Raw genomic sequence first — 56174 nt, 5'->3', positions numbered from 1 at the left:
TGGAAGATCGCCTGCACCCACCACCCGTACCTGAACAACGGGCCGCATGGCAGCGCGGGCTGCTACGAGGGCCTACCGATCGAGCCGATCAACGGCGTGCACGTGAAGCGCTTCATCGAGGACCACGTGACCGGCAAGTGTCAGTTCATCCTCTCCGGGCACGACCACTCCCTGCAGGTGCTCGAACTGACCGAGGCATCGAAGGGCACCCGGCAGATCGTGTCCGGCGCCGCCGCGAAGACGGTCGGCGCCCAGGCGCGCATCGCCGCGAACACGGGCCACGGCGCGCTGTACGAGAACTTCCACGAGCTCGGTTTCATGGTCCTCGACCTCACCCCGGACGCCGTCGATCTGCGCGTCCACACCGTGGACCCGGCGTCCGGCGCTTCCGCCGAGGCGTTCCAGCGCCGCCTGGCCTGAGTTCCAACTGTCTTGCGCGGCGCGGGAATTGCGGCGCGTCGCCGTCGCGGCGGCTAACGTGCTGGCTATGGCACCGGGTGAGGGTTCCAGCGATGAGGGCGGCGAGCTTTCCTCTGGCTCGTCGGGCGGCGAGTCCCCGGACGCGTCGCCGAACGTCCGTAACAGGATCGATCCGTCGGTGGACGGCGTATGGCTGCGACATCGGCTGCCGCCGGACCGCTCCGGCATGCCGCGGATGTCGACGGTGGTGCTGGTCGTCGCGTTCTTCGCCGTACTCGCGCTCTACCTGGTGCTGGGCCACGGCCGCTAGCGCGTCCCCGACCTGCGGGAATAAACCGGTTGCCGGGTCACTTAGAGTTGACCGTTATGAAGGAGAAGGGGCGCAAGGTCATCGCGACCAACCGCCGGGCGCGGCACAACTACACGATCCTGGACATCTACGAGGCCGGGATCGCGCTGGTCGGTACCGAGGTGAAGAGCCTGCGTGAGAGCAAGGCCTCCCTCGTGGACGCCTTCGCGACGGTGGACAACGGCGAGGTGTGGCTGCGCGGGCTGCACATCCCCGAGTTCAGCCACGGCACCTGGACCAACCACTCGCCACGGCGGGTGCGCAAGCTGCTGCTGCACAAGCGCGAGATCGAGCGGCTGGTCGGCAAGTCGCGCGAGGGCAACCAGACGCTGGTTCCGCTATCGATGTACTTCTCCGACGGCAAGGTGAAAGTCGAGCTTGCCCTCGCCAAGGGCAAGCAGGACTACGACAAGCGCCAGGACCTGGCCCGGCGGACCGCCGAGCGAGAGGTCACCCGTGAACTGGGACGCCGGGTGAAAGGCATGCGCTGACCGCCTCCTGGTGCTAGCCGGTGGGCAAGGTCTGCTCGTGTGGCGCGGCCTGGTACCGCGCCGCCACGCTGCCTCGTCGAGCCGCGATCGGCGGCGGCGACCCCGCGCGTCGCCGGACTCGAGGTCTTCGCCGATCCTGCGGGCGTTCGGGGAACTATCCGCGGCATTAGTCGACCTGACCGGTGCGGCGGGGAGTCTCCGGACTGCCCGCCACCCGCATCTTTCTGCGGCCGGAGTCGGCCGCTACCGCCCGGCGGTCCCGCGGATCACCTTGTGCAGGGTTCGCGCATCGTGATCCGCTTGAGGGTGGGGCTGCGGTAATCGGCGACCACCGTCCGCGAACCCAGCGACGTGGTCGGATCGGGCACGTTGACCACCGCGCGCTGTGCCGCGATGTCGGGCTCCTCCCGCCCGTAGACCTGCGGCGCCGCCATCCCTTCCGAATCCACGGTGAGCCCGGCGATCGCCTTGCGTATGGCCGGGCGGTCCAGGCGGCCCGTCTCCGCGGCCTTGGTCAGCAGCGCTTTCATCGGATACGAGATGGCGAAGCCCAGGTTGTAGCCGAAATTGGTGGGTTCGCTCGTGGCGGCGTTCCTGGCGCGCTGGGCTCCGGCGCTGATGCCGTCCCAGCCGTCGAACGGCGAGGTGTAGTTGTACAGCGAGATGAGCGCAGGCGCGGCCGGTGTCTTGAGCAGCGCGCTGTTCCAGGTCGGGGTGGACCCGAGGAACCGGCCGGTATAGCCGGACCTGGCGAGTTTGCCGATGATTTCGGCGCTTTCGGCCGGGCCGGTGGCCAAGAGGACCAGATCGGGCGGGTTCGCCATGATCTCGGCGACCGGGTAATCCTGGTTGCCGACCTCGGCATTGGGTCCGGTGTCGATGCGCGAGGTGATCGTCGCCCCGTTGTCCAAGGCCCATTTGAGCACGCCGCTGGCGTAATCACCGCCGTAGTTGCCGCGATAGGCGACGACGCCGAGCGTGTGCGGCTGATAATGGTTCTGCGCGAACCAGTCCAGGCCCAGCACGGCTTCGGTGCAGTAGGAATAGCCGTCGTCCAGCACCAGGTCCCGGTCGGTGGAGCGATACTGCCAGCCCGACCAGAGCGTTCCCGCGCCGGTCACCAGGTCTGCCTCGTCCATCTCGTGCAGGACCGCGAGCGTCTGCGCGGTACCGAAACTCATCGCGAGGGCCAGGACGTGCGGCGCCACGTTCTCGAACTCCGTGACGTGTCTGCGCGGGTCGTAGGCGGTGTCGCGGGTGTAGGTCGCGATGTCGATCTCGTAGCCCCCGATCCCGCCCTGCTTGTTCACCTCGTTCCAGAAGGCGAGTTGTCCATCTTGCAGGGACTTGCCGAGTGGGGCGAAGGGGCCGTTGTTCAGGTCCGACAGGACGCCGAGGTAGATGCAGCCCTTGTCCCGGTGTATCGCCCGCGGACAGGGCTCACGCGTGACGCCGGGCGAGGCGGCGGGCGAGGAGGCCGAGCACGCACCGGTCAGCACGAGTGCGAACGCGAGCGGCGCGGCCACCAGGCGAAAAAGGCGACGGAAATTGCTGTTGAAACGCATGTCTTGCTCGCTTACGGCTGGACGCAGGGCTCGGTGAGGGTGATTCGCTCCTGGGTCGGGCCGTGGTATCCGGACGCCAGAGTCTTCGCGCCCAGCGGCGCTGTTTGATCGGGCGCCTCGATGACCGCCCGCTGCCGGGAAAGGTCGGGTTTGGGTGCGCCATAAGTGTATTCGGGGATCGCGCCCTCGTAGTCGACGCGCAGGCCCTGCACCGATTGGCGGACGCCCCTTCTGGTCAGCTTGCCTTCGACCACCGCACGGGTCAGCAGTGCCTTCATCGGGTAGGAGAACATCCAGCCCGCGCTGTAGCCCCAGGTGGAGGGCTCCCGGGTGGCCGAGGCCCGCGCCTTCTTGGCGCCCGCGCTGGTGCCGTCCCAGCCGTCCAGCGGCGACGACATGTTGTATCGCGCCGTGATCGCCGTCGCCGCAGGGCTTTTCAGCAGGCCGCCGTTCCAAGTCGGACCCGAGCCGAGGAACCGGCCCTGGTATCCGGCCAGCGCCGCTTTGCCCATGATCTCGCCCGCCTCCGCCGGACCCGTGGCCAGCAGCACGAGGTCCGCTTTTGCGGCGAGGATCTTGGCGACCGCGGCGTCCTGATTGCCGATCTGCGTGTTCGGTTCGGTGTCGATCTGCGCCACCACGTCGACGCGGTTGGTGGAAGCCCACTTCTTTGCGCCGGTGGAGTAGTCGCCGCCGTAGTCGCCCTGGTAACTGACCGTGGCGAGAGAGCCGGGCTTCGCCAGATGCTCCGCGATCCAGTCCAGGGCGATGATCGCCTCGGAGCAGTACGAATAGCCGGATTCCAGGAGCAGGCCCTTGTCGCTGTTCTCGAATTGCCAGCCCGACCAGAGAGTTCCGGCGATGGCGACCAGGTTCGCCGCGTCCATCTCGGCGAGTACCCTTTGCGTCTGCACGGTGCCGAAACTCATCGACAGGGCCAGCACATGCGGCTCGATTCGCTCGTACGCCTCGGCATGCTTCTGCAGATCGTAGGCGGTGTCCTCGGTGTAGGTGGTGATATCCACCTCGTATTTGCCGCCGATCCCGCCCGCCTTGTTCACCGCCTTCCAGAACGCGAGCTGACCGTTGTGAATGTCCTTGCCCAGCGCGGCGAACGGCCCACTCGTCAGATCGGACAGCACGCCGAGATAGATGCACCCCTTGCGGGAGTCGACCGCGTTCGGGCACGGGTCCGAGGTGACACCGGGCTCGACGGCCTGGGTCGATCTGTCTCGCAGGGCCGAGCAACCGGACAGAACGAGCCCGGCTATGACGGCGAGGGCGGACAGGCGCAGCAACCTGTCCCGAATCGTGCTAACTGCCAAAGTGTTTCCTTAGTCTGAAATCGAGATCCGCTGCTCAGAGCCGATCGTACGGCTCGTGCAGTGTAAGTCGGGTTCGGCTTCATGCCAGTGGAATTGGCTACCAGCATCCGGGAAGCCTCGGGTGTTTCGGCCCGGCGGTACTCAGCTGGGCGGCGAGAATCCGCCCGTCGGTGTCGCACGCCGGCAACCGGGGTGTGGGAGATTCGGGCGCGCGCCGAGGCGGCGGGCATGCGCCGAGCAGGTCGCGGCCCCGGAGACAGCGCCGCCCGCCGCGGGAGCCGGGTGGGTACTGCCCAGCCTCGAGTGTGGCCTCGGACACCGCCGATTATCGGGATGATCCGCCGGCTACACGATGTTAATATGAACAGCCCGGCAAGGCGCCGGGGCGTACGGGGCTGAACGGTTTCGACTGCGTACGTAGATTTAGGGGAAGCGTGTCGGTGCAGGCAAGAGACCACCGTAAGCGTCGTTGCAACCAATTAAGCGCCGATTCTCATCAGCGCGAGTACGCTCTCGCTGCCTGATCAGCAGAGCGTCTCTGTCGGCCCGGGGCATGCCCTCGGCTCCGGTGCCGGCATCAGCTAGAGGGCTCACCGTCCTGCTCGGTCGCGGAGTAGGACGGGACATCGCACAGCGACTGGGATCGTCATCCGGGCTTGTTCGCGGGACCCGGAGATCCGAGTAGAGACACAGCGGACTGCACACGGAGAAGCCCTGAAGACGCGGCGGAGGACCCGGGTTCGATTCCCGGCAGCTCCACGAGTGCGAGGCCCATGCCCATGGAGGGCATGGGCCTCGCTCGTTCCGCTGTGTGTTTTGTGGGGTGCAACCCCGACCCTCCGCCCGGTGGGCTTCGCCCCTGGACCCCCGATCCTGTGGTTGCGTGGGGCGGTCATGGTTCGCCCGGGTTCCCGCCACGTCCACCAGCTGGCGGACTGCCGCCGGAAGTGGTTTCAACCGTTGGGGGGAGCGTATGTGAACGTGAATGCGGTCAGTGTGCCGGCGGCAACGGAGACGAGCTCGCCATCCCACCAGAACGACACCACGGATCCATCCGCGAATTCTGATATCCATGAGAGCCAGCCCTCATGGCGTGCGAGTGCACGCCCCACCCGCCTGCGTTGCGTCACGATCTCCCCCTCGGTGCGAGGCTGCTGCCCGCCGGCATCGGGATCGGAGGGCTGGGCGGCCCCACGGCAGGTCGGCTGCTGCTGCGATGCCACTGGCTTTCCGCGACGCCTCGCACCCTCGGTATTCCGGTTGCCACCGTACCATCCTTCGGCGCACCACAGATGATTTGAGAAATGTTGTGCGGGAAGGGATGTCGGCATCCCTTCCGCAAGCGTATCGGACGCGCAGGACGTCGTCCGCCTCGTGGTCCGGCGAGGATTTCGTGTCCGGCGGCAGTTGCGCCCCATTCGTGCGACCATGCGGTGCTCCACCCTCCGCTGCGTCATCGAGGTGCCCGCTTCGCACTCGGCGATCTCCGTCACTTTGTCCGGCGTGGCTGCTTCCTCGGGGCGGGAACCTGTTCCCCCCGGATTCTGTGGTTCCTCGTCAGCCCATGGTGCGGGCGGTGTTCGCCGCGCTGATGGCTGGGCATGTGTGCCGTGTGGACGGACTACCGAAAGATCGCGAATGGGAGGAATCGGGCGAATCTGAGGGATTCTGTTTGATTGCTATGGGCGGTGGAATAGCGGTAGTAATGCCAACTGAGCAGGGAAAATGGGGTGTTAGCCCCTTGGTATCTGGACGGCTGCTATGACGCTCGAAGCCGAGACGCGGTGCTATCGCTCCCAGGGCGGGAGCGGGGGTCGGCGGGGGCTTGGAGGATTGTCATGACTGCAGGGATCACGGAGAACGGGATGCGGTCGGTCTTGCGGGCCGCCTGCGTGAGTGTCGGGATCGACTCCGCGGGCGCCGAGCCGGTCGGATCGCAGGTGGTATTCAAACTGCCCGGCGGCATTGTCGCGCGGATCGGCGGGCGGGGTCAGAAGCTGGCGGTCGGGCGGGAGGTCGCCGTGGCCCGATGGCTGGAGACGTGTGGGGTGTCCGCGGCGCGCTTGGTGCCCGACATCCCGCAGCCGGTGGTGGTGGATCGCCGTGCGGTGACCTTCTGGCAGGACCTGCCGCCTCATCATCCCGGGACGCCCGCCGAGATCGCCAAGGCGCTGGGGCAGCTGCACCACCTCCCACTGCCCGGGTTCGAGTTGCGTCGAATGATGCCTCTGGCTCGCCTGGAGGAGGAGATCGCCGCCGCGCAGACCGTCACGGAGGAAGACCGGCGTTGGCTGCGCGGGCACTTGGAGGAACTACGGGGTCGTTGGAAGACGCGGCCCGACGGCATGCCGTGGTCGGTGATCCAGGGCACCGAATGGGGCGAGAACGTCGTGGTCGGTGACGACGGCGACGTGATCCTGGTCGATTTCGGCCGGGCGGTGGTCGGCCCGCCGGAGTGGGACTTGGTGCACACGGCGATCGACTGCTGGACGGCGGCCACGATCACCGCCGCGCAGTACGCCGACTTCTGCGCCGGGTACGGCCGAGACGTGACCCGCTGGGACGGCTTCTACCTGCTGCGCGATATCCAGGAATTCCGGCTGGCTCTGCAATCGCTGCGTGCGGCCACGGCGAACCCCGCTTACCAGGGGCAAGCGCTGCGCCGCCTCGAATACATTCGCGGTGACAAGGGCATGCGCCCGTGGCCCGGGTGGGCGGATCTCGACTAGGCGGTGGTCGCAGCCCCCAGCCGCGAGCTGTCGGCTCCCGAGGCCAGAACCGCCGGGGCAGGTACGGGTCGAGCGCCGAAGCGCGGAGCGCGCGAACCGGTCCCGACCTGATCGACACATGCTGGGGAACTTTGCGAGGACGCTCGACGGGCCACTGGTACCGGGGAGCCGCTCCATCAGTGCAGGTGCTTCACGTAGCGGTGGGCGGTACGCTGTTCCGCCGCGGTGAGCAAGAGCGCGGCCACGCCGGTGCCCCGGTGCCCGGCGGCTACGTAGACCTGGTCCACCTCCTCCCCATCGACCATGACGAATCCCGCGACCGTGCCGTCCACGGTGGCGACGGTGGTGTCGGCGACCCGGTCGGCCGCGCGAACGTCGAACGAGTCGCGCGGCCGGACGGCCAGTAAGGCGTCAGGGACGTTGCCCAGGTGGCCGTCGCGCCAGCCGTGGAACCAGATCTCGGCGATCGCCGAGGCGTCCTCGGGCCGGGCTGGGCGCAGAACCGGGGGCGATGTCCGTCATCCGCCGGACTGTAGCAGCGGGCGCACCGGTGCTCAGCCCTGCTGAGTGGGGACCACGATCAGCTCGGCCACGTTGACGCGCTTGGGCGCGGCAACGGCGTAGGCGATGGCGTCGGCGATGTCGCCGGGTTCCAGGATCTCGATCTCGGTGCGCCACTGCTCCAGTCCGGCGCGCTGGTGCTCGTCCCGCATCCCCGCGCCGAGTTCGGTACCGACGAAACCGGGTTCGATGTTCTTCACCCGGACACCGCGCGGCCCGAACTCCGCGCGCAGGTTGCGGGTCAGGTGCGCGACCGCGGCTTTGGTTGCGGTGTACACGGCGTAGTTCGGGAAGACCATGTGCCCGCCGACCGATCCGACCAGCACCAGATCCGCTTGCTTGCCCGCACTCGCCGCCGCGAGCAGGTCGTCGATGAACGCGCGTCCGGTGTAGAGCAGGCCGTTGATGTTGGTGCCGACCATCTGGTCCCACTCGTCGGTGAGCGCGGACTCGAACGGCGCGGCGAGCATGACGCCCGCGTTCGCGACGACCAGGTCGGCGGGGCCGAACGCCGCACGCACGGTGGCGGCGGCGTCGCGTACCGACTGCTGGTCGCCGACGTCGGCGACCACGGCGAGCGCGTCCCCGCCGATCTCGGCGGCGAGTTCTTCGATGCGATCCTTGCGCCTGCCGAGCAGGGCGACCTTGGCGCCGCCCCGCGCGAGCTGCCGCGCGGTGGCGGCGCCGATGCCACTCGATGCTCCGGTGATGACCGCGACGCGGCCGGTGAGGTTGTTTGTCATGGCCACTACGTTCGGCCTCGCCGCGCGCGCCTGCCAGGTCGCGGACTTCCTGGTAGTCGCGGGGCCACCCAGCCGGGGTGCCGCTCGCCTACGCTCGGATCATGGACTCCGACAATCGACTGGGCGCGTTCTTGCGGGCGCGTCGCGAGCTGGCACGACCGGAGGACTTCGGGTTGTCCGGCGGCGGTCAGCGCCGAGTCGCCGGCCTGCGTCGCGAGGAGATCGCGCTGCTCGCGGGGGTGAGCGCGGATTACTACGTGCGGCTGGAGCAGGGACGGGACAGGCATCCGTCCGAACAGGTCGTCGCGGCGCTGGCCCGGGTGTTCGCGCTCGACGACGAGGGCACGGCGCACCTGCGGGAGCTGGCGCGACCGGTGGTGAAGCGGCCGAGAGGGCCGCGCCGCCCCGAACGTGTCGCGCCCGGGTTGCTGCGGCTGATGAACGCGTGGCCGCGCACACCCGCACTGGTGCTCGGCAAGTACCTGGACGTGCTGGCGGCGAACCCGCTGGCCGCGGCCGTCAATTCGTGCTCGGTTCCCGGGGTCAACCAGGTGCGCATGGTCTTCCTCGATCCCGAGGCGCGCGACGTCTACTGCGATTGGCCGACTATCGCGGCCGACACCGTCGCGAGCCTGCGGGCGACCGCGGGCGCCGATCTCGACGATCCGCGCCTGACCGAACTGGTCGGGGAGTTGTCGCTGAAGAGCGAGGATTTCCGGCAGTTGTGGGCGCGCCACGACGTCCGGGTGAAGACCGCGGGAGTGAAACGGTTCCGCAACCCTATGGTCGGCGAGCTGACCCTCTCGTACGAAACGTTCAGTGTGAACGGCGCGCCGGGGCAGATGCTCATCGCCTACCACGCCGAACCCGGTTCCCCCTCCGAACGCTCCCTTGCCTTGCTCGGCAGCCTGATCGCGGACAACGCGTCCGGCGAGGACCGGGACGACGAGCAGCAGTCCGCCCGGCAACCCAGCGCCTACCGGCAAAAGGATTGAGCCGAACGCACCGCGGTGACCAGTTGATGCGGCTGGGGCGGCACATCGTGCTCGTCGCTGTCAGAGTCGACGGCAGAAACGTTGCGGCATAAGCGATGCATGACCGGCAGTGCGCACGGTGCGAACTCGTACCGGGTGTCTGGTGGAGTGCAAGAGGACGAATCCCGCACTGCTGTTGAGGCTTTCGATGCGGGGATAGCGAGCGCAGGCCGTCGATCTCTTTCGAGGGGCGGCATTTTGCATGCGGCTTCGGTACGTGACTCTCGCCGACCTTCGATGACGACATGGGCGTAGCGGTCACGCTGAACCTCTCGTTCTATGCGGCGATCGATCGGGGATGGCGTGTGTGGTCGCGGCGTCCGCGGGCGCGACGCGGACCGAAGCGAAGGATTGACTCAGCGGTTGCGCGGCTGTTCCGCTGCCGTGCGGCAGCATGCCGTAGACCCGCAGCGGACGGAGCGGAGGTGATGTTCTGCTCGGTATTCGGCGGTTCGCACCTTGTCGAGTCCGGCCGGGAGTGAGGATCTAGGTATCTCGCCGGCGCACGTGCCCGGCGCCTCGACGACGAGCGAAGGATAGGACCACCGAGATGCGGATGCGAGTTGGCGCGGTAGCGGCAGTATGCGGCGCCGCGGCCGTCACGATGGCTGCCATGCCCACGGCGGGAGCCACGGTGACGCAGGTCGGGATGTATCCCGGCATCAACTTCGGGTTGGCGACGAACTACGGAACGGGTTGCACGTACACCGCGCGGGCCATCGTGGCCGACGTCGTCGCACCGGTCGTCTTCTACGACAACGGTGTTCCCTTCGGCGTGGTCCGCCCCTCCGGCGGCGTCGCTTTGCTCACCTGGGTGCCCGCCACTCCCGGCCCGCACACCGTCAGCGCGGTACAGGAGCCGGACGCGTCGTTCGTGGCGAGCATCGATGTCACGGTGGGCAACGGGGTCCATCTGGGCTATGCCTGCGCCGTATTCGGCGGATGACCGAGCACTAAGGTTCACCGGTCCATGCCCTATGCCCCGGTAATGTCTTTTGCGCGGTGCTGAGCTCGACCTTTCGTCCTGGAAGGAAGTGATCATGCGAACCAAGGGACCGATCGTGGTCGGCGTGGACGGGTCCGCGGGCTCGGCGGCGGCGATCGCGTGGGCGGCGCAGGCCGCCGCGCAGCATCGAGCGCCGCTGCGTCTGGTCCACGTCATCGATCCGGTCGCCGACTACGGGCCCGGCATCACCGAACCGCTGACGAGCACCGACTACGCGCGGATGGAGGGCCATGGGCGCTGGGTGCTGGACACCGCCACCGAGGAGGCGCGGATCGCGGTCCGCGGCCTGCGCGACATCGAGGTGACCACCGAATTGGTGCACGAGCCGGTCGGTCCGGCACTGCTGGACCGCACCGAGGAGGCCCGGACGATGGTGGTCGGCACCCGCGAACGCGGCACCATGCGGCGCGCCTTACTCGGCTCGGTCAGCGCGGCGCTGGCACGGCGGGCGTACTGCCCGCTGGTCGTGGTCCGGGAAGGCGCGCCGCTCACGCCGGAAGCCAGGAAGCAGCCGATCATCGTCGGCGTCGACGGCACCGAAATCAGCGAACCCGCCATCGAGGCGGCGCTGCAGGAGGCGTCGGCGCGAGGTGTGCCGCTGCTCGCACTGCATGTGTGGACCGGTGTCGAACTGCCCGCGGCGGGCGCCGAGCTCGCCGCCGATCCGGAGAAGCAGATCGTGCTCGCGGAAAGCCTGGCCGGATGGCAGGAGTGTTTTCCCGATGTCGAGATCCATCGGGAGATAGTCACCGACCGCCCGGAACGCTGTCTGCTGGATCGCTCCGAGCGATCGCAGCTGCTCGTGGTCGGCAGCCGCGGCCGTGGTGGGTTCGCCAGCATGCTGTTCGGCTCGACGAGTCAGGCACTGCTGTTGTCGGTGCAGTGTCCGATCATGATCGTTCGCGACCGCACGATCACGGTCCGGCACTTGCCCGACTGAGCCTCACGCGCCGGTCGTCGAGCCGGGACGGACGATCATCAGGACGGTGACCACCGCCCACAGCAGGTTGAACACCCCGGTGTCCATGGCGAGGCGGCGGATCAGCGCCGGGGTGGTGCCGGTGAGGTCGGCGAGGATCTTCTGCTGGCCGGGCAGCACGAGCAGGGCGAGCACCCCCGCCGCGGCCGCGGTCAACCCGATCGATACCACCAGCCACGCATCGCCGAGCACGCCGAGACTGAGCGCGGTGAGCAGGCCGAACGCCGGAACGACGAGGCCGAGCAGGGCGTAGACCCGGCAGATGCGATGCAGGGTGCCGAGGACGGCCGGGCTGTGGTCGGTCGCGGTCGCGGCGAGTGCACGGCGGGTGGTGGCGGGAAACATGCTGGCCGCGACCGTCACCGGGCCTACGGCGATGATCGCGGCGAGCACGTGGACCGAGAGCAGGAACTTCGTCACGGCGGTCGACACTAGCCACAGTGGCGTATCAGAGGAACTGGCGGAACTGCCATATATCGGTCGATTCTCGCCAAGTGGAGCGAACTGCGCAGATCTGCATCGTGCCAGGTGCAAGGCATTGGCTGGAATCGAGCGGAAAACTACGCTATGGCCATGCACACCGTGGCCGTACTCGCCTTGGACCAGGTGATCCCGTTCGATCTGGCCACGCCCGTCGAGGTGTTCGGTCGTACCCGGCTCCCGGACGGTCGGCCCGCCTATCGCGTGCGGGTCTGCGCGAACCGATCGACCGTCGATGCCGGGGTGTTCACGCTGCGAGCGCCTTGGGGGCTCGAGGCGCTGCTCGAGGCGGACACGATCATCCTGCCCGGCTGCGCGGACCCCGGCCTGTCGGTGCCCGGCGAGGTGATCGACGCGTTGCGCCGCGCCGCGCCCGCTGGTACCCGCGTCGCCTCCATCTGCTCCGGCGCCTTCATTCTCGCCGCGACCGGATTGCTGGACGGTCACCGGGCTACCACGCACTGGCTCGCCGCGGCGGAACTCGCCGCCCGCTATCCGGACATCGAGGTGGACCCGGACGTGCTGTACGTGGACAACGGATCGTTGCTCACCTCGGCGGGCGCGGCGGCGGGAATCGACATGTGCCTGCATATGATTCGGCGCGACTACGGCTCGGCCGTCGCGGCCGACGCGGCCAGGACGTCGGTCGTCCCGCTGGAACGGGAAGGGGGACAGGCGCAATTCATCGTGCACGACCAGCCGCCGACGCCGCGCGGCTCGGCCCTGGAACCGGTGCTGCGGTGGATGCAGGACAACGCCGCGAAGGATCTGTCCCTCGACGACATCGCCGCCCACGCCGGGATGAGCACCCGCACACTGAACCGCCGCTTCCGCGAGCACACCGGAACGACGCCGTTGCAGTGGCTGCTGCGTGCGCGCATCCGGCAGGCCCAGCACCTGCTCGAAGCCACTAGCCACCCGGTGGACCGGATCGCGGGCCAGGTCGGATTCGGCTCGCCGACCGCGTTCCGTGATCGCTTCAAGCGGGTGGTCGGCACCAGTCCGCACAGCTACCGGGCGGCCTTCCACGGCTCCGGCTCGGCCGGGTAGGTGCGCGAACCGATCGGCACGGAGGCTTTCTCGGCGACCGATGAGTTCTCGCGCGTCGCTCCGTCGAATCAAGCGACACACACTGATCCAGGAGTAACGCGATGAGGAAAATCACCGCAGGTCTGTTCGTTGCGCTCGACGGCGTCGTCGAGGACCCGCAGGACTGGCACTTTCCGTACTTCGACGACGACATGGGCGCGGCCGTCGACGCCCAGCTCGGCGCCGCCGACACGCTGCTGCTCGGGCGCAAGACCTACGACAGCTTCGCGGGCGCATGGCCGGAGCGGGAAGCCGCCGGCGGACCGGACGCGCCGTTCGCGAAGAAACTGGGCGACGCGCGCAAACTCGTGGTGTCACACCAGGACCTCGACTTCACCTGGCGCAACTCCGAGGTGCTGACGGGCGATCTGATCGAGGCGGTGACCGCGTTGAAGAACGAGCCGGGCGGCGATATCGGCATGAGCGGCTCGGTCTCGGTCGTCCGTCAGCTCCTGGACGCGGGCGCGCTGGACGAACTGCATCTGCTCGTCCACCCGATCGCCGTCGGCAAGGGCGAGCGGCTGTTCGAGGACGGCGGGCCCACGATCCCGCTGCGCCTGCTGTCGTCGCAGACCTTCGCAACCGGCGTGCTCCACCTGGTCTACACCCGCGACGAGGCGGCCCCAGCCGGAACCTATGAGGACGCGAAAACTCATCTGTCGCAGGATGATCAGTAGCCGCGCGGATGGTGCGCGGCGGCGGGCGAATGCGGGATCGGATTCAGGTCGCTGACGGGCCGGTGCGGATCGGCTTCCGGTCAGCGCTCGGCATCGGCGGCCATGGTGAGCAGCAGATCGCGTAACGCCTGCTGCTGCGTTTCGGTGAGCGAGGTCAGGGGGGAGTTCGCACCGAGCAATTCGAGCGCGTTATCGCGTCGGCGCTGACCGGCTGGGGTCAGCACGATCTGCTTGGCCCGGCGGTCGGTGGGGTGTGGCTCCCGGCGGATCAGGCCCTGCTGCTCCAGCCGGTCCAGCACGAACGTCGCGTTGGACGGCTCGCAGGACATCCGCGCCGCCAGTTCTCTGGCGGTGATCGGTTCGGACAGTTCGCGCAGCGCGATCACCTGCGAAGGGGTGAGTTCGAGCTGTTCGGCGACGCGACGGACGTGCACGTCGAGCCGATGAGTGAACTGGTGCACCAGCTTGCACACGTCGCGGTCGAGTTCGGTGTCCACCACGGGATCGGGCTGCCGCGTCATTGCTCCGAGTCTAGCGCCCTCGATTCGAACTGTGATAGTTCTAGTTTGTATCATTCGAGTTATAACTATCTGGAGGGCGTGAGATGCGGCCCGCGGTGTTCTCTCTGATGCTCGTGGTGTTCAGCCTGACGACCGGCGAATTCGTGATCGCGGGCATCCTGCCCGAGGTCGCGGGCGGCCTGGCGGTTTCGGTGGCGTCCGCGGGAGCGCTGGTGACGACGTACGCGATCGGCATGATCGTCGGCGGTCCGGTGGTGACGGTGCTGACCGCCACGGTGGCGCGCAAGCCTTTGGTCGTCGGATTGGTATCGATCGCGATACTGGCCAATCTCGGCTCGGCCCTCGCGCCGAATTACGCTGTGCTGCTGGCCATGCGCGGGGCGGCGGGTTCGGTGGTCGCCACCTTCTTCGCGGTCGCGATCGCCACCGCGGTGTCGACCGCCCAGCCGGGAGCAGAGGCCACGGCGGTGGCGCGCGTTGCTCTCGGCATGAATCTGGGCATCGTGCTCGGTACTCCGCTCGGCGCGGCCATCGGCCAAAGTCTGGGCTGGCGAGCGACTTTCGCCGCCGTCGCCCTCTGCGCCGCGGCCGCGTTGCCGCTGCTGTTGCGTTTCATGCCGGATCAGCCGGGCTCGTCGGCGGGCTCGATCGGGAATGAACTGCGCGTTTTCGCCGACCGTGACGTGCTGTGGGCGATCGCGCTCACCGTCGTCGGGAATATCGGTGTCGTCATGGTCTTCACCTACATCACGCCGCTGCTGACCGGGGTCGGCGGCCTCCCCGCGGGTGCGGTGCCGATCCTGCTGCTGGTCTACGGCGTCGGCGCGGTGCTCGGCAACCAGCTCGGCGGCAAGCTCGCCGACCGCGCCTTGCTGCCGTCGGTCACCGTGCTGCTGGCCGCGCTCGCCGGGGTGCTGGTCCTGTTCTGGCTGGCGGGCGGCATCCGGATCGTCGCGGCCGCACTGACTTTCGCGCTGGGCGCACTGGCCTTCGCCATCATCCCCGGCATGCAGGCGCGGGTAGTGGCCACGGCGACGGCCGCGCCGACCTTGGCCGTCGCGGTGAACGCGTCCGGATTCCAGCTCGCCGCGGCAGGCGCGGGCCGGATCGGCGGGTGGGTGATCGACGACGGCGCGGGCCTCCGGGCTCTGTATCCGGTAGGTGCGGCGCTCACCGGATGCGGGGTCGCCGTGGCGACTTATCTGCTGTGGCGGGACCGCCGAGCGAAGTCGCGCCGCGAACCGGACCCGCAGCCGGAATTCGAGAACGGTTAATGGCCGAGAGCTTTCGCGACGATGCCGCCCGTGACGGCTTTCGTCAGATAGTTCGTGGAGTCGTGTGGCGACGCGCCGTTGTCGAAGTGCTGCTCGGTGACCGGGGTGACGGCGCCGCCGGGGCAGGGCGGAAAGAACTGGGCGAGGTCGAGATGGGCGGCCACGAGGTCGTCCGCGTCGACCAGGTTGTGCCAGCCCGTCACCGATTTCGGCACGGTGCACGGCTGCGGGCGCAACCTGTCGTAGATGACGGTGCGCAGGCCGAGCGGCGAGCCCATGGTCAGCAGGGTCACCGGGTGCTCGGTGCGGTGCAGAGCCTCGTACGCCACCACGCTGCCGAGCGAATGCGCGATGACCAGCCGGGTATCGGGACCGACGTGGTCGAGCACCTGCTGCTGGGCATACGCGCGGACCTCGTCGTCGGTGAAATAGCGGGCGACTTGGGACAGGGCGCGCACGACGAACTTCTGCGCCAGCCCGAAACCGAACGGCGCGAACCAGCGCAATCGCATCAGTGCGTTGAGGGCGGGCCGCAGCATCGCCTGCGTTCCCTGCGCCACCGCGTCCGGCGGCGGGGGAGTGCCGAGCCGGCGGGCGGTCGCGCGGTCGCGCGCGTCGCCGGCGTGCACGGTCGCCGTGGCCAGCCATTCGGCGGCGAGCGCCTCCATCAGGTCGAGTTGGGCGTCATCGAACTCGGTCCCGGTGCCCTGGGCGCCCTCGGCCAGGAATTGATTGCCGTAGAACGCCATCCGGGTCGAGATGGCCCCAGGAGATCCGTTGCGCCACAGCCGATCCGCGAGTTCCGGCGCGCCGTGGTTGCGTACGCCTCCGGCGAGGCCGGGCAGCCAGCGCGCCTCCAGCGTGTCGGGCGATTCCTGTTCCTGTGCGATGCCGTGTACGAGGACGATCGTCGCCAACGTCCCACCCCTTCGGTCTCCCCGGTGTCTTCGACAGTGTCCCCCATCGCGGCCGAATCGGCAGGGTGACTTCAGGCATCCCGCCATTTGATCGAGCAACCCATGCTGGGCCGGTGCGGTTCGGGGACTGGCTTGCCGTCCAGCACGGCCTCGACAGCGGCACGCAGGTCTTCGCCGGTCAACGGCTTTCCATTGCCCGGGGTGGACTCGTCGAAGGCGCCGCGGTAGGCGAGTTCGAGGTTCGCGTCGTAGAGGAAGAAATCCGGGGTGCAGGCGGCCCGGAATGCACGGCCGACCCGCTGGTCCTCGTCGACCAGGTAGGGGAAGGTCCAGCCCGCCCGGATCGCTTGGTCGCGCAGCCGCAGCGGCGCGTCGTCCGGGTAGGCGGTCGCGTCGTTGCTGCAGATCGCCACGGTCGGCATGGACGGCAGCGAGTCGACCAATTCGCCGAGCGCTGCCTCGATGTGTTTGACGTAGGGGCAGTGGTTGCAGGCGAAGACCACCAGCAGTCCGGGTCCGCCCGCGAAGTCGTCGCGGGAGTAGATCCGCTGGTCGAGGTCGGGAAGCGAGAAATCGGGTAGTGCGGTGCCTAGGGGAACCATGAGGGAGGTATGCGCCATGGTGTGCCTTCCGTCCGGATCGAAGACGACAGCGGGAGCCTAACCCCGTATCGTCCGATTCGTCGGAAATACGCCGATGAACCGCGTGGCGGACCAGTCTGAACTACATGGCCAAGTCCGCCGGATCGGTGTTCGCCCCGCAGAGGACCACGCACACCCGCTCGCCGGGGGCAGGCCGGAACGCCGGTTCATCGCCGAGAATCGCGGCCAGCGCGGTCGCCGCCCCGCACTCGACGGCGATACGGCGCTCTTCCCACAGACCGCGCCGGGCCGAACTGATCGCGGCGTCCTCGACCAGCACCGACTCGACGTCGTATTGCCGCGCGGCCGCCAGCGCCATCTCCGAGGCCCGCCGGGCGCCGAGCGAGTCGGCGGCGATCGAGTCGACCTCGACGTCGACGACCCGTCCCGCCGTGATCGCGGCGTGCAGAGCGCGGCAGCGGGCGGGCTCGACGGCGACGGTGCGGACGCCGTAGTGGTCGGCGGCGGTGGCGACGCCGGAGAACAATCCGCCGCCGCCGACCGCGACGACGACGGTGCCGAGGTCCGGGATACGCTCCTGGATCTCTGTCATGAGCGTGCCTGCCCCCGCCGCGATGAGCGGGTTGTCATAGGCGTGCGAGAGGAGAGCGCCCGTGTTGTCGGCGAACTCACGGCTGGCGGCGAGCGCGTCGGCGTATTGGGTACCCACCAACCGGACTTCGGCGCCATAGGAGGTGAGCCGGTCCACCTTGACCCGCGGCGCCGTGGCCGGCAGGAACACGGTCGCCGGAATGCCCTGGTTGCGGGCCGCCCACGCGCAGGCCAGCCCGGCGTTTCCGCCGGAGGCGATCGTCACGCCCACCGGCGGTAGCGTGCCGTTCTCCCGGTGGCTGAGCAGGAAGTTCAGCGCGCCCCTGGCTTTGAAGCTTCCGGTGTGCTGCAGGAATTCCAGCGCGAACCACAGCTCGCCCGCGCTGTCGGCCTGTGCCACGGCGACCGGCCTGACCTGGCCCGTCACTCGCTCGGCCGCGTCCTTCACGTCGCTGTGGGTCAGTTCCATAACGCTCCTTTGGAAACGGTCGGGGTGCCGCGAGGGTACTCACGGCGGTGCGGCGCGAACTCCAGGCTCAGCAGGGCCGCGGCGGCGACCACCACCTCGCGCCACCGGATCAGAACGTAGCGCGGCCGCGACAGCGCGTGGAATTTGCGCAGGTGATCCAGGTTCATCGAGAAGCCCCGGTTCTGCCTGCCCCACCCCATTCGTCGACGATGGCCGGCAGTTCTTGCCGCCGCGCCTCGGTCTGCACCGACTCGTACACCACCTCGGTGGTGAGGCCGGAGTTCTCGGTGCGGTTCACGGCTCGGCGCAGGTTGCGGAACTTGCGCCGGCATCGGCGGCAATGCCTTCTCCGAACCCGGCCGCGGGCGCGACGGCACGAGTCGCGGAAAAGCGCGATCGAGAGGCGGATTCGGACGATTGCCGCACAATTGCCGATTTCTCGGCGTGTAGCCAGGATTTTCCCCGTCGAGGTTGTCATGCTCAGTGCTCTGGCTGATCCGAACCACTCGCCAGGGGAGTGGGCGCGACGGGAGGTCCGACTGTGAAACTGAGCTGGCTGGCGCTTCCCGCGCTGTTCGCCGTCACCGTGGCGGGGTGTTCCGACGACTCGCCTGCGAGCAATGAATCGGCATCGACGAGCGCGGTCGCCGCCGCGAGCGCCGCCGCGACGACGACAGCCGCCCGCGATCATGACGAAGCGGGTGGCGTGGTTCGCGTTTTGCTCGGTGACACGAAGAAAGTCCCGGTCCCCGCCGAAGCGGTGCTCGATATACGGGCACCGGCCGCATGGGGTCAGGCCGCCAACGGTATTCGCTGTACGGTTACCGATAGTTCCGGACGGAATGAAGATCTGCGTTCGTCGGACGTGAAGAAGACCGAGACGGTCGGCGGGACGGAATGGATGACGCTGTGGACCTTTTCCTCCACGCCGAATGCCGATATCACCGTCGCTTGCAAGGATCCGGCCTCGAAAATCGCCGCGGCACATGCGCATCCGTACCTCCGGGTCGTCCCGCGCGGAATCGTCCCGATCCCTGCGCCTGCTCGCTGATCGATCGCCTACCAGTGGGTGCAGGCAGCGGGGCCCTCCTCTTGATAGGGGGTTGCGACGCCATCAGGCTGGTCGGTCGCTCGGCGCCACCAGACGTGCCCACCGGTGGCCGGAATCGGGATGGCACTGCTCGCGCAGCCGGGTTCATGGTGCTGCCGGTGGCCAGGCGTAGCGTCGGTGACATGGACGACGTCACCGCAGGCTATCGCGAGCGGAGGTCGCGGTACGAGGGCGCTGTGCTGTGGACCAAAACCGTTGACGGCCGCGCACCGGCGCTGCCCGTGCTGCCCGATGGGTGCATCGATCTGATCTGGATGGCGGGGCGGCTGGTCGTCGCGGGTCCGGACACGCAGGCCTACCACCCCGCTGAGCCGCGAGGCGGCCGGTACGTCGGTATTCGATTCTTCCCCGGTACCGCGCCCGCGCTGCTCGGCGTTCCGGCGCACGAACTGCTGAACCAGCGGGTCGATCTCGCGGATCTGTGGCCGTCGGCGGCGGTCCGGCAGCTGATCGGTCAGCTCGAGTCCGCCAGCGATCAGAGCGTGGCGCTGGAACGAATCGTGCTGCGCCGGGCGATCGATGCCGAACGGGCCGATCCGCTGCTGCGGCGGGTGGTCGCCGCGCTGGCGGCCGGTCGGTCGGTGGCCGCGGTCGCCGACGCGGCGGGGCTGGGCGAGCGGACCCTGCACCGGCGCTCGCTGGCCGCCTTCGGCTACGGCCCGAAGACTCTGGCCAGGGTACTGCGCTTGCAACGTGCCCTGGCCTCGGTGCGCAACGGTGTCCCGCTCGCGGAAACCGCGATGCTGGCGGGGTTCGCCGACCAGGCACACCTATCCCGAGAGGTGCGCGCACTGGCCGGGATCCCGTTGGGGGAGTTGCTCGCCCGGTCCTAGTTGATCCGAGCGCACCTGGCCCGGCCTATGGTCGCGATCGAGGCCACCGGCCCACCGATTTCGACGGCGGCAGGCGGTTATTCGGCAGCCGTGGGGAGCGCGGCGTACAAGTCGACACCGTTGCCGTCGGGATCCTGCACCACCGCGTACCGCTGCCCCCAGAACGCGTCCCACGGCTTCAATTCGCCATGGTATCCGGCGTCCACCAGATCGGCGTACACGGCGTCGACCTCAGCGGGGTCGGCGCAGCGGAACGCGATCCCGAGGCGGCCCGCTCCGGTCGGCGGCGTCCACTCGGAGTGGAACGCCTTGATGACGGCCTCGGTGTCCAGCGCGACCCGCAGGCCATTGGGCAACGCGGCCTCGACGTGCCCTTCCTGTTCCGCGCCCGGAGGAAAGTCGAGGCCGAGACGGCGGTAGAAGGCCACCGAGGCGGCCATATCGGTGACGATGATGCCGATGACGTCGAGTCGTGGAGTCATACCGGCAGGTTATGCAGCGGCGCGCCGGACCGTCTTGAACGAATCGGACAGCCTTCAGCGCGCGGGCGCGGGGACCAGCTCGGCGATCAGGTTCTCCACCAGGATGCGGATGCGGTCGCGGATGGTGCGCACCACGTCGATGGTCTGGCCGACGGGGTCGGGCAGTACCCAGTCGCGGTAGCTGATGCCGGGGAAGAACGGGCAGGCGTCCCCGCAACCCATGGTGATCACGACGTCGGAAATGCCGACCGCGTCCATGGTGAGCGGCTTGGGGGTGTAGCCGGAGATGTCGATGCCGATCTCGGCCATGGCGTCGACCACGGTCGCGTTGAGTGTCTCGACGGGTGCGCTGCCCGCCGATCGCACGTCGAACCGCTCCCCGGCGAGGGCGGTGAGAAACCCGGCGGCCATCTGCGAAGGGCCCGCGTTCTGCACGCAGACGAACAGCACACTGGGCTTGTGGGACATGCGAACGCCTTTCGATGAACAGGGTGGAGCCTGCGTGTGCCGGCCGCCGGACGGGCCGTCCGGTGCGGTGGTGGAGCCGAAACGCTGTCGTAGCGTACGAGATACGTATACCAGCGCGCCGTGAATCGTTACCGCGGGCCGTGCGTTGACGCGAGGAAGCGACGAAATATCGCAGGTCACCGGCTCGAAGGCGTTGTCGTACAGCTCTTGCGAGATGGCCGCGCCGTGGCGTGGCGGAACGGACCGGATGGTGGTGGCGCGGCGTTTGCCGGCACTGATCCGTGACCGTTCGCCGTCGACTGGGCGGCCGTGGCTCCGCCTCTTCAGGACAGGTTGCCGCCCTGGGGATTTCGATCCGGCCGGAACGTCATGCCGAATCGGTCGCACCGCGCTATCGGGTGTCCGGACCGCGTTCAGGAGGCGGCACGTCAGATCGGACGCATATCGATCATCTTGCGCAGTCGCCGGCGGTCACGTTCCAGGCGGCGTGCTTCATAGGCGATCGGGAAGTAGCGCAGCCGTTCCGGCAGCAGCGGGACGATCCGCGCGATCAGCCAGCCGAGTGCGCGAAGTTTGCGTTCATCGGACGCCGTCCAGGTCAGCCCCAGCTTCTCCCGCGCGGCCTCGGGGGTGGTGCCCACCGTCACGAAGTACTGGAGCCATCCAACGGGCGCCACCGCCGCCTTCCAGGCCGGTCGCAGGGCGCGCGGCAGCTGCTTCGGTGGAGCGACCGACCGGATCACCCGGAGGTAGTCCCGCGCGGTGTCGGTCGCCACCAAGTGATCGGCGACGGTGTCGGCGAAGAACTCCTCGAACGCGGCGTAGTTCGCCGGGATCTCCTTGGGTGGCACGGAGAAGTTGCGCATCAGCTGCACCGTCTCCTGGAAGTATGCCTCCTTCTCGGCCACGTTGAGCGGGCGGCGGGCGAAGTACTCCGCGCTCTCGGTGAACGCGAATGTCCCGGTGTGCAGAACCCAGGCCCAGGGGCCGCTGGACAGCGCGGTGTGCCGCACGCCGCCGGCGTCGGTGGTGTTCAGCGACGCGTGCAGTTCCCGGAGCCGATCGGCCTCGGCGAGCGCCTCCTCGCCGCCGTAGATCCACATCATCACCGAGGCCAGGCTGCGCACGGCACGGCCCATCGGGTCGGTGCGGAAGGTGGAGTACTCGTCGACCACCGCGGAGATGGTCGGCTCCATGGTCTGCAGCAGGAAGGCCGAGCCCGCGGTGAGCGAGAACGTGATCAGCCCGGTCTCGTCCCACATCCGGGTGCCCGGTTGGATCGGGCGACGGGGCGGAAGCGTTCGTTCGGTGGCTTCGCGTGCGACGGACGCGGTCATCGTGATCTCCCTTGATCGACCGGCTCAAGACAATGAGATGATAACAATAATATTCTCTCATCGTCTATTCATGCTGCCGCCGCGCCGCTGCCCCTAGGCTGGCTCGCATGACGACCGAGTGGCGCAGTCGTACCGGCCGGATCGGAGTGCTCACCGGCGCGGGTATCTCCACCGATTCCGGTATCCCGGATTTCCGCGGCCCGCGCGGGGTGTGGACGAAAGACCCGATCGCCGAACTGCTTTCCACCTATCAGAACTATGTGTCCGACCCGGATCTGCGGAAGCGTGCCTGGCTGGCCCGGCGGGACAATCCAGCATGGCAGGCCGTGCCGAACCCGGCGCACAACGCGCTGGCCGATCTGGAACGGGCCGGTCGGGCGGTCACCATCATCACGCAGAACATCGACCGCTTGCACCAGCGGGCGGGGTCCTCGCCGGAGCGGGTGATCGAGATCCACGGCAACATGTTCGACGTGGTCTGCATCGAATGCGACTTCCAGACCACGATGGCCGCCACTCTGGAGCGCGTGACCGCGGGCGAGCCCGATCCGGCCTGTCCCGGCTGCGGCGGCATCCTCAAGGCCGCCACCGTGATGTTCGGTCAGCAGATGGACCGACGCACCATGGCCAAGGCTGTCATCACCGCGGAGACCGGCGACATCTTCCTTGCTATAGGAACGTCGCTGCAGGTGGAGCCCGCCGCGTCGATGTGCGCCGTCGCCGTGCGCGCCGGCGCGGATCTGATCATCGTCAACGCCGAGCCGACACCGTATGACGAACTGGCCACCGAGATCATCCGCGAGCCCATCGGGACCGCCGTGCCGCGCCTCGTAGCCGAGATTCTCGCCGCCTGATCGCTGTATCTGCCAACCGGCCGCGCGGAATCCGGTTCAGCCGACCGGGCCGAGCGCCCGATCGAGGTAATCATTGGCGAAACGTCCCTTGGGATCGAGCCGACGGCGCACCTCGGCGAACCGATCCCAGTCGGGATAGCGGTCGCGCAGGGTCGCGGCGGTCTGGAAGTGGCGCTTACCCCAGTGCGGTCGTCCCTGGTAGCGATCGAAAACCGCTTCGCAGGCGCGGAAGTACGGATCGAAGTCCATGCCGCGGTACTGGTGCACGGCGATGTAGCAGGTTTCCCGGCCGCCCGCGGGGGAGAGGAACGCGTCGTCCGGTGCGACCCACCGCACCTCGATGGGCATCGGCGTGTCGAATCTGGTCGCCAGTTCTTTGATCTCGCGGATGGCGTCGGCGGAGTGCTCGCGCGGGATGGCGTATTCCATCTCGGTGAAGCGGATCAGCCGCGGCGACGCGAACACGCGGTAGGACCGGTTCACCTGGCGCCGGTAGCTGCCGGCGTAGGCGGCGCTGCGGTGGATCAGCGGGACCAGACGCGGCTCCCGGCGGCTCAGCTTGCACAGGGCGTCGAACAGATAGTTGGACATCAGGATGTCGGCGAACCAGTCGACGGACTTGGCGCGCGGCCGCTCCGGCAGGGGCACGCGGTTGTTGCGCTTTGTCATGGCCAGCGAGCTGTGCGCGAACATGTAGAACTCGAAGTGCTCGTTGCCGTCGACGAACGAATCCAGGTCGGCGAGCACGTCCTCCACCGGAACCGGGCGCTCTATGCCTTCCAGCACGAAAGAGGGCACCATCTGCAGCGTCACGGCGGTGACGACGCCAAGGGCGCCGACGCTCACCCGCGCCGCGCGCCAGCCGTCCGGGTCGGTCTGCTCGTTCAACTCGACCCGGCTGCCGTCCGCGAGCATCAGCTCCACGGAATGCACTGCCGCGGAAAGGTTCTGCAACCGCGCGCCGGTGCCGTGGGTAGCGGTGGCGGTAGCGCCGGCCACGGTCTGCACGTCGATGTCGCCGAGGTTCGGGAAGGCGAGGCCGTGTTCATGTAAGGCGGTGCTCGCGGCGTTCAGGGTGATGCCCGCCTCGACCCGGACGAGACCGGTTGAGTGATCCACGTCGAGCACGCGGTTCAGCCGCGCCAGGCTCAGCATCATGCCGTCGGTGAGGACGGCGTCGCTGAACGAATGACCGGTGCCCGCCACGCGCACGGTGTGTCCCTCGGTCTCGGCGCTGCCGAGCAGATCGGCGAGTTCGTCGACGGAACGCGGCGTGGCCACGATCGCGGGCGCGCACTGCTGATCGCCGGCCCAGTTCACCCACGAATTGGTCATATGACCAACTCTACGGGAGTGATCGTGACGCGCGCTACTTGTGCTGTGCTTTCGCTACCGCTTGCGTCCCCCGCAGGTGAGGTGTTGCTTGGCCTGTTCGACTTCCTCGTCGCTCAGCGGCGGGACGACGAGATGCTGGCGCGGTGTGCCGTCCGCGCGCACTCCGTTGAGCGCGATGGCCATATAGCGCTGCCACACATCGGGATTGACCGGCCTTGCGAACTCGGCGACCCCGTCGACCATGTGCACGAGCGCGAAGAAGTCCGACGGCTCGATGCCCTCGGCGAGGACTCCCGCGTCGCGTGCTCGGGCGCAGATGGCCGTCACGGTGGGCTTGATGCGATCACGCACGACGACGAAACGGTCGGTCTCGTCGTCCTCCAGTTCGAGCATCACCTCGCTGAATCCGCGGTTGGTCGCCATATGTCGGCAGGCGTATTCGAAGAACTCGACCAGCCCGAACCAGGGGTCTGGGTGCCGGTAGGCGGCGTCGGCGGCATCGGCGAATTCGTTCAGATGCTGATCGAAGACTTCGACGATCAGTTCCTTCTTGTTCGCGAAGCGGCGGTAGACCGTGCCGACGCCCACGCCCGCGCGCTCGGCCACGTCGTCAAGGGTGATCTCGAGCCCGTGGTCGGCGAACAGTTCGCGCGCCGCGGCGATGATCCGCTGTTGATTGCGCGCGGCATCGGCCCGCAGACGCCGGGGTGGGGAGGCGACCGTGGCGTGATTCACATAGCCATTCTATCAATGCCCGGGATTAAGTGGAGGCGTTATCTCCGTTAAAGTGGTAGATTCCAGATAACTGGAGGCATCACCTCCGGATAATCGTCAGAGGCAAAGGGGACACATGACTACCGCGATCGACCGTGGGGCGTCCGCGCCCGAGCAGACGGGAAGCGGCGGGCGCGGCTCGCACGCCCTGCGCTGGTGGGTACTGGCCGTCCTCGGCGTCGCTCAGCTGATGGTCGTTCTCGATGCGACCGTGGTGAACATCGCGCTCCCCGCGGCTCAGCAGGACCTCGGCTTCAGCGACGGCGACCGCTCGTGGGTGGTCACCGGGTACGCGCTGGCATTCGGCAGCCTCCTGCTGCTCGGCGGACGTCTCAGTGACCTGTTCGGCAGGCGCAACACCTTCATCGTCGGCCTGGTCGGTTTCGCGATCGCCTCCGCCATCGGCGGCGCGGCCACCAGTTTCGAGATGCTCGTCGCCGCACGCGTTGGTCAGGGTGTCTTCGGCGCGCTGCTGGCGCCCGCGGCGCTGTCGCTGCTCACCGTGACCTTCACCGAACCCTCCGAGCGGGCGAAAGCGTTCGGCATCTTCGGTGCGGTCGCCGGTACCGGTGGCGCCATCGGCCTGCTGCTCGGCGGCGCGCTCACCGAGTGGGCGTCCTGGCGCTGGGTGATGTTCGTCAACCTGGCTTTCGCGGCCGTCGCGTTGGTCGGTGCGGTGCTGCTGCTGGCCAAGCACGCGAGCACCGAGCGGCCCAAGCTCGACATCCCCGGCACCGTCGTGGTCACAGCGGGCCTGTTCGGCATCGTCTACGGGTTCTCGCACGCGGAATCGGACGGGTGGACCAACGGCGTCACGCTCGCCTTCCTGATCGGCGGCACCGCGCTGCTCGCGGTGTTCGCCTGGCTGGAGACCCGGGTCGCGCATCCGCTGCTTCCGGTGCGTATCGTGCTCGACCGGATGCGTGGCACCTCCTACCTGACGGTCTTCGTCATGGGCATCGGGATGTTCGCCATCTTCCTGTTCCTCACCTACTACATGCAGTTGACGCTGGGCTACTCGCCGATCATGACCGGTGTGGCGTTCCTGCCGATGGTCGCCGCGATGATCGCCTCCTCGACCACCGCCCCGTCGTTGCTGCTGCCGAAGATCGGACCGAAGATCGTGGTCAGCGGCGGCTTCCTGGTCGCGGCGGCAGGCATGCTCTGGTTGACCCGGATCGGTTTGGACACCGGTTATGCCACCCACATCCTGCCCGCCCTGATCCTGCTGGGTCTCGGCCTCGGCGGCGCGATGGCGATCGCCTTCCAGGGCGCCACCTCGGGCGTGCAGCACGAGGATGCGGGCGTGGCCTCGGCCATGATCAACACCAGCCAGCAGGTCGGCGGGTCGATCGGCACGGCGCTGCTCAGCACCATCGCCGCCTCCGCGGCCGGCGACTACCTGGCCGCCCGGAAGCCGGATCCGCTGACCATCGCCCAGTCCGCGATCGAGAGCTACACCACCAGCTTCTGGTGGGCCACCGCGATCTTCGTTGCGGGTGGCGTCCTCACCGCGGTGCTCATGCCGAGCACGGCACCCGTGCCCGCCGAGGGCGAGCCGGTACTGGCTCACTGACGCCGAGGCGGCGCCGTCGATCCGGCGCTCGAACAGTGGCCGCCGCTCCCGCGACCTCATCGCGGGAGCGGCGGTCGTTTGTCTGCGGGAAGTTCTCTCCCACCGCATGGGACGGGCCCCCGTCCGACCCGCACCGTAATTGTCGTGGGATGCTTTGCAATAGGAATCCCGATGATTCCGGCCGCCGCGGCGTGGGTAGCTAAAAGACTGCTACGTCCCCTTCTGGGGCACCGGCGTACGCGGCGGCTGCACCACCCTCTCCACCCAACCCGCGAGGTTCGTAGACTCCTCGGATCGGGCGCGGTGCTCCTCGCGCTCGTCCGCCGGGGGAGTGGCGGTGGCGTAGCCGGGGCGTCGAAGCCCGGCGCGGGGCATGCACGGCGGCTACCTGGTTCGGCTCGGCGATCGACGGGAACGGCACGACGAAAGGGGGTCAGGCAGTGAGTGGTCCGCAAACGGGTTCTCCCACAGCGGGACAGTGGCGGCCGGCGGCACGGCTGACCGTGCTGCTCGACGAGGACGACAAGTGGCGGCACACGCCCCTGTACCACGAGATCGTGCGGCGGGCCAGGGACGCCGGGCTCGCGGGTGCCAGCGTGTGGCGCGGCATCGAGGGGTACGGCGCGTCCTCGCACGTCCACACCACCCGGATCCTGGATATGGCCGACCATCTTCCGCTGATGCTGGTGCTGGTCGACGAGCCGGAACGCCTGCGCGCGTTCGTCGAGCAGAATGCCGAACTGCTCGTGTCGGTCAACGTCACGCTGGCGCCGGTGGAACTGTGGCAGGGAGGCGAGCGATGACAGTACCGTGCGGCGTACCAGCTGATTTCGACGCGCCGATGCCGGAGGCGGTGTCGACCGTTACCATTGTCGGTTCGGCGCGGCTCGGCGATCGCGGCGACGCGAGGACTGGCATGTGGCGGCTCGCCGCCGCGGGATCGGCTTCCAGCACCGCGCCGACCACGTTCAGCACGTTCGGCTACGAGAGGATCCGGCTGGTGGCCGACGTGATCGACGTGGCCGTGGGGTCGGCGGTGACCAGGCGGTCGTGGACATGATCCTGATGACGAGCCGGGCACAGCCGATACGGAAGGGAGACCCGAGCATGGCCCACGATCGAGCCGGGCGTCCCGCGCGTCCCACCGATCTGGAGGACATCGCGCATCTGGTGACCGCGTACTACAGCCGTGTCCCCGATGTGCTGGATCCGGCCCAGCGTGTGGCGTTCGGTACCTCGGGGCATCGCGGCTCCAGCCTGGACAGCGCATTCAACGAGGCGCACATTCTCGCGATCACCCAGGCGATCGTCGAATACCGTGCCACCCGCGGCATCACCGGACCGGTTTACCTGGCCAGGGACACCCACGCGCTGTCGGAGCCCGCGTGGACGACCGCGCTCGAGGTGCTCGCCGCCAACGACGTCACCGCGGTGATCGACGCGCGCGATCGCTACACCCCCACCCCGGCGCTGAGTCACGCTGTGCTGCGCCACAATCGAGGCGGCGCCAGGCACCAGGCCGACGGCATCGTGGTCACCCCCTCGCACAACCCGCCGTGCGACGGAGGCTTCAAATACAACCCGCCGCACGGCGGTCCGGCCGACAACACGGCCACCGACGCCATCGCCGCCCGCGCCAACGAACTGCTGCTGGGCGGGTTGTCCGAGGTCAAACGCACCACACTGCGACGAGCGCTGGAAACCGGCGTGGAACGCTACGACTACCTCGGCCACTACGTCGACGACCTGCCCAACGTGCTGAACCTGGACGCAATCCGCGGAGCGGGCATCCGGCTCGGCGCCGACCCGATGGGCGGCGCCAGCGTCGACTACTGGGAGGAGATCGGTCAGCGCTTCGACCTCGAGCTCGAGGTGGTCAACCCGTTCGTGGATCCCACCTGGCGGTTCATGAGCCTCGACAGTGACGGCAAGATCCGGATGGACCCCTCCTCGCGCTATGCGATGGCTTCGTTGATCGCGATCAAGGACGACTACGACATCTCCACCGGCAACGACGCCGACGCCGACCGCCACGGCATCGTCACGCCCGACGGGGCGTTGATGAATCCGAACCACTTCCTGGCGGTGGCCATCGAATACCTGGTCGCCAACCGGATGGGCTGGGACGCGCTGACCAAGATCGGCAAGACCGCGGTGACGTCGTCCATGGTCGACCGGGTGGTCTCCGTGCTCGGCCGGGACGTGCACGAGGTGCCGGTCGGATTCAAGTTCTTCGTACCCGGACTGTTCAGCGGCAGCCTGGCTTTCGGCGGTGAGGAGAGCGCGGGCGCGTCGTTCCTGCGGATGGACGGCACCGTGTGGACCACCGACAAGGACGGCATCCTGCTGGCACTGCTCGCGGGAGAGATCGCCGCGGTCACCGGGCAGAGCCCGTCGGCGCGCTACGTCGAACTGGAACGCCGCTACGGCAGCCCCGCCTACGCGCGGATCGACGCATCCGCCACCGTGGAACAGAAACAGCTGCTCGCGAAGTTGACTCCGGACATGATCACCACGAAGGAGATCGCCGGAGAACCGGTCACCGCCGTGCTCACCAGGGCGCGGGGCAACGGCGCGCCGCTGGGCGGCCTCAAGGTCACCACCGAGAACGCGTGGTTCGCCGCCCGCCCCTCCGGCACCGAGGACAAGTACAAGATCTACGCGGAGTCGTTTCACGGCCCCGAGCACCTGGCCGACGTGCAGACGGCCGCGGAGGAATTGGTCGGGCGGGCGCTGTCCGGTGACCGGTAGATCCAAGCCCCTGCCCACCGAGATCTGGGTCCTGGTCGGGGGCGCGTTCGTGATCGCCATCGGGTTCGGTCTGGTCGCCCCGGTGCTGCCGCAGTTCGCGCGTGGGTTCGGTGTCGGCGTGGCGGCCGCTTCGGCGATAGTCTCCGCGTTCGCCCTGATGCGGTTGCTGTTCGCGCCGGTGAGCGGGCGGCTGGTGCAGCGGCTCGGGGAGCGGTCGGTCTACCTCGGTGGGCTGCTGATCGTCGCGCTGTCCACCGGTGCCAGTGCGCTGGCCCAAAGTTATTGGCAGCTGATGGTGTTGCGGTCGCTCGGTGGCATCGGCTCGACCATGTTCACCGTGTCGTCGCTGGCACTGGTTATCCGGATGTCTCCCCCCGAACAGCGCGGCCGGGTATCCGGACTGTGGTCGACCAGCTTCCTGGTCGGCTCGGTGAGCGGTCCGTTGGTCGGTGGCGCGCTGTCCGGCCTCGGGTTGCGGTGGCCGTTCGTGATCTACGCGGTCGCGCTGCTCGTCGTGAGCGTCGTCGTACACCTGAGCCTGCGGAATTCGGCGTTGGCCGCGCCCGAGCCGGTCGGCGGAGTCCGGATGATGTCGTTCCGGGAGGGATGGGCGCGGCCGGAGTACCGGGCGGTGCTGCTGTCGAACTTCGCCAATGGCGCGGCCGTGTTCGGTGTGCGGATGGCGTTGGTGCCGCTGCTCGTCGTCGAGGTGCTGCACCAGGCGCCAGGGATGGCGGGCGTCGCGCTGACGGTATTCGCGGCGGGCAACGTCGCGGTGCTGTTCGCCTCGGGACGGCTGTCCGATCGGTGGGGCCGGAAACCTTTCGTGATCGTCGGCTCGCTGGTGTGCGCCGCGGGCACCGCGGGACTCGGCATGGCGACGAGCCTGCCGTGGCTGCTGGCCACCTCGTTCCTCGCCGGACTCGGTTCCGGCATGTTCACCCCGACCCAGCAGGCGGCGGTGGCCGACATCATCGGCCCCAAAGCGCGCGGCGGGCCTGTTCTGGCCGGTTTCCAGATGGCTGCGGACCTCGGCACCGTGGTCGGGCCGGTTGCCGTCGGCGCCCTCGCGCAGCAGGTGTCCTACGAGTTCGCGCTCGGTGTGACCGGTGCATTGCTCGCCCTCGCCGCGATCGTCTGGTCCGTCGTCCCCGAGCCGCTGCGCCGCCGTCCTGCGCATGCGGAAAGCCCATCGGATCGGCTCGGCGGTGAGTACTCCACACCTGTCCGAGAGGCGGGGAGCGGCTCGCCTGATGCGTTGGTGGCCGAGAGGCCGGTGCCGGTCGTGGCGGAGTCCGAAGCGATAGTGAGCGGTTCGTCGGGAGATCGCGACCCTGGAACAGCGACGGTTGATCCGGAGCGGTGCCAGGTGAGCCCGCGACAGTCGGCGGTGGAAACGACGTGCTGGCAGGTAAGTCGGATGTCCCCCGAGAGGTAGGGGCCGGCTTCCGAGCCGCGGTGGCCGTGCCGGGCACAGCAGTTGCCGAATCGGATGTATCACCGACCACTCCGCGCAGTGCGACCTCCCGCCGCAAACGCCGACGGGGCGCCCCACGCAGCGGGCGCACTCGGTGAAACGGATCTCGTGATTTGTCGCCGCACTCGTCGAAGCGCACCGGCAGGGATCGTCTCTACGGAGCTATCGGTCGGATGCGAAGGCTGACATCGGTGACTGGTCGAGCGGTTGCGGCGCTCGTCGTGGCCTGTCGATGTCAGTTCAGTCGCAGTAGGCCCGCGTCGGTGGTTCGGAACCCGCATGTATCGCGGTAGAAGCCGTTGAGGTGCGGTTCGTAGTCGACATGGAGCCACTCGATCCCGAGTTGGCGTAGGTCGCTGATGAGAGCCGCGACCCGACTGGTTCCGATGCGTCGATGCTGGAGGTCCGGGCTCGATGTACCGCCCGGCGGTGGCTGAGGAGGTTCGGTGGGGCAAAGTGTCAATGTGAGCGAATCTCGTTCGAACTACACACCGCGGCCAATGTCCAGTTCGACCACGTATGCCTTGGGTGCGGTCGCGCTCGTCTTGATCGTCTTGATCGTGATCGCGGCGATCCGTTGGGGGCGGGACGAAGCGACCGTCCGCAACGACGGCTACGGTTCGGTGCGGGACCCGGCGGTGCACTCGGTGCTCGAGCAGAACGGCTCGATCCTGCTCGGCCGCCCGGATGCGAAGAAGACCATCGACCTCTTCGAGGACCCGCTGTGCCCCGGCTGCGGCAATCTGGAGCGCATCTACGGTCAGGAAATCGCCCAGAAGATCGATGCGGGCGCACTCGCGGTGCGCTACCGCCTGGTGAACTTTCTCGACGCCCGCTCCCAGAGCAAGGACTACTCCACCCGCGCCGTCGCCGCGAATCAGTGTGTGGCCGAAGCCGGTTCCGGCCCGGTCTACTTCAAGTTCCACACCGAGCTGTTCACCACGAAGCGCCCCAGCGAAGGCGGCCGCGACCTGAACAACGAAGAACTCGCCGCCATCGCCCGCGCCGCCGGAGCCCCCGAACCAGTGCTGCAGTGCATCACAACCGGCGCCAAGGTCGACTTCGCGCGCACCACCGCCATGGCACAGACCGCCGCGCTCGGCGCGGCACTCGGCGGTTCCGCGGCCACACCCGCCGTCTTCGACGGCACGACCAAGATCGACGCCAACGACGAGAACTGGGTGATTTCACTCACCCGGTGATCAGCGGGCCCATCCACCGACCCTCGGGTACGGATGCTCGATCCAACGGATGGGCCGGGCCGCCGACTCCACCACGTCGACGCCCCGGCCCACTCGACGGCACGATCCGACATCCCCAGCCCCCGAGATCGCCACCACCGAGTTTTCAGTTGGTCAATGGGCCGGGCGTCGGCTCCACCTGCCGACACCCGGCCCGCGCACTCGACAGCACGGTCTGGCCCCCTGCTCCCAGACCGCACCTCGAGATGTCATATCCACCCGTTATCGAACACGTGTTCGAGTATATCCCGTAAGCCCGGTCTTGTCGCCTCCGAATTGGGGCGATTTGGTTGCCGGCACACCGTTGGTGTAACTTCATTCAAGCGCGGCGGGGAAGTCCGGAGCGCAACCCACCAGGGGCTATGGCGCAGCTGGTAGCGCACCACACTGGCAGTGTGGGGGTCAGGGGTTCGAATCCCCTTAGCTCCACAGAAATAGCAGGTCAGGCCCGGTCGCAGACCGGGCCTGACCTGTTTTTTGTGTCTGGCCCCGCGTTTACCCCCGTTTTGGGTCCTGGATTCTGTTTGGCCGGTGCGACGGGGGTGGTCGTGTATCTGCTGTGGTTACCGTCGTCGCAGGTTCGTGCCCGCGGCAGGACGCACAGAACATGGGCAACCGGAAAGCGGCTGGTCATTGGCTGGACTTACGCAGTGTGACCGGTGTTCAGCTCGCTATGTGTCCGCGGGCAGGATCCGAAACGAGCGGAAACCGGGTGTCAGTGGTTCGATGGCGCGGAAGTCGCGCTGGTCGAGGGTGAAGATGCAGTCGGTCTTGTATTTGTCGGCGAGCGCTACGCCGACCGCGTCGGCGAGGTCGAGTTGCAGCCCTTCGTATTTGGCGCGGACCGATTGCGCTGTGGACAGGTCGACGTGCTTCAACTCGGCAAGCCGGTAGCGGCCGTCGAGGGCTCGGCCCAGCAGCGCGTCGGTGATCTTCATCGCCGCGGTGAAGCCGAGGTCGCGGCGGGTCAGGTGGTCCAGCTCGGTCAGCACCAGCGGCGATATGACCAGGGTTTCGCGTTCCATCACGCGCAGCGTCTGTTCGTGTTCGTGTTGGTCGGCGTCGAATGCGGCGAAGAGCGCCGAGGTGTCGGCGACGATGATCATCGACGGGCCGATCGCTGCTTGATCTGCTGGTAGACGTCCTCACGCATCTCGTCGGCACTGCGCGAGCGCCCGCTGTGGAAGACGGGCAGCGGCGCGTCGTTGCGTGGCCGGTCGGATGCGTCCAGCAGCATCGCGATGCCGCGGCGGATGAGTTCCGCCTTGCTCACCCCGGTTGCCGCGGCCTCCGCGTCGAGCCGGACCTCCAGCTCATCGGGGAGATAGACGGTTGTCTTCACCATGCCATATATGGTACCACCCACTGCGGGTGTGCTACATGTTGGGCGCCGGAGCTGGCTGGATCTGATCCCGCCGGTGCGGTGCCGACGACGGTGACCGGGCATGTCGAGCAGCATGGTCCGGAACGGGTGTCTCGAAGTGGTCTTCGTTACTCCGGGTTTACCGAGACGGGGACATTCTCAGCGATTGCGCTGTGCCGCAATTAGTCACGACCGGCTGTCGTACTCGACTGCTCACCGCGGCCGGTCATGCGCCCCACTATGTGGAATAGGACAGCAGTGCGGAAATGGGGACCCGGCGACTACGTCCACCTCGTCACCGCGATTCCGTTCCGCGGCGGCCATCGTGGCACATTCGGGAGCGGGCAGACGCACGACATCGGGGCGGTCTACCAGGCAACTCCCAGATCGGGCCAACGCGAGGAAGATCGAGGTCCTTGTGGTTGCGTCCGGCACGGCAAGCCGGACTATTCTTGCCCGGTGGGTGATGGGGATGAGCTGGTCGAATCGACGGGTGTTGACCCTTGGGCCGCTTATCTGCCGGGGCAGGAATTGGTGCCTGCCTACTTGGTGTCTCGGTTCGCCGCGCAGTATCGCGCGATCGTCGATGTGCTGGTCGAGGCTCAGGACACCAGTCTGACCGGGATGTCGTTCGATGAGATCGCTACCCGGTTGCGGGCGTGGGTGAGTGAGCGTGCCGGACAGCAGGTGGCCGATCGGCTGTTGCACGAGGACTCCTTCGCGCTCGATGCTCGTTTGACCAGCCTGGTTCGGTGGGGAGTGCTCACTCGGTGGCAGGAGCCGGCGCGCACGGGGGAGGATTTTCTGCGGCGTCGTGACCGTTTCCAGCTGACTCCGACAGCGGCCCGGCTGCACGCGTTCTGGACTATGGATCCGGCCGCTGATGAGGATGCCGCGGCGGATCTCACTCTGGCTCCGCGGGCGATCCACGACCGGTTGCGCGGGTTCGCCGACGCGGTACGGGACCGGAATTTCCCGGCGGCTGCGGCGGAGTACCAACAGGTCATCACCTTGCATCACGGGATGGCGGTGGCGGCGCGGTCTTGGCAGCGCAGCCTGGCGCATGCGCTATCTGGCGGGCCGGACCCGGACAAGCAGGAAGTTCTGTGGCGGACGCTGCAATCCTATGTCGGGATGTGGGGTGAGCAAGTCGACATTCACACTCCGGCTGTCGCGGCGCTGATGGCGGAAGTGCATCCGCAGCTGACCGACTCGGTGTGGCGGGCGTCTGTGCGTGGTGCCCTTGCCGACGACGCACCTGAGAACGTGGTGGACCTGCAGGTGCAGCGATGGACGCGCACCTGGGAATCGTTGCGGAGCTGGTTCGACGGCGCCGATGGACAGGCCAGACGGTTGCGCAGGCAATTGCGTGACCTGGTGGCGCCGTGGGCCCGCAACATGCACATTCTGCTGGATACCGGCGGTGCGCTGACCCGGCGCGGGGAGTTGCTCGAGCTCGCTGGCGCGATTGAGCGCGCACCTGACGACGAAGCGGCCTGGCGCATGTGGGACACGGCCATCGGTGTGTTCCCGGCGCGTCATCTGCTGATCGCCGCTGACGGTGCCGACGACCACGCGTTGGCCTGGTCCGATGCCGCTGCGGCACCGATCACGGCACGGTATCGGGAACACGGCCAGCGGGCTGCGGTCGGCAGGCGGGTCAAGGCGATGAATACGGCCACCGGCCGGGCGGCGGCACGGCGGGCACGAACTGCGGCCTTGGCGCAGCGGCGGGAGGCCGAGGCGGCTTTGCGCGCGCGATCGGGGACCGAACTGGCGGACTGGGCGCCGCTGTCGGAGCCCGAACTGCGGATGTTGCTCGATCTGCTGGCGACGGCGCGGGCGCGCCGTGGGGAGCCGCAACGTGCCGGGCTCACCGAAGACGGCCGATGGCGGGTCACTCTGACCGAGCCGGCGGTTGCCGGCACCACCGCCCTGGACTGCCCGCACGGCCGGTTCGTGACGCGGAACTGGCATTTCACGCTGGACCCGGCGGAGGTGGAGCACCGTGGATGACGATCGGGACGCGCTGGGCCGGCGCCGCGCATTCATCGGACTGCTGGCCAACCCGGTGGTCGACCGCGTCCGGCATCGCGAACTGTTCGGCCTCATTCGGCATCCCCGGCACCGGCCGGAATTGGTGAACTGGTTCTCCTCCCGCCTCGGCTACCGCCTGGTGGTCACCGACACCGCGGCCAGGTTGTTCCGCCTGCCCTTGGGTGACACCGTGATCGCGCCCCGCCGGGTCAACCCGCCGCCGCGTCGGGCGTTGGTACTGGCGCTGCTGGCCGCCGCGGCAGCTGAGGAAGCCGAGGACATCACCTCCACCCAGGACCTCTCGGATCGGGTGCGGGTGATCTCGGCGCGCGACGACTGCCCGGTCACTGCCTACGAGCCCGACCGGTTCACCGAGCGCAAGCTGCTTGTCACGGCACTGGAGCTGCTGGTGTCGGCCGGTGCGCTGGCGCCGGCGGGCAGCGATAGCGTGGACCGCCGTGACGGCTGGGCCCGGCAGGCGGACAAGGTCGGCGGCACCTACGGTGTGCAGCGCGAGATGCTGCTGCGCATGGCCGACCCAGCCGCGCTCAAGGCTGCGCTCGACCAGCGCGGTGCGGTGTTCACCGAAGCGGCTGAACGGTTCGCCGTGATGCGGCGAATCATCGAGCTGCCGGTCTGCCTCTACAGCGATCTCACCGAAGCCGAGCGTGCGTATCTGATCCGGCAGCGCACCCGAGTGGTGGCGTGGTGCACCGAGATGACAGGTTGGACAGTGGAACAACGTGCCGAAGGGTTGGCTCTCATCGCCGGTGAGGAATCGGCAACCGACCTGCCATTCCCGCGGTTGCGTGCGGTCGATTTCGTGAGCCTCGTCGTCCTCGGCGACCTGTATGGACGCCGGGACGATGCCGGCGTGGTGACGGAGGCCGACCTGCTGAACGCCGTCGAGGATGTTGCGGTACGGCATCCGAAGTCGATCATCGCCGAGGTCGCGGCGCCGACCGCGCGCCGGGAGAGGGTAGTGGAACTGTTGCGGGCGCTCGACCTGCTCCGGCCGGGACTGCGCCCCGGTCTGTGGCAGCTGACCCCGGCGGCTGCCCGATACCGCGCGCCGGAGATTCTTGCCGAAACCGCACGTATCGAGGAGCCTCGATGACCGTCGAACTCGCCGGCGCTCAAACTTGGGGGCAGGACTGGCTTCAAGCCGCGCAGTCTCGGAAACTGCCCTCGCCCGGCCGCCAGCGATGGCAACCGTTGCGCGTGGGCATCGTGAATCTGTGGGAATACGACGACGCGGAATTCTGGTTCGCCGACGGCAGACTGGTCCTGCGCGGCGGAAACGGTGCGGGCAAGACCAAGGTGCTGGAACTGACCACGCTACTGCTGCTGCGCGGAGAGATCGCGCCATCGGTGCTCGACCCGTTCGGTTCCCAGCATCGCAGTATGCGATTCAATCTGCTGCCCACCGGCGACGGTGACGACCCACGCGAACCTGCCGATGCCGGACTCGGATACGCGTGGGCCGAATTCGGACGGATCACCGAGGACGGGTCCCCGGCCTACTTCACCTGCGGGCTCGGTGCCTCGGCGCGGGCAGGCAGCGGGACCGTTCCCGTCAGCACCTGGCATTTCGTCACCAGGCAGCGGTTGGGCCGGGACTTCACCTTGCTCGAGGCAGGCCGCGCGCTCGAACTCAAGGACCTCAAGCAGATCGATGGGGTGGCATTGCCCAGCAGTGCTGGGGCCTACCGGGCCCGGCTGGCCGAGGAGCTGTACGGGCTCGGTGCCGAGTCGTACGACAATCTCACCGAACTGCTCAAACAGCTGCGTAAGCCGAAGCTGGGTGAGCGGCTCAACCCAGCCAGCCTGGCCATGACTTTGCGGGATGCATTGCCGCCACTGGCCGGTCATGAAGTCGATCAGCTCGCCGATGGATGGGAGCATCTCGAGCAACTCCGGGCGACGATGCAGCGCACCGAGGAGTCGGCGCGGGCGATCGCGATGTTCGTCCGCACTGGGTGGCAGCCGTGGGCCAAGCGGGTGATGCGGCTGCGCGCCGACGAGATGGCTGCTGCCACCACCAGCCTGGACAAAACGACGAGTGATAAGAAAGCTGCGGAGGCCACGCTCGCGGACGCGGTGGCGCTGCGTGGCCGATCCGAGACCCGCCTCGCCGAGACCCGCCGCGCTCTCGGGGACGCGATGGCGGCCTTGCGGGAACTGCTCGAATCGGATTCCTACAAGGACGCGGTGTCCGCGACCGGACGAATCGAGGGACTGCGCAGGGAGCTCCGCCGGGTGCGAGACCAGCACGACAGCGCCGTAAAGCTGGCTGAACGAGAACGCGTTTCCGAAGCGAATGCCGCGGCGAAAGCCACGAAGGCCGCAGAGAAGGTGCGGGAAGCCGGCGAAGCGCTGCGTGCCGCGGAGCAGTCGATGGCCGGCAACGCGGTGCTCGCGGGACTGACGGAGTCGGTAGAACGCCACGTGCCTGCTCGGGATGTCGATGCCCTGATCGGTGAGCATCGGTCCCGGCAGGAACGATTCCGGCATCTGCGGGAACTCGACGAACAGCGTGCCGCGGCGGCGCAGCGGGTGGAGCGGTCCGGCAGGCTGGTCGAGGCTGCCGAGGCCCGGCTCGCCGGGGCGCGGGGGGCCGAGGAGGAGGCACTGTCGGCTGTCCGTCGCGCCGCGCGGACATTGGAGGCGCGGGTGCGCGACTGGTCCGGCGATGCCGAGGTGGCCGAGCCCACGGAGGCGATCCTGGCCGGCTGGTGCCATTCGATCGCCGAACTGACGGTCATCGAGGACACCGGCGAGGTTTCGGCCCAGCCGTCGGTGACAGCGCAGATCCGTGCCCACATCTCGGCCCAGCGCACCGCGTGGCAGGAGCGGAAACAGTCCGCGCTGCTCGAACGGGCGCCGATCGCGGAGCGGTCCGGTGCGGTCGCCGGAGAGCTGGCCGAGGTGCGGGCGGAAACCGATGCCGCGCCGCCGGTCCCGACGACTTGGCGACGGCGGATGCGGCCGGATGTTTCCCAGGGGCAGGGCGCGCCGCTGTGGCGTCTGGTCAATCCGCTGCCGGGTGTGGACGACACGGAGCTGGAGGTGCTGGAGGCGGCACTCGCCGGCTCCGGCTTGCTCGACGCCTGGGTCGCGCCGGATGGCACGATCGATGTCGAGTTCGCCGACCTGAGTCTGGCCGGAGGCGCCGCGACCGGAGACCGGTCGGGCACGAACCTGCTCGCGGTGCTGGAACCGGTCGAAGCCGGCGGGGTGGGAATCGAACTCGTACGGCAGGCGCTTGCGCAGTTCGGTTGGCGTGCTGCCGGGGAGCCCGAACCGGCCGGTGACTGGTTGGGCGCGGACGGCTGCTGGCGCGTGGGTGGGCTGGCCGGTCGCGCCGACGCCGTCGGACCGGCGACCTATGTCGGCACCGGTGCCCGGGAAGCGTTCAGAGCCCGCCGTATTGCCGCACTCGAAGCCGAGCAGGACGAGCTGGCTCAGCAATTGTCGGCTATCGATTCCCGGATCACGAAAGCCGGGGCGGCATTGGATCGGCTGGACGCCGAGGAGCAAGCACTACCGGAGGCCGAGGAGCGCAAGCTCAGCGGTGCGGTGGTGCTGTGGGGGGAACGCACTCGCGCGACGATCGCCCGTGCCGGTGAACTCGTCGATGCCGGGACCCAGCATGCGACCGAACTGGCTCATCTCGATGTCGCGCGCGCCGTCCTGGCTGAATATGCTGCGGCGCACCGGTTCTCCCAGGACCGGCTCGGCGACCAGGCGGATGCGCTCACTGCGTTGCGTGGCGACATAGACCGCTACGGCATGGTCCTGCGCCAGCTGGACACGGCTGAGGAGGCTCATGATGACGCGATGCTCACCCTCGAGGAGAACACGCAGCGGCGTGTGGAAGCCGAGTCCGCACGCGACGATATTGCGGAGGAACAACGCCGCCTCGGAGTGAAGCTGCATACCGCCGAGAAGGCGCTGGGTGCCGATCAGCAGCAGCAGTTGGCCAGCAAGGCGGAACTCGACGCCCACATCGAGCGCTTGGAGAGCGAGCGTGCCACCTATGACGAACAGCTCAGTGGTGCGCGCGTAAAGGAGGCCCGCGCCGAAGAAGTGCTGGCCAATCATGAACGGGAGCGGGCCGGTGCCGAGCAGCGCCGCGACCAGGCGATCGCGCAGCTGTGGGAAGCGCTCGACCACGGGCTCGCTCAGCCGCTCACCGTGGAGGTGCCGGAGCGCCGGAATGTGCAGGCAGCGCGGGATCTGGCAACCGCGGTGCGCCGGGAGATCGAGCTGAAAGCCGAACCCGCCGACGTGGATCGGGCATGGCGGGCATGCGTGAACAAGCTGGAGGAACTGCGCCAGGCGCTGCTTCCCCAGCAGGACGCAAGAGTCCTCGACGACGATGAGACCCTGCCGCGGGTGGAGATACACACCGATGCCACCGCGGGGTTCCAGTTGCCTCCCGCAGCCGCGGATACCTTGGCCGCACGGGTGATCGAACAACGCGACAGTTTCGACGCTGAGCAGCAACGAGTGCTGGCCACTCTGCTCGGCTCGACTTTCATCGAACACCTGAAAGACCGCCTCGACTACACCCAACGCACCTTCACCCACATCAACAGCCAGCTGGCCAAGCGCCCGACCCGGCAGGGCCACACCGTCAAGGTGGTCTGGCACGCGGATCCGGCCGAGCCGGATGCGGTGGCGGTACTGGACGCGCTGGGCCAAGGTTATGCCGAATTGTCTGTCGACCGGCAGGAGATGGTACGCCAGTACCTCGCCCGCAAGATCGACGAAGCACGCTCCGAGGCGGCTGCCGAGGGTGCGGTGGACTGGAAACATCAGCTCGGCCGGGCACTCGACTATCGAGGCTGGCTGAAGATCGGTCTGCACTACCGGCCCGGCAGCACCAGCCGGTGGGTGCCGTTCGACGCGGCCAAGCACGGCGCCAAATCAGGTGGTGAGAAGGTGGTGCTGTTGTCGCAGCCGTTGTTCGCCGCAGCGGTGGTCGCCTATGACGCGGCCGCGGCGCACGCACCGCGCTGGGTGTGGCTCGACGAGGCGATGACTGGTGTCGACGCCCAGGTGAAAGCATCCTTCATGGGGCTTACAGTCGACTTCGAGCTCGACATCATGCTCACCGCACATGACGAATGGTGCACCTACGAGACGGTGCCCGCGGTGGCGATCTACGAGCTAGCCAGGGAGAAGCACCTGCCCGGTGTCGACGTGCTGCCCTACCTGTGGTGCGGAGGCACGCTGACCGAGGTGGACGTGGACCGGCTCGGCGCAACGCACGATCCCCTGCCGGTAGACGGCCTGTTCGGTCTCGACGATGGATGAACTGCCCGCAGGGTTGCTGGCCTGGGCCGCCTTGCCCGGCCCCGCACTAGTTGTCGAGGCGATAAGCCGCCGCATCCATCGCGGTGGCGGGCTGGAACGCGGGTCGCTGAAAGTGACGCTGACGACCGAACAGCGGCGTCAAGTGGGGCGGTTGCTGGGGGTGGACTGGGAGGTTTCCGGGAATGCGGTGACGTTGCGGGCGCTCGGTGTTGCTCTCGCGCATCACGGTCTCACGGTCGGCCGGTTCGCGGAACTGCTCCACGGTGGCCCCTTGCCGGTGGCGTGGGAACTTGCAGCGGCGCAGCAGCGCGCGCAGCAGCGGGAACGCCGCCTGGTGCTGGACACCCTCGGCAGGGTCGGGCTGTCCGCGAGCATCGTCGAGATATGGCTGGCTGGTCCCAGGGCCCCGAAGCTGGGTTCCGGCCGGGCAGAGGAGCTGGTGGATCGTATCGCTGGGGTGTGGCCGCTGCTGCCCTGGACCGGTCCGCCGAAACGGCTCGGCCAGCTCGCCGCCGAGGCCACCGGCGACGCGCACGCGCTCGATTACACCACCGAACTGGGGCGCACGATCGCGCGTCTCGTAGCCATCAGAAACGGTAGCCCCCCGCCGGCCCGGCCGGGCAGGCAGTGGCGGGCGGCGTGGGCGGCGGCGGGCGTGCGCTGCGACACCGTGTCCTCGCGCGTGCTGACACTGAACGTTCCACTGGATATCACTGCCGGCCACCGGCGCGGCGCTCCCTCGTGGCTCACACTGCGGGATCTGCTGGGACCATGGTCTTTCGCGTCGGTGCCGCCAGTGTTGTTCGTTTGTGAGAACCCGGCTGTGGTGGAGGCCGCCGCCGACGAACTGGGCGGGAATTGCCCGTCTCTGGTGTGCACCGACGGCATGCCCGCGCTGGCCGCACTGGACCTGCTGATCGGCGCCGCGGAAGCGGGAATAGATGTCAGAGTGCGTGCGGATATCGACTCCGCCGGCCTGATCATCGTCCGGACTGTCCAGTCGGCGGTCGCCACCGCCCAGCCGTGGCGTTTCGACACCCAGACCTACGCTAGTCACTTCGGACTCGAGACATGTGCGGACGCCTGGCCTGCTGATCTGCACGCCCAGCACAGCAAGGATCTACATGAAGAGGCGATCCTGCCGTTGCTACTGGCCGACCTCCGGGCGGCAGCGCCGCCGGTCTGCTGAATACACCGAGGAGCGCCTGCGCTGGCTCGCCTGCGTCGATGCGAGGTCCGCCGGTGCTGGATTCGAGGCAGGCGGCCGTAAGGGCGTTCATCGGATTGCCGCCCGAACATATAGACAATCTGATGCTGAAGCGCATCCGCGCAAATTGGATGAGCTGGCGTGGCAGGGCCGTTGACCCTATGGTGCGCGAAGCGCTGGCACGATTGTTGCTCGATGCGAATCTCCCTGCCGGTCCCCGCCATCGGCGGTTACTGGACCCGTGCCAACGATGTGCAGATCGACATCGTGGGAGCGGACCGCGCACCGATCGCAACGGTTTGACGTCGCGTCAGCAGCGGCGTGCGGATCTGACGGTGAAGATCCTCGAAGATGGACGACCACCTCGGCTATGCCAAGCACGATCCGGCTGGCCGTGATGGCGGCAACTCGCGAAACGGTTGTGTGCACTGCCGAGTGGCGAGCTGGCCAGTCGCCGAGACGAAGCGCAGCGGGGTCAGAGACCGTTGCGATCGAGGCGCTCGATGAGGGCGTGTTTGCGGGCGTGCGTTTGCCGCAGGGCCATGGATCGCTCGGTGAACATGGCATCGCGGTTCTCACGTTCGGCCAATGCCTGTAAATCGAGCAGCAGCGTGACGGCGGCATCGTATTCGGATGGTTTCCGGGTGGCGACCATCGCCTCGACGCGCGACCATGCGAGTTCTTGTGTGTCGGCAAGCTTGTCGAGTCGTCGTTCCCGGGCAACGGTACGAGCGTGTTCGGCTCGTTCTTCTGCTTCGGCGCGTTTCTCGGCCGCTCGGCGCTCGTGCTCGGCTCGTCGCCGGGCCGCGTTGTCGAGCAGGTCGGCCACCGTCCGGCGGGCATGGGTGGGGATGGCCGCAGTTGCGTCGCCGCGGAAGCGGCGCAGCAACTCCATCCGCACCCATGTGGCCTCCCCTTGCACAACCCGAGCCAGCAGCGTGTCTTTCTCGACGGCCGTCAGGTGGGTCAGCCAGGCGGGGAGGTCCGCGAGATCGTCGCTGGACTGCTCGAGCGGCGCCGAGGCTTGTGCGGCGACCGCGAGGAGGTCGGCGTCGAGGCGCAGGAAATCGGCCAGCGCACGTTGGGACGCGGTGAGGGAGCCAAGCCCAGGCGGCACCGGTGGTTCGAGATCGTCGTCGGCATCTCGGTCGAACAGGTCTTCCTCGCGTTCCCAGGCGCCGTAGGCGGCCAGCCAGGCGAGGTATAGCGGTCGGAGGTCGCCGGCAGCGAGTTCAGCGCGAACCCCGACGATCGCCGATAGCAATGCCGCTGGATCATAGTCGAAATCGAATTCACCCGCTTCGTCCTCACTGACGAATTCGAGCACGACGAACTCGTCCGTGGCCCAGGCGTCGACCCCGTCGTCGACGCAGTTGCCTTCGACGACACCGGGATCGAGGAGATCGCGCGGCAGCCGGAACATCACCCGGTGGGTGCCCCAGTTGGCGACATACAGGTGTGCATCGTAGACATGCTCCATGAGCCGTCTGGGGGAACCTTTGAAGTTGCCCCAGTGATACTCGTTGACGAAGCTGGTGGCCGTGATCCTCGCCCTGGTCGACAGCGATCGGGCTGCTGCCTGCTCGTCATCGTCGAGTGGCCGGTCGACCGCAAGGAATTCGTAGTACTGATACTCGCTCACTATCCATCCACTCCGTCGGAACGGACAAAGGGCTTCGCCCGGAAGGACGAGTCGTCACCCAGGTGGAAGAACAGGTGAATGAACTCGACACCTGGCCGGCCATCCCGCTGGGCAGGGCGGCTGTCCAGCCAGCCGCGGACAGCGATGAAACCGAACTGGCCGGTCCCGTCTCGGCCGAATTCGATGAAACCCGGCTCTACCAAGTCGATGTCGTTCCGATCCCAGCTGCTCACCGCCGCGATCCGCCACCGCCCGGTCATCCCTGCTGCAGCCTTCGGAACGCCTCTCGCCATAAGGCGACAGGGTAGCCGTCGACTACCCTTGCGGTCTCCCCTGAGAATCCCGTGTGGCTATTCCGCGCCGACGCAGTGCCGTCAGGACGGTGGTGTGGTTGACGTCGAGGTGCTTACCGACGCGTGCGAGTGACCAGCCGAGCTTGTAGAGGTGGATGGCGGTATCGACCTGGTCGGGCACAGGCCGCGACGGCGCATCGGTACCTCGTGTCGGTGGAGGATGTTGCTGACCGTGCGTCGTTCGATACCGAATCGGGCGGCCAGTTCGTACACGGTTGCTCCGGTCTGGTAGCCGGTGATCAGCTCCGCGACTCGGTCGGTGTCGAGTTGCCGTGCCCGCTGTGGTTTGGGTCGTTCCACGGGGGCGGTGCTGGTGTTGTCGTGTCGGGTAGCTTCTGGATCAGGTTTTCCAGGGTTTCAGCCTGCGTTTCAGCGCTTCTACCTGCGATTTCAGGGTTGTAGTAGGGTCCCCCAAGGTCCACAGAAACAACAGGTCAGGCTCAGTTTTTAACCGGGCCCGACCTGTTTTATTTGGCCCGACCCCACGGAAACCCCACGGTTTGCATTCTGCTTTGTATCGGATGGGCCGGTGGTTGTGGTGATCCTGGGCATCCGAAAGTGCACAGCCGAGTTTCGGTGCGCCCGGTATGCGACATTTCCGGATGTATCCCGAATCCGGGTGTAGCCCGAAAGATTGGTGATGCTCGATACGGCCGGCGAACAGTGGTGTCGGTTAAAGGCGTGTCGCGGTGTGGACGAGGTCGGCAACGGCTTTGGATCTGCTGTGTGGTGGCCAAGCGATGACGGTCGTGACGGCCGGCGCGTCTGACACGGGCACGACGGCATGATCGTCGCGTAGCTGGGTTCGCAGCGACTCGGGCACGACCGCGCAGGCCAGTCCGAGCGCGATCAGTTGGAATAGTTGGGTATGGTCGCGCACCTGCGGGCCGGGGCCGTCCGGATAGCTGCCGTCCCGTCCAGGCCAGCGCGGCAGGGGCATCGTCAGGGTGTTGACCTCGGCCAACGGCACATGCGCCCGGTTGGCGAGGGGATGTCCCGCAGGCAGGACCACGACCTGCTGTTCGGTGTGCAGATCCTCGGTGTCGAATCCGGCTGTCGTGTCGTAAGGCCTGTGGAGCAGAGCAACGTCGGCACGCCCGTTGCGCAGCAGACTTTCCGGCTCGCCTGGCCCGCACAGCATCACCTCGACTGCCACGGCGCCCGGTTCGGCGGCGTAGGCGTGCAGCAGCTTCGACAACAGTTCGCTGGACGCTCCGGCCTTGGTGGCCAGCACCACACCGGGCTGATCGGCCGCGGCACGGCGGGTTCGCCGCTCGGCGGCTTCGACCGCGTCGAGCGCGGTCCGGGCCTCCCGCAGCAGCACCGCCCCGGCCTCGGTCAAGGCGATGGCGCGAGCGGTGCGGTGCAGCAGAACGACTCCGAGCCGCCGTTCGAGCTGCTGGATGGCTCGCGATAGTGGTGGTTGCGCGATCGCGAGCCGTTGTGCCGCCCGCCCGAAGTGCAACTCCTCGGCGACGGCGACGAAGTATCGCATCTCCCGCGTCTCCACCAGGTCATGCTATCCGGCGATGACCACGACCAATACCCGTGCGGTATCGCCGCCCACCCGATCGGTCTTGGACGCTGCACCCGGAGCCGCAGCAGGATCGGCGGTGTGAGTGAACAGACGATTGCGCTGGTGACCGGCGCGAACAAGGGAATCGGATACGAGATCGCCGCTGGCCTGGGCGCGCTCGGCTGGCGAATCGGTGTGGGCGCGCGCGATCGGCAACGCCGCGACACCGCGGTGGAGAAACTGCGCGCGGCCGGGACCGATGCGTTCGGCGTGCCGCTCGACGTGACCGACGACGCAAGTGTGGCCGCGGCGGCCGAATTGATCGCCGACCATGCCGGAGGGCTCGATGTTCTGGTCAACAACGCCGCGATCACCGGCGGTATGCCGCAGACACCGGCCACGGTCGATCCCGCGACCGTGCGAGCTGTCGTGGAAACCAACGTGATCGGGGTCATCCGGGTCACCAACGCGATGCTGCCGATGCTGCGCGCCTCGGCCTCACCGCGGATCGTCAACATGTCCAGCAGCGTCGGCTCGCTCGCCCTGCAAGCCACACCCGGCATCGACATGGGCCAGGTTCCCGCCGCCTACTTGTCCTCGAAGACCTTCCTCAACGCCCTCACTATCCAATACGTCAAGGAACTGGGTGATACCAACATCCTGGTCAACTCCGGCTGTCCCGGTTTCACCGCCACCGACCTCAACGGCTTTCGCGGCGTCCGTACACCGCAACAGGGTGCGGCCATCGCGATTCACCTCGCGACCCTGCCCGACGACGGACCGACCGGCGGATTCTTCGACGACGCCGGAACGGTGCCCTGGTGACGGGCACACCGGTGCCCACCATTCCCGTTCTCGAAGTCGGCCGCGCGTCGTGCATCGGAGGAGAAACAAGACAATGACAAAGGCAGTCAGATAGATCGGCACAGTCATTCGACTGATTCGGCACCCGCCGTCGGCTCGTACATTCGTTGTCATGCCGACGGACACCACACGAACACAATCGAGGCTGGCGCACAGCCTGGCCGCCGGGCGGGACCGGGCTTTCGTTGGCAGGCGCGCGGAACTCGAGTGGTTCGCCGGGGCACTCGAGGGGGCAGTCCAAGAGGACGATTTCGTCCGATCCGCGGTCGCGGCGACGACACTGCCGCGGTAGCAGGTCTGCCGCCAGCCGATTATCAGACCGGCGGGCCCAGCGCGACTTCACGCACTCATGGAGTGACTACAAGGTCTTCCCGGTCGTGGGCGGAGTCGCAAACCCGCAGGAAGTACGCTGGCCTGAGCGACAGCCGGATTCGGGTCTCTTCGGCAGCTTGCCGGGGAAGTAGGAGGTGTGCGGGGTGGGCGCGGCAGCGCGATCTGGGAACCAGCGGGTGCGTGGTTGGGTGAGGAAGACCGGTGCTGTCATTGCCATAGCTGTGCTGGTGTCGTGGATCGGTATGGCGGTGGCTACTGCCACGCCGACGCATGCGCCGGTATTGCGGACGCCTGCAGGTGGTTACCAGGAGCTTTTGGTGCCGTCGAGCATGGGGCCGATCAAGGTCCAGGTCCAATGGGCGGCTCGTGGTGGGAGCGCGGCCGTCTACGTCCTCGATGGTCTGCGTGCGCCGGGTGATCACAATCAGTGGACGAGCGATACCGACGCGCTGCGCCAATTCGCAAGCGACAACGTCACGTTGGTGTTCCCGGTCGGTGGTCGGTCGAGCTTCTACACCGACTGGTACCGGCCGAGTAGTACCAATCGTCAGGCGACGACGTACAAATGGGAGACCTTCCTCACCAAGGAGCTGCCCGCCTTCCTGGCAGGGTACGGCGTCTCGCGAACCAACAACGCTATTGTCGGGGCGTCTATGGGAGGCAACGCCGCCCTGACGCTGGCGGGCCACCATCGCGACCAGTTCAAGTTCGCCGGATCCTTTTCGGGATTCGTGCACCCGACTTTTCCGCTCTGGAACGAAGCGATGCGCGCTGCCATGTGGGACGAGGGCAACTTCAATGTGGACGACATGTGGGGTACGGCCGGTGATCCCGCCTGGAATCGAAACGACGCCACTGTGCAGGCCGAATTGTTGCGCGGACTGCCTATATACGTCTCGACGGGTAATGGCGCGCCCGGTCCGCTCGACGCGCCGAACGGGGTCGGCAACACGGTCAACGCGATGAGCCTGGAGGCGATGACGCAGGCTGCCGCCCAGATGTTCCGTGATCGAGTCGCGGCGCTGGGAATCGCCGCTCGCATCGACTTCGTCAACGGGACGCACACGTGGCCCTACTGGCAGCAAGCGCTGGCTACGGCTCGTCCGATGATCCTCGACGCACTCCGCGCACGCTGACACAGCTGCCGGTAACCAGGGCAAGACCCACAGCGGGGATCACCGGGAAACGCGCGCGAGGCCCGGAGCCGGGCCGTGCCCGCCCATCAGCACTCCTCATTCAGCGTTCCGGGAGGGTTGATCGGCCGGACGCGGCACCTCCGGTTCGGCGGTGTCAGGTGCCGGTGCGGACCGGTCCGTATCCGGGGTCGCGCGCAGTGTGGCCGGCGGCAGATACTCGACAACGCAGCGGCGCGTCCACCAAGCTCTGGTGCGGCGGCGCTCATCCCGCGTGGTGAAGCGGTAGACGTAGAGCAGGATCCGCACGTACGTCGGCGGTCGCTCAGGGAAGGGGCTCCTCGCCAGCAGGCGCAACAGGGCGGTGTCGCCTTGCAGCAGTTTGACCACCATCGTCAGGAGCCAGGCTTCCGTGTACGGCGGTGACATCGCCGCGAACCACATCAGCCAGTCCAGCCGCAGGTGATAGGGGGCCACCTGCCGCGGGCGGCGGGTGAGGGTCCCGGGCTTGGCTTTGAATTCGTACGCCTTCCAGGTCGCGCCCGGCCCGGGCTGGTCGTCGGTGCCTTCGATGACCAGCTCGAGCCGCGTGCGGGTGATGTGCCCGAACAAGCCGTAGGTGTTGCCCAGATACAGCCGGTTGAAGGCGGCGTTCATCACTTGGTTGCGTGAGGCCATATTGCGGACCGGCGCCCAGCTGAGCACCACCATGGCCACCGTCAGGATCGACACCATGATCGTGAACCACAGCGGGCCGTCCGGCGCCGGCGTCGGCTCGATCGGTACCAGCGCGGCGAGGAACCGGCCGTCGAGCGCCAGCGTGGCCAGTGCGATCGTGAGCAGGTTCAGCCACGCGAAGTTCCCGCTGACCACCAGCCACAGCTGCGTCACGATGATGATCCCGGCGGAGACCGACGCGATCGGCTGGGGACACAGCAGCCCGAACGGCACGATCAGCTGCGCGACATGGTTCCCCAGTACCTCGAGGCGATGGATCGGCTTGGGCAGATGGTGGAAGTACCAGCTGAACCGGTTCGGGATCGGCTGGGTCTGGTGGTGGTAGTAGAGCGCGGTGCGATCCCGCCACGCCGGATCGTTGCGGATCTTGATCAGGCCCGCTCCCACCTCGAGCCGTACCAGCACCCAGCGCAGCAGGAACACCGCCGCGATCGGTGGGGCCGTGTCCGCGTTCCCGAGGAAGATCGCCAGAAAGCCTGCCTCCAACAGCAGCATTTCCCAGACGAAGCCGTAGAACGCCTGCCCGGCATTGACGAACGACAGATACAGCACCCACAGCGCTGCCCATATCGCCATGGCCACCGGCAGCGGCACCATGTCGACCACACCGAGCACGACCGCGCCGGACAGCACCACACCCAGCGCGGCCAGCGCGGTGGCCATCCGGTCGGAGTAGTGGAGATGGAAGAGACTCGGCGCCCGCCGGAACCCCGCCGCCCGCAGATACCGGGGCGCGGGCAGCAAGCCTCGCTCGCCGCACAGTGCCCGGAATTGGGCCGAGGTCGACAGAAACGCGATGAGATACACCAGGCCCAGCAGCCGCTCGAAGATCAGCCGGGCCAGGACATAACCGGAATCGTAGAACTCGAACATCGCTGGTCGCCCACGCTCGATACGAAGGTCCGTGTATCAGGAAAACGCTCGCAGCGGCCGTATTCTTTCCGGCAATACCCGTCGTCCCCGCCGGTGCACCCGAACATCGCGTGATGAAAGCCCTGATCAGTCTCAGCCCGCCACCGCGGTTTCATGTTCCAGCACTTCGCTCGCCGCCCGCTCGCCCGAGCGGATGGCTCCGTCGATCCAACCGCACATGACCGCGGAGCTTTCGGTTCCGGCCCAATGGATCCGGCCGCAAGGCTGGCGGAGGGCGTGGCCGAACTGGGTGAGCACACCGGTCGGTGCGTGGCTGAGCATCCCGCCACCGGAGTAGCGCTCGGCGCTCCAGTTGTGCTCGATGTAGTCGATGGGGGATCTCGCCTTTTCGCTGAATCGATCGCCGAGTTCGCCGAGTATCGTCTTCTTTCGTTCGATCTCGTCGAGTTGTCCGACCTGTCGCGCGATGGGTCCCTCGATGATGACGCACAGAACTCCGGGTCGCCCGGTGTCCGTGCAGGCGTCGATGGTGACGGTCGCGGGTGACTCTGGCGCGACCGACTGGCCCGACAACCCGTCGTTGCGCCAGAACGGTTCGTCGTACACGACGGAAGTCTTGATGATCGAGCCGCTCGGCATGCGCTGGTGGAGGAACGAGCGATCTACCGGCAACATGGGTTCGTAGCGGATCTGGCCCGCGACGGCCAACGGAACGGCCACGATCGCCCGACGTGCGCGCACGCTCGAGTGATCGGTACGAACCGTCACCCCGTCGAGGTCCTGCTCGATGAGCCGGACCGGCTGGGAGAGGCGGATCGACTCGCCGATCTCGGCGGCCATGGGCCGGTAGATGGCGCCCATGCCGCCGACCGGCCGGGCGTCCTGTGCGCCGTCCTTGACGCCGAGGACGAAGCCCGGCCCGCCACCGGATGCCATCTGGTAGAGCACGAAGAGCATCGACACTTCGGAGGCGGCCGAGGTGTAGCAGCCGGCGATTGCGGTCTCCAGGAGGTCGTGGGCGGGTTTGGACAGGACGTTGCCATCCAGCCAATGCGCCAGACTGACCTGATCCCACTTGCCTGCCTTCTTCGCGGCCCACGGGGCTTCCAGCGGGACCGACTTGCACAGGTGCCCCAGCTCGAGCAGAACCGCGCCGAGGTTCATCGCCGCCCACGGGCTCATGGTCCACGGAATAGTGCCCGTATAGCGGTGCTGCTTGCCGTCCACCACCATCATGGCCTCACCGTCGGTGTACTGCTGGTAACTCGGTACCCCGAACTCGTTCATCAAGGCGTGGATCCGGTCCTGTCCCGGCCCGATCCAGGCGCCGCCGCGATCGATCCAGGACCCGTCCGGACGCACTTCGGTGAACGTCCGCCCGCCGAGCCGGTCGCGCGCTTCCAGCACGGCCACCGATCGGCCGGTCTGTTTCAGCCGCAGCGCGGCCGCCAATCCCGCGAATCCGGCACCGATTACGCAATAGTCGACATCTGTCATGAAAGCCGCCCTCGGGTTGGAGTTCCGCGCGGCGCCGCTCCGCGGTCGTCGCGCGATCGCCGCACCCCGAGCCAACGGGTGCGATCAGCCTTCGATCAGGCATGCGAGCCGAATATTCCGGCAATTCTATAGCAAATTTCGTGGTCGGGCCGGTCCGGTGACCAGACCCGTCGTTTTCGGTACGCACGCTGCGCACGCTGCCTAGGCTCACTGGTCTTGTTGTTCGACCGCATGGAGTTTCTTCGATGACGATGCCTCCGTCCCCAACGCACAGCTCATCCGGCCGCGCACCGCACGGTTCACCGATCGATACCGACGGTCCGCGGATTCCGCTGTACGCGCCGGAGTTCGCGGCGGATCCGCAACGCGCCTATCGCGAGATGCGCGAACGGTACGGGTCGTTGGTGCCCATCGAGTTGGCGCCGGGCGTGCCTGCGACATTGGTGATCGGGTATTACACCGCGGTGCGGATCTTCAACGACCCGGACCATTTTCCGGCCGATCCGCGCACCTGGCAGCAGAGCGTTCTGGCCGACTGCCCGGTGCTGCCGCTCATGCAGTGGCGGCCGAACGCGCGGCGTAACGACGGCGCGGCGCACGCCCGTTACCGGAAGGCCAATGCCGCGGGTCTGGACCAAGTCGACCGGTACAAACTGCACGACACCGTGGCGCAACTCGCCATCCCGCTGATCAACTCGTTCTGTGCGGACGGGTCCGCGGACCTGGTGCGCCAGTATGCCTTTCCGCTCTCGTTCGCGGTGCTGAACGCCTTGCTCGGCTGCCCGGCCGAGATCGCGCAGCGCGCCGCGAGCGGTATGGCCGCAATCTTCGAGGGCATCGACGCGGAGCGTGGGAACAAGCTGCTGATGGCTGCGTTGGCGGAGTTGATCGAACACAAGAAAGCCGAACCCGGCGATGACGTGACGACTCGAATGCTGCAACATCCGGCTGACCTCACCGATGTGGAAATGGCCAATCAGGTGGGCACGCTGTACGGCGCTGGCATCGAACCGCAGCAGAATCTGATCGCCAACACCCTGCGGCTGATCCTGACCGACGAGCGGTTCGGTGCCAGTGTGCTCGGCGGGAGCCTCTCGACCAGGGACGCTCTCGACGAGGTGTTGTTCAACGACCCGCCGATGGCGAACTTCTGTTTCAGCTTCCCGAAGCAGCCGATCCTGATCGAGGACTTCTGGCTGCCCGCCCACCAGCCGGTCGTGATCAGCATGTCCGCCTGTAATACCGATCCGGCGATCAGGACGGACCACTACGCGGGCAATCGCGCCCATCTGGCTTTCGGTGGCGGGCCACACGTGTGTCCGGCCCGTTCGCTGGCTTACCTGATCGCGCAGGACGCCATCGACCAGCTGCTCGACGCCTTACCTGAGATCCGCCTCGCGGTGTCGCCTGGTGAGCTGACCTGGCGGCCTGGCCCGTTCCACCGCGCGTTGACCGCTCTGCCGGTCGTGTTCGAGCCGTCACCTCCGCTGCCCGTGGCGTGACGGCGGGGTTTCAATGACTCCAACTTGAAAGTTAGGGCAGGCGAACATTATGATCTCAGTGTATGAAGGCTCGGCGTTTGCTTGCTCTGCCCCCGCGCCGGTTGGTCGCTGCGGCCACCGTGGGCGCCCTGGCATTGGTCCTCACCGCCTGCGGGGCAAGTGAGGCCGGGCGACATGATCGACCGGTGGTGCTCACCACGTTCACCGTGCTCGCCGATATCGCGCGGAATGTGGCCGGCGACCACCTGACCGTCGAGTCGATCACCAAGGCGGGCGCGGAGATCCACGGCTACGAGCCGACTCCCGGCGATATCAAGAAGGCCTCGAAGGCCGATCTGATCCTGGACAACGGCCTGAACCTGGAGGCGTGGTTCGCCCAGTTCGTCGCCGATGTGCGCGTGCCGCACGCCGTGGTCAGCGACGGCGTCGCGCCGATCGGCATCAGCGAGGACGCCTACCAGGGCAAACCGAACCCGCACGCGTGGATGTCGCCGCAGAACGCGCAGATCTACGTCGACAACATGGTGCGCGCCTTCGAAGAGCTCGCCCCGCAGCACGCGGCCGATTTCCGTGCCAACGGCGAGCGGTACAAGACCGAACTGCGCAAGGTACAAGACGAACTCGTCGGCACCCTGAGCGTGCTGTCACCGAACGAGCGCGCCTTGGTGACGTGTGAGGGCGCGTTCTCCTACCTGGCCCGCGACGCAGGCCTCACCGAGAAGTACATCTGGGCGGTCAACGCCGAGCAGCAGGCCACGCCCCAGCAGATCGCCTCGGCGATCGACTTCGTCCGGCAGCGCCGGGTGCCTGCCGTGTTCTGCGAGTCCACCGTGTCGGACGCGCCGATGCGGCGGGTGGTCGAGGCCACCGGCGCCGGGTTCGGGGGCGTGCTGTACGTCGATTCGCTGTCGGAGGCCGACGGCCCGGTTCCGACCTACTTGGCGCTGATCCGCCACGACGCGCAGACGATCGGTTCCGCCCTGACGGGACGCAGGCCATGAGTGAGCGAAGCGAGCGAACCATCGACACAGCCGCCCTGGCGGTCATGCCGGAGCCGAGCCTCAGCGCGGCGCAGGCATGCACGCCGGCGATCGAGGTGCGGGGCGTCACCGTCCGCTACGGTGACGTGCTGGCGCTCGACGGGGTCGACCTTGCCCTGGATTCCGGCCGGGTCTGCGGTCTGATCGGCATGAACGGTTCCGGCAAGTCGACGTTGTTCAAGTCCATCATGGGCTTGGTCCAGCCCGATCGCGGAAGCGTGCGAATCAACGGCGGCGCGCCGGTGGCGGCGCGGCGGGCGGGCGTCCTCGGCTATGTGCCGCAGAGCGAGGATGTCGACTGGAGCTTCCCGCTCTCGGTGCGCGACGTGGTCATGACCGGTCGATACGGCCGCTTGGGGTTCACCCGCCGCGCTCGGAAGGCCGACCGCGAGGCCGTCGCAGATGCGCTGGAACGCGTGGAGTTGACCGACCTCGCCGACCGGCAGATCGGCCAGCTGTCCGGCGGGCAGAAGAAGCGCGCGTTCGTGGCGCGCGGCTTGGCGCAGGGTGCGACCGTCCTGCTGCTCGACGAGCCGTTCGCCGGGGTCGACAAACGTTCGGAGGCCACGATCACCACGCTGCTGCGTGGGCTGGCCGCCGATGGCGCCACGATCCTGGTGTCGACGCATGACCTGAACGCCTTGCCCGGCCTCGCCGACGAGGCGGTGCTGCTGATGCGCACGGTGCTCGCACACGGCGATCCCGATTCGGTACTGCGGCCGGAGAACCTGGCGAGGGCGTTCGGACTGGATGTGATGGACCGGGTGTGAACCCGGCTGAGTGCGAGACAGGCCAATGAATCCGACCGAATTCTTCATCGACCCACTGCGTTACGAGTTCATGGTGCGCGCGCTGGCGACCACCGTGACGGCGGCGGTGGTGTGCGCGGTGCTGTCCTGCTGGCTGGTCCTCATCGGGTGGTCGTTGATGGGGGACGCGGTTTCCCACGCGGTGCTGCCCGGTGTGGTGCTGGCCTACATCCTCGGGCTGCCCTTCGCGGTGGGCGCGATCGTGTTCGGGTTCCTGGCGGTGGCGCTGATCGGGGTGGTTCGCGACACCAGCCGGATCAAAGAGGACGCCGCCATCGGCATCGTCTTCACCACGCTGTTCGCGTTCGGGCTGGTGCTGGTGTCGGTGACGCCCAGCCAGACCGACCTCAACCACATCGTGTTCGGCAACCTGCTGGGCGTCAGCCGCGCGGAGCTGATCCAAGTCGTGCTGCTCGCGGCGATCACCCTCGCCGCGCTGATCCTCAAACGCCGCGATTTCACGCTGTATGCCTTCGATCCCACGCACGCGCACGCCATCGGTCTCAGTCCCCGGCTGCTCGGCACCGCCCTGCTCGGCCTCCTGGCCTTGACGGCTGTCGTCGCCCTCCAGGCGGTCGGCGTTGTCCTGGTGGTCGCCATGCTCATCATCCCGGGAGCGACCGCCTACCTGCTCACCGACCGTTTCGGCCGGATGCTGATCATCGCCCCGACCGTCTCGGTGGCCTGTGCCGTGACAGGCTTGTACGTGAGCTACCACCTCGATACCGCGCCGGGCGGCATGGTCGTCGTCGTCCAGGGCCTCGCCTTCACGGCCGCGTATTTGTTCGCGCCTCGGCAGGGTGTGATCACGCGGCGCATTTCGGCGGCACGCCGGCAGAGAAGCGCGGCTTTGGCGGGCGCGGGAGACTGAGGCGGGTTCGTCCGCGCTCGCTCACGGAAGCTGGCGTTCGAAGACTGCCGCGATGCCTTGACCACCGCCGACACACAGCGTTTCCAGCCCGTAGCGCGCTTCGCGCGGTGCATTTCGCGCAGCAGGGTGGTCAGGATGCGGGCGCCCGTGGCGCCGACCGGGTGGCCGAGGGCGATGGCGGAGCCGTTGGGGTTGAGCCTCGGATCGTCCGGGGCGATGTCCCAGTGCCGGAGGACGGTGAGGACTTGGGCGGCGACGGCGCGCTGGTGCGACTGCATCGCGAGGGCGTCCTGGTCGGTGCGGCTGATCGAGAATTCCGCGCGCAGGTTCTCCGCGGTCTCGATCATGCCGCCAGGGACCAGGTAGTTGTGTCCGCCCGCGGTGACTCTGGCCCGAGCGAGGCGGTCGCGCAGTTCGACGCCGTCGCCCCGGACGCCCCAGCGCATCTCGGTCGCGTAGAACTCGGTCTGGCTCATCGATTCCACGCCGCCCGCCAGAATGAGCTCGCCAGCTCCGGTGCTCACCTGCATACATGCCTGGATGACTGCCTGGAGCCCGGAACCGCAGCGCCGATCCACCTGCATGCCCGGGACCTCGACCCCGAGACCGGCGTCCAGTGCCGCTACCCGTCCGATGGCCGGAGCCTCGCCGCCCGGGGCGGCTTGGCCGAGAATCACATCGAATCGATCTGTCCGCGATCGATTCCGGTGCGGGATAGCAGCTCGGTGATGACCGTCGCGCCCAGCTCCTGCGGCGCAACGTCTTTCAGCGATCCACCGAATCGGCCGACGGGCGTGCGTAGCGGTTCGCAAATGACGGCTTCTGGCACGGAAAAGTCCTTTCGGTCGGGGGAACGCGGTACCGCCCGAGTTGTTCGGCGATGATCGTGCGTATCACAACACCGGTGCTGTTCAGCCGGTTGCCGGCGTGGAGCCGGGGACCGGATACCGACCGTCGGGGGGGGCCGGGGGGGGGGGGGGGCAGCCAGGGGGGGGGGTGATAGAAAAACGAAC

The 56174-nt window shown here is 67.7% G+C and carries 53 protein-coding genes, 1 tRNA gene, 1 other RNA gene and 1 pseudogene (1 of these 56 only partly in view); 32 read left to right on the top strand and 24 right to left on the bottom strand.

Annotation, left to right across the window (positions count from 1 at the left end; all coding sequences use genetic code 11):
- The 3 genes from AB0M45_RS08715 to smpB form a co-directional block, all read left to right on the top strand.
- Positions 1-420 carry the 3' portion of a metallophosphoesterase gene (locus AB0M45_RS08715; RefSeq protein ID WP_364324497.1) on the top strand. 660 nt of this gene lie to the left of the window's left edge, so only the last 420 of its 1080 coding nucleotides appear in the window; the start codon falls outside the window, past its left edge; its stop codon occupies positions 418-420.
- A gap of 67 nt (positions 421-487) precedes the next feature.
- Positions 488-730, top strand: coding sequence for a hypothetical protein (locus AB0M45_RS08710; RefSeq protein ID WP_364324495.1), 243 nt, complete (start codon positions 488-490; stop codon positions 728-730).
- A 56-nt stretch (positions 731-786) separates the two neighbouring features.
- Positions 787-1260 carry an SsrA-binding protein SmpB gene (gene smpB, locus AB0M45_RS08705; protein ID WP_364324492.1) on the top strand — a complete coding sequence of 158 codons (474 nt, stop codon included), beginning with the start codon at positions 787-789 and terminating at the stop codon, positions 1258-1260.
- A gap of 266 nt (positions 1261-1526) precedes the next feature.
- Here smpB and AB0M45_RS08700 read toward each other — a convergent pair whose 3' ends face one another.
- Positions 1527-2825: an ABC transporter substrate-binding protein gene (locus tag AB0M45_RS08700; protein ID WP_364324489.1), complete on the bottom strand. Its 1299-nt coding sequence runs from the start codon at positions 2823-2825 to the stop codon at positions 1527-1529.
- 11 nt (positions 2826-2836) lie between these two features.
- The gene (locus tag AB0M45_RS08695) at positions 2837-4150 is read right to left on the bottom strand and encodes an ABC transporter substrate-binding protein (RefSeq protein ID WP_364324486.1); all 1314 of its coding nucleotides are present in this window, start codon (positions 4148-4150) and stop codon (positions 2837-2839) included.
- Between the two features lie 391 nt (positions 4151-4541).
- On the opposite strand from AB0M45_RS08695, the gene ssrA reads away from it, so the two are divergent.
- Together ssrA and AB0M45_RS08685 are read left to right on the top strand one after the other, a co-directional pair.
- Positions 4542-4912, top strand: a transfer-messenger RNA (tmRNA) gene (gene ssrA, locus AB0M45_RS08690).
- A gap of 1076 nt (positions 4913-5988) precedes the next feature.
- Positions 5989-6879 (top strand): phosphotransferase, encoded by an 891-nt coding sequence (locus AB0M45_RS08685; protein WP_364324484.1) that lies wholly within the window; start codon positions 5989-5991, stop codon positions 6877-6879.
- Positions 6880-7055: 176 nt separating this feature from the next.
- On the opposite strand, the gene AB0M45_RS08680 is transcribed toward AB0M45_RS08685, so the two are convergent.
- Both AB0M45_RS08680 and AB0M45_RS08675 read right to left on the bottom strand, forming a co-directional pair.
- On the bottom strand, positions 7056-7283 hold the full coding sequence (locus tag AB0M45_RS08680) for a GNAT family N-acetyltransferase (protein WP_364324881.1): 228 nt from the start codon (positions 7281-7283) through the stop codon (positions 7056-7058).
- 150 nt (positions 7284-7433) lie between these two features.
- Positions 7434-8183: an SDR family oxidoreductase gene (locus AB0M45_RS08675; RefSeq protein WP_364324482.1), complete on the bottom strand. Its 750-nt coding sequence runs from the start codon at positions 8181-8183 to the stop codon at positions 7434-7436.
- Positions 8184-8284: 101 nt separating this feature from the next.
- Between AB0M45_RS08675 and AB0M45_RS08670 the strand changes: the two genes are divergently transcribed.
- The 3 genes from AB0M45_RS08670 (at position 8285) to AB0M45_RS08660 (ending at position 11163) form a co-directional block, all read left to right on the top strand.
- Positions 8285-9178 (top strand): helix-turn-helix transcriptional regulator, encoded by an 894-nt coding sequence (locus AB0M45_RS08670; protein WP_364324479.1) that lies wholly within the window; start codon positions 8285-8287, stop codon positions 9176-9178.
- Positions 9179-9830: 652 nt separating this feature from the next.
- The gene (locus AB0M45_RS08665; protein WP_364324476.1) at positions 9831-10163 is read left to right on the top strand and encodes a hypothetical protein; all 333 of its coding nucleotides are present in this window, start codon (positions 9831-9833) and stop codon (positions 10161-10163) included.
- Positions 10164-10257: 94 nt separating this feature from the next.
- Complete coding sequence (locus AB0M45_RS08660; RefSeq protein WP_364324473.1) at positions 10258-11163, top strand: universal stress protein; 906 nt, start codon at positions 10258-10260, stop codon at positions 11161-11163.
- A gap of 3 nt (positions 11164-11166) precedes the next feature.
- Here AB0M45_RS08660 and AB0M45_RS08655 read toward each other — a convergent pair whose 3' ends face one another.
- Positions 11167-11622, bottom strand: coding sequence for a hypothetical protein (locus AB0M45_RS08655; protein WP_364324471.1), 456 nt, complete (start codon positions 11620-11622; stop codon positions 11167-11169).
- 153 nt (positions 11623-11775) lie between these two features.
- Here AB0M45_RS08655 and AB0M45_RS08650 point away from each other — a divergent pair, with 153 nt between their 5' ends.
- Both AB0M45_RS08650 and AB0M45_RS08645 read left to right on the top strand, forming a co-directional pair.
- On the top strand, positions 11776-12732 hold the full coding sequence (locus tag AB0M45_RS08650; protein ID WP_364324468.1) for a helix-turn-helix domain-containing protein: 957 nt from the start codon (positions 11776-11778) through the stop codon (positions 12730-12732).
- Positions 12733-12833: 101 nt separating this feature from the next.
- A complete protein-coding gene (locus AB0M45_RS08645) occupies positions 12834-13448 on the top strand; it encodes a dihydrofolate reductase family protein (protein ID WP_364324465.1) in 615 nt (204 codons plus the stop codon).
- Between the two features lie 80 nt (positions 13449-13528).
- Here the strand turns inward: AB0M45_RS08645 and AB0M45_RS08640 are convergent, their stop codons facing one another.
- Positions 13529-13969, bottom strand: coding sequence for a MarR family transcriptional regulator (locus tag AB0M45_RS08640; protein WP_364324462.1), 441 nt, complete (start codon positions 13967-13969; stop codon positions 13529-13531).
- A gap of 83 nt (positions 13970-14052) precedes the next feature.
- On the opposite strand from AB0M45_RS08640, the gene AB0M45_RS08635 reads away from it, so the two are divergent.
- The gene (locus AB0M45_RS08635) at positions 14053-15243 is read left to right on the top strand and encodes an MFS transporter (protein WP_364324459.1); all 1191 of its coding nucleotides are present in this window, start codon (positions 14053-14055) and stop codon (positions 15241-15243) included.
- Here AB0M45_RS08635 and AB0M45_RS08630 read toward each other — a convergent pair.
- The 5 genes from AB0M45_RS08630 to AB0M45_RS08610 form a co-directional block, all read right to left on the bottom strand.
- The gene (locus AB0M45_RS08630) at positions 15240-16160 is read right to left on the bottom strand and encodes a hypothetical protein (RefSeq protein WP_364324457.1); all 921 of its coding nucleotides are present in this window, start codon (positions 16158-16160) and stop codon (positions 15240-15242) included. The two genes, AB0M45_RS08635 and AB0M45_RS08630, sit on opposite strands and share 4 nt — an antisense overlap.
- Positions 16161-16231: 71 nt before the next feature.
- Positions 16232-16780, bottom strand: a complete 549-nt coding sequence (locus AB0M45_RS08625) for a thioredoxin family protein (RefSeq protein WP_364324454.1) — start codon at positions 16778-16780, stop codon at positions 16232-16234.
- 103 nt (positions 16781-16883) lie between these two features.
- Entirely contained in the window at positions 16884-17822 is a 939-nt protein-coding gene (locus AB0M45_RS08620; RefSeq protein ID WP_364324451.1) for a threonine/serine dehydratase, read from the bottom strand.
- Positions 17813-17989 carry a hypothetical protein gene (locus AB0M45_RS08615; RefSeq protein WP_364324448.1) on the bottom strand — a complete coding sequence of 59 codons (177 nt, stop codon included), beginning with the start codon at positions 17987-17989 and terminating at the stop codon, positions 17813-17815. Before AB0M45_RS08615 ends, AB0M45_RS08620 begins: the two co-directional genes overlap by 10 nt.
- Positions 17986-18120 (bottom strand): hypothetical protein, encoded by a 135-nt coding sequence (locus AB0M45_RS08610; RefSeq protein WP_364324445.1) that lies wholly within the window; start codon positions 18118-18120, stop codon positions 17986-17988. The genes AB0M45_RS08615 and AB0M45_RS08610 overlap by 4 nt, the downstream gene beginning before the upstream one ends.
- A gap of 243 nt (positions 18121-18363) precedes the next feature.
- Between AB0M45_RS08610 and AB0M45_RS08605 the strand changes: the two genes are divergently transcribed.
- Positions 18364-18873, top strand: a complete 510-nt coding sequence (locus AB0M45_RS08605; RefSeq protein WP_364324442.1) for a hypothetical protein — start codon at positions 18364-18366, stop codon at positions 18871-18873.
- A gap of 182 nt (positions 18874-19055) precedes the next feature.
- Complete coding sequence (locus tag AB0M45_RS08600) at positions 19056-19766, top strand: helix-turn-helix transcriptional regulator (protein WP_364324439.1); 711 nt, start codon at positions 19056-19058, stop codon at positions 19764-19766.
- A gap of 77 nt (positions 19767-19843) precedes the next feature.
- Here the strand turns inward: AB0M45_RS08600 and AB0M45_RS08595 are convergent, their stop codons facing one another.
- From AB0M45_RS08595 to AB0M45_RS08585, 3 genes are all read right to left on the bottom strand, one after another.
- The gene (locus tag AB0M45_RS08595; protein WP_364324436.1) at positions 19844-20248 is read right to left on the bottom strand and encodes a VOC family protein; all 405 of its coding nucleotides are present in this window, start codon (positions 20246-20248) and stop codon (positions 19844-19846) included.
- A gap of 54 nt (positions 20249-20302) precedes the next feature.
- On the bottom strand, positions 20303-20716 hold the full coding sequence (locus AB0M45_RS08590; protein ID WP_364324433.1) for an arsenate reductase ArsC: 414 nt from the start codon (positions 20714-20716) through the stop codon (positions 20303-20305).
- Positions 20717-21144: 428 nt separating this feature from the next.
- Positions 21145-22053: an oxygenase MpaB family protein gene (locus AB0M45_RS08585; protein ID WP_364324430.1), complete on the bottom strand. Its 909-nt coding sequence runs from the start codon at positions 22051-22053 to the stop codon at positions 21145-21147.
- A gap of 107 nt (positions 22054-22160) precedes the next feature.
- Here AB0M45_RS08585 and AB0M45_RS08580 point away from each other — a divergent pair, with 107 nt between their 5' ends.
- A complete protein-coding gene (locus tag AB0M45_RS08580; protein ID WP_364324427.1) occupies positions 22161-22907 on the top strand; it encodes a Sir2 family NAD-dependent protein deacetylase in 747 nt (248 codons plus the stop codon).
- Positions 22908-22943: 36 nt separating this feature from the next.
- Here the strand turns inward: AB0M45_RS08580 and AB0M45_RS08575 are convergent, their stop codons facing one another.
- Complete coding sequence (locus tag AB0M45_RS08575; RefSeq protein ID WP_364324424.1) at positions 22944-24242, bottom strand: D-arabinono-1,4-lactone oxidase; 1299 nt, start codon at positions 24240-24242, stop codon at positions 22944-22946.
- A gap of 54 nt (positions 24243-24296) precedes the next feature.
- Entirely contained in the window at positions 24297-24977 is a 681-nt protein-coding gene (locus AB0M45_RS08570; protein ID WP_364324421.1) for a TetR/AcrR family transcriptional regulator, read from the bottom strand.
- Between the two features lie 115 nt (positions 24978-25092).
- Here AB0M45_RS08570 and AB0M45_RS08565 point away from each other — a divergent pair, with 115 nt between their 5' ends.
- The 7 genes from AB0M45_RS08565 to AB0M45_RS08535 all read left to right on the top strand — a co-directional run bounded on the left by AB0M45_RS08565 (position 25093) and on the right by AB0M45_RS08535 (position 32490).
- Positions 25093-26592 (top strand): MFS transporter, encoded by a 1500-nt coding sequence (locus tag AB0M45_RS08565; RefSeq protein ID WP_364324418.1) that lies wholly within the window; start codon positions 25093-25095, stop codon positions 26590-26592.
- A gap of 440 nt (positions 26593-27032) precedes the next feature.
- Positions 27033-27395 (top strand): DUF190 domain-containing protein, encoded by a 363-nt coding sequence (locus tag AB0M45_RS08560; RefSeq protein WP_364324415.1) that lies wholly within the window; start codon positions 27033-27035, stop codon positions 27393-27395.
- Positions 27392-27652: a hypothetical protein gene (locus AB0M45_RS08555; RefSeq protein WP_364324412.1), complete on the top strand. Its 261-nt coding sequence runs from the start codon at positions 27392-27394 to the stop codon at positions 27650-27652. Before AB0M45_RS08560 ends, AB0M45_RS08555 begins: the two co-directional genes overlap by 4 nt.
- Positions 27653-27699: 47 nt before the next feature.
- On the top strand, positions 27700-29343 hold the full coding sequence (gene pgm, locus AB0M45_RS08550; RefSeq protein ID WP_364324409.1) for a phosphoglucomutase (alpha-D-glucose-1,6-bisphosphate-dependent): 1644 nt from the start codon (positions 27700-27702) through the stop codon (positions 29341-29343).
- On the top strand, positions 29333-30781 hold the full coding sequence (locus AB0M45_RS08545; RefSeq protein ID WP_364324406.1) for an MFS transporter: 1449 nt from the start codon (positions 29333-29335) through the stop codon (positions 30779-30781). The genes pgm and AB0M45_RS08545 overlap by 11 nt, the downstream gene beginning before the upstream one ends.
- A 539-nt stretch (positions 30782-31320) precedes the next feature.
- A complete protein-coding gene (locus AB0M45_RS08540; protein WP_364324403.1) occupies positions 31321-32022 on the top strand; it encodes a thioredoxin domain-containing protein in 702 nt (233 codons plus the stop codon).
- 395 nt (positions 32023-32417) lie between these two features.
- Positions 32418-32490 (top strand) — tRNA-Ala (locus AB0M45_RS08535).
- Between the two features lie 242 nt (positions 32491-32732).
- Here AB0M45_RS08535 and AB0M45_RS08530 read toward each other — a convergent pair.
- Positions 32733-33167 carry a PIN domain-containing protein gene (locus tag AB0M45_RS08530; RefSeq protein ID WP_364324400.1) on the bottom strand — a complete coding sequence of 145 codons (435 nt, stop codon included), beginning with the start codon at positions 33165-33167 and terminating at the stop codon, positions 32733-32735.
- Positions 33164-33406 (bottom strand): CopG family transcriptional regulator, encoded by a 243-nt coding sequence (locus AB0M45_RS08525; RefSeq protein ID WP_364324397.1) that lies wholly within the window; start codon positions 33404-33406, stop codon positions 33164-33166. The genes AB0M45_RS08530 and AB0M45_RS08525 overlap by 4 nt, the downstream gene beginning before the upstream one ends.
- A gap of 477 nt (positions 33407-33883) precedes the next feature.
- Between AB0M45_RS08525 and AB0M45_RS08520 the strand changes: the two genes are divergently transcribed.
- The 4 genes from AB0M45_RS08520 to AB0M45_RS08505 are packed head-to-tail and all read left to right on the top strand — an operon-like array spanning position 33884 to position 41972.
- Positions 33884-35440, top strand: coding sequence for a DUF2397 domain-containing protein (locus AB0M45_RS08520; RefSeq protein ID WP_364324394.1), 1557 nt, complete (start codon positions 33884-33886; stop codon positions 35438-35440).
- A complete protein-coding gene (locus AB0M45_RS08515; RefSeq protein WP_364324391.1) occupies positions 35433-36578 on the top strand; it encodes a DUF2398 family protein in 1146 nt (381 codons plus the stop codon). The genes AB0M45_RS08520 and AB0M45_RS08515 overlap by 8 nt, the downstream gene beginning before the upstream one ends.
- Entirely contained in the window at positions 36575-40783 is a 4209-nt protein-coding gene (locus AB0M45_RS08510; protein WP_364324388.1) for a TIGR02680 family protein, read from the top strand. The genes AB0M45_RS08515 and AB0M45_RS08510 overlap by 4 nt, the downstream gene beginning before the upstream one ends.
- Positions 40776-41972, top strand: a complete 1197-nt coding sequence (locus AB0M45_RS08505) for a DUF2399 domain-containing protein (RefSeq protein WP_364324385.1) — start codon at positions 40776-40778, stop codon at positions 41970-41972. The genes AB0M45_RS08510 and AB0M45_RS08505 overlap by 8 nt, the downstream gene beginning before the upstream one ends.
- Positions 41973-42465: 493 nt before the next feature.
- Here AB0M45_RS08505 and AB0M45_RS08500 read toward each other — a convergent pair whose 3' ends face one another.
- The 3 genes from AB0M45_RS08500 to AB0M45_RS08490 all read right to left on the bottom strand — a co-directional run bounded on the left by AB0M45_RS08500 (position 42466) and on the right by AB0M45_RS08490 (position 45495).
- Entirely contained in the window at positions 42466-43632 is a 1167-nt protein-coding gene (locus AB0M45_RS08500) for a hypothetical protein (protein WP_364324382.1), read from the bottom strand.
- Positions 43632-43892: a hypothetical protein gene (locus AB0M45_RS08495; RefSeq protein WP_364324379.1), complete on the bottom strand. Its 261-nt coding sequence runs from the start codon at positions 43890-43892 to the stop codon at positions 43632-43634. Before AB0M45_RS08495 ends, AB0M45_RS08500 begins: the two co-directional genes overlap by 1 nt.
- Positions 43893-44658: 766 nt before the next feature.
- Positions 44659-45495 (bottom strand): LysR family transcriptional regulator, encoded by an 837-nt coding sequence (locus AB0M45_RS08490; RefSeq protein WP_364324376.1) that lies wholly within the window; start codon positions 45493-45495, stop codon positions 44659-44661.
- Positions 45496-45600: 105 nt separating this feature from the next.
- Between AB0M45_RS08490 and AB0M45_RS08485 the strand changes: the two genes are divergently transcribed.
- The 3 genes from AB0M45_RS08485 (at position 45601) to AB0M45_RS08475 (ending at position 47834) form a co-directional block, all read left to right on the top strand.
- On the top strand, positions 45601-46326 hold the full coding sequence (locus AB0M45_RS08485; RefSeq protein WP_364324373.1) for an SDR family oxidoreductase: 726 nt from the start codon (positions 45601-45603) through the stop codon (positions 46324-46326).
- Between the two features lie 151 nt (positions 46327-46477).
- Complete coding sequence (locus AB0M45_RS08480) at positions 46478-46657, top strand: hypothetical protein (RefSeq protein WP_364324370.1); 180 nt, start codon at positions 46478-46480, stop codon at positions 46655-46657.
- Positions 46658-46940: 283 nt separating this feature from the next.
- Complete coding sequence (locus tag AB0M45_RS08475) at positions 46941-47834, top strand: alpha/beta hydrolase family protein (protein WP_364324878.1); 894 nt, start codon at positions 46941-46943, stop codon at positions 47832-47834.
- Positions 47835-47930: 96 nt separating this feature from the next.
- Here AB0M45_RS08475 and AB0M45_RS08470 read toward each other — a convergent pair whose 3' ends face one another.
- Together AB0M45_RS08470 and AB0M45_RS08465 are read right to left on the bottom strand one after the other, a co-directional pair.
- Entirely contained in the window at positions 47931-49442 is a 1512-nt protein-coding gene (locus AB0M45_RS08470; protein WP_364324367.1) for a lipase maturation factor family protein, read from the bottom strand.
- A gap of 132 nt (positions 49443-49574) precedes the next feature.
- Entirely contained in the window at positions 49575-50939 is a 1365-nt protein-coding gene (locus AB0M45_RS08465; RefSeq protein ID WP_364324364.1) for an FAD-dependent oxidoreductase, read from the bottom strand.
- A gap of 245 nt (positions 50940-51184) precedes the next feature.
- On the opposite strand from AB0M45_RS08465, the gene AB0M45_RS08460 reads away from it, so the two are divergent.
- The 4 genes from AB0M45_RS08460 to AB0M45_RS08445 all read left to right on the top strand — a co-directional run bounded on the left by AB0M45_RS08460 (position 51185) and on the right by AB0M45_RS08445 (position 55161).
- Complete coding sequence (locus AB0M45_RS08460; RefSeq protein ID WP_364324361.1) at positions 51185-52441, top strand: cytochrome P450; 1257 nt, start codon at positions 51185-51187, stop codon at positions 52439-52441.
- A gap of 62 nt (positions 52442-52503) precedes the next feature.
- Positions 52504-53442, top strand: a complete 939-nt coding sequence (locus AB0M45_RS08455) for a metal ABC transporter substrate-binding protein (protein WP_364324358.1) — start codon at positions 52504-52506, stop codon at positions 53440-53442.
- Between the two features lie 44 nt (positions 53443-53486).
- On the top strand, positions 53487-54251 hold the full coding sequence (locus tag AB0M45_RS08450; RefSeq protein WP_364324876.1) for a metal ABC transporter ATP-binding protein: 765 nt from the start codon (positions 53487-53489) through the stop codon (positions 54249-54251).
- A 25-nt stretch (positions 54252-54276) separates the two neighbouring features.
- The gene (locus AB0M45_RS08445; RefSeq protein ID WP_364324355.1) at positions 54277-55161 is read left to right on the top strand and encodes a metal ABC transporter permease; all 885 of its coding nucleotides are present in this window, start codon (positions 54277-54279) and stop codon (positions 55159-55161) included.
- Between the two features lie 21 nt (positions 55162-55182).
- Here AB0M45_RS08445 and AB0M45_RS08440 read toward each other — a convergent pair.
- Positions 55183-55990 (bottom strand): annotated as a pseudogene (locus AB0M45_RS08440) (beta-ketoacyl synthase N-terminal-like domain-containing protein).
- Positions 55991-56174: the final 184 nt, after the last annotated feature.

Source organism: Nocardia sp. NPDC051787, from assembly GCF_040681325.1.
Classification (GTDB): domain Bacteria; phylum Actinomycetota; class Actinomycetes; order Mycobacteriales; family Mycobacteriaceae; genus Nocardia.
This window is presented reverse-complemented; position numbering and strand designations above follow the sequence as displayed.

Excerpts from the sequence above, each read along its gene's own strand:
- AB0M45_RS08445 (WP_364324355.1), top strand. The coding sequence starts at position 54,277 with ATGAATCCGACCGAATTCTTCATCGACCCACTGCGTTACGAGTTCATG.
- AB0M45_RS08620 (WP_364324451.1), bottom strand. The coding sequence starts at position 17,822 with ATGGAACTGACCCACAGCGACGTGAAGGACGCGGCCGAGCGAGTGACG.
- AB0M45_RS08505 (WP_364324385.1), top strand. The coding sequence starts at position 40,776 with ATGGATGAACTGCCCGCAGGGTTGCTGGCCTGGGCCGCCTTGCCCGGC.
- AB0M45_RS08475 (WP_364324878.1), top strand. The coding sequence starts at position 46,941 with ATGGCGGTGGCTACTGCCACGCCGACGCATGCGCCGGTATTGCGGACG.
- AB0M45_RS08685 (WP_364324484.1), top strand. The coding sequence starts at position 5,989 with ATGACTGCAGGGATCACGGAGAACGGGATGCGGTCGGTCTTGCGGGCC.
- AB0M45_RS08625 (WP_364324454.1), bottom strand. The coding sequence starts at position 16,780 with ATGGCGCATACCTCCCTCATGGTTCCCCTAGGCACCGCACTACCCGAT.
- AB0M45_RS08635 (WP_364324459.1), top strand. The coding sequence starts at position 14,053 with ATGCGGCCCGCGGTGTTCTCTCTGATGCTCGTGGTGTTCAGCCTGACG.
- AB0M45_RS08530 (WP_364324400.1), bottom strand. The coding sequence starts at position 33,167 with ATGATCATCGTCGCCGACACCTCGGCGCTCTTCGCCGCATTCGACGCC.
- AB0M45_RS08450 (WP_364324876.1), top strand. The coding sequence starts at position 53,487 with ATGCCGGAGCCGAGCCTCAGCGCGGCGCAGGCATGCACGCCGGCGATC.
- AB0M45_RS08660 (WP_364324473.1), top strand. The coding sequence starts at position 10,258 with ATGCGAACCAAGGGACCGATCGTGGTCGGCGTGGACGGGTCCGCGGGC.
- AB0M45_RS08670 (WP_364324479.1), top strand. The coding sequence starts at position 8,285 with ATGGACTCCGACAATCGACTGGGCGCGTTCTTGCGGGCGCGTCGCGAG.
- AB0M45_RS08510 (WP_364324388.1), top strand. The coding sequence starts at position 36,575 with ATGACCGTCGAACTCGCCGGCGCTCAAACTTGGGGGCAGGACTGGCTT.
- AB0M45_RS08465 (WP_364324364.1), bottom strand. The coding sequence starts at position 50,939 with ATGACAGATGTCGACTATTGCGTAATCGGTGCCGGATTCGCGGGATTG.
- smpB (WP_364324492.1), top strand. The coding sequence starts at position 787 with ATGAAGGAGAAGGGGCGCAAGGTCATCGCGACCAACCGCCGGGCGCGG.
- AB0M45_RS08640 (WP_364324462.1), bottom strand. The coding sequence starts at position 13,969 with ATGACGCGGCAGCCCGATCCCGTGGTGGACACCGAACTCGACCGCGAC.
- AB0M45_RS08645 (WP_364324465.1), top strand. The coding sequence starts at position 12,834 with ATGAGGAAAATCACCGCAGGTCTGTTCGTTGCGCTCGACGGCGTCGTC.
- AB0M45_RS08580 (WP_364324427.1), top strand. The coding sequence starts at position 22,161 with ATGACGACCGAGTGGCGCAGTCGTACCGGCCGGATCGGAGTGCTCACC.
- AB0M45_RS08555 (WP_364324412.1), top strand. The coding sequence starts at position 27,392 with ATGACAGTACCGTGCGGCGTACCAGCTGATTTCGACGCGCCGATGCCG.
- AB0M45_RS08595 (WP_364324436.1), bottom strand. The coding sequence starts at position 20,248 with ATGACTCCACGACTCGACGTCATCGGCATCATCGTCACCGATATGGCC.
- AB0M45_RS08700 (WP_364324489.1), bottom strand. The coding sequence starts at position 2,825 with ATGCGTTTCAACAGCAATTTCCGTCGCCTTTTTCGCCTGGTGGCCGCG.
- AB0M45_RS08585 (WP_364324430.1), bottom strand. The coding sequence starts at position 22,053 with ATGACCGCGTCCGTCGCACGCGAAGCCACCGAACGAACGCTTCCGCCC.
- AB0M45_RS08710 (WP_364324495.1), top strand. The coding sequence starts at position 488 with ATGGCACCGGGTGAGGGTTCCAGCGATGAGGGCGGCGAGCTTTCCTCT.
- AB0M45_RS08480 (WP_364324370.1), top strand. The coding sequence starts at position 46,478 with ATGCCGACGGACACCACACGAACACAATCGAGGCTGGCGCACAGCCTG.
- pgm (WP_364324409.1), top strand. The coding sequence starts at position 27,700 with ATGGCCCACGATCGAGCCGGGCGTCCCGCGCGTCCCACCGATCTGGAG.
- AB0M45_RS08600 (WP_364324439.1), top strand. The coding sequence starts at position 19,056 with ATGGACGACGTCACCGCAGGCTATCGCGAGCGGAGGTCGCGGTACGAG.
- AB0M45_RS08565 (WP_364324418.1), top strand. The coding sequence starts at position 25,093 with ATGACTACCGCGATCGACCGTGGGGCGTCCGCGCCCGAGCAGACGGGA.
- AB0M45_RS08675 (WP_364324482.1), bottom strand. The coding sequence starts at position 8,183 with ATGACAAACAACCTCACCGGCCGCGTCGCGGTCATCACCGGAGCATCG.
- AB0M45_RS08495 (WP_364324379.1), bottom strand. The coding sequence starts at position 43,892 with ATGACCGGGCGGTGGCGGATCGCGGCGGTGAGCAGCTGGGATCGGAAC.
- AB0M45_RS08540 (WP_364324403.1), top strand. The coding sequence starts at position 31,321 with ATGTCCAGTTCGACCACGTATGCCTTGGGTGCGGTCGCGCTCGTCTTG.
- AB0M45_RS08575 (WP_364324424.1), bottom strand. The coding sequence starts at position 24,242 with ATGACCAATTCGTGGGTGAACTGGGCCGGCGATCAGCAGTGCGCGCCC.
- AB0M45_RS08460 (WP_364324361.1), top strand. The coding sequence starts at position 51,185 with ATGACGATGCCTCCGTCCCCAACGCACAGCTCATCCGGCCGCGCACCG.
- AB0M45_RS08615 (WP_364324448.1), bottom strand. The coding sequence starts at position 17,989 with ATGAACCTGGATCACCTGCGCAAATTCCACGCGCTGTCGCGGCCGCGC.
- AB0M45_RS08650 (WP_364324468.1), top strand. The coding sequence starts at position 11,776 with ATGCACACCGTGGCCGTACTCGCCTTGGACCAGGTGATCCCGTTCGAT.
- AB0M45_RS08665 (WP_364324476.1), top strand. The coding sequence starts at position 9,831 with ATGCCCACGGCGGGAGCCACGGTGACGCAGGTCGGGATGTATCCCGGC.
- AB0M45_RS08455 (WP_364324358.1), top strand. The coding sequence starts at position 52,504 with ATGAAGGCTCGGCGTTTGCTTGCTCTGCCCCCGCGCCGGTTGGTCGCT.
- AB0M45_RS08590 (WP_364324433.1), bottom strand. The coding sequence starts at position 20,716 with ATGTCCCACAAGCCCAGTGTGCTGTTCGTCTGCGTGCAGAACGCGGGC.
- AB0M45_RS08470 (WP_364324367.1), bottom strand. The coding sequence starts at position 49,442 with ATGTTCGAGTTCTACGATTCCGGTTATGTCCTGGCCCGGCTGATCTTC.
- AB0M45_RS08525 (WP_364324397.1), bottom strand. The coding sequence starts at position 33,406 with ATGGTGAAGACAACCGTCTATCTCCCCGATGAGCTGGAGGTCCGGCTC.